At 49.8% G+C, this 57671-nt stretch carries 47 protein-coding genes and 1 tRNA gene (1 of these 48 running past the window's edge); 24 read left to right on the top strand and 24 right to left on the bottom strand.

The window, feature by feature from the left end:
- The 3 genes from KIS29_08560 to KIS29_08550 form a co-directional block, all read left to right on the top strand.
- Positions 1-279 carry the final stretch of a hypothetical protein gene (locus tag KIS29_08560; GenBank protein ID MBX8640371.1) on the top strand. Its footprint begins 708 nt before the window's first position, so the window shows 279 of its 987 coding nt (coding positions 709-987); its start codon lies off the left edge, out of view; it ends in the stop codon at positions 277-279.
- 59 nt (positions 280-338) lie between these two features.
- Positions 339-971, top strand: a complete 633-nt coding sequence (locus tag KIS29_08555) for a DedA family protein (protein MBX8640370.1) — start codon at positions 339-341, stop codon at positions 969-971.
- 89 nt (positions 972-1060) lie between these two features.
- A complete protein-coding gene (locus KIS29_08550) occupies positions 1061-1546 on the top strand; it encodes a flavin reductase family protein (protein MBX8640369.1) in 486 nt (161 codons plus the stop codon).
- A gap of 3 nt (positions 1547-1549) precedes the next feature.
- Here KIS29_08550 and KIS29_08545 read toward each other — a convergent pair whose 3' ends face one another.
- From KIS29_08545 to KIS29_08535, 3 genes are read right to left on the bottom strand one after another with little or no spacing between them, the layout of a single operon-like run.
- Positions 1550-3319 (bottom strand): ribosome biogenesis/translation initiation ATPase RLI, encoded by a 1770-nt coding sequence (locus KIS29_08545; protein MBX8640368.1) that lies wholly within the window; start codon positions 3317-3319, stop codon positions 1550-1552.
- 34 nt (positions 3320-3353) lie between these two features.
- Positions 3354-4331 (bottom strand): hypothetical protein, encoded by a 978-nt coding sequence (locus KIS29_08540; protein ID MBX8640367.1) that lies wholly within the window; start codon positions 4329-4331, stop codon positions 3354-3356.
- Positions 4332-4342: 11 nt separating this feature from the next.
- On the bottom strand, positions 4343-4768 hold the full coding sequence (locus KIS29_08535) for a metal-dependent transcriptional regulator (protein ID MBX8640366.1): 426 nt from the start codon (positions 4766-4768) through the stop codon (positions 4343-4345).
- A 136-nt stretch (positions 4769-4904) separates the two neighbouring features.
- Here KIS29_08535 and metG point away from each other — a divergent pair, with 136 nt between their 5' ends.
- From metG to KIS29_08520, 3 genes are read left to right on the top strand one after another with little or no spacing between them, the layout of a single operon-like run.
- Positions 4905-7196, top strand: coding sequence for a methionine--tRNA ligase (gene metG / locus KIS29_08530; protein MBX8640365.1), 2292 nt, complete (start codon positions 4905-4907; stop codon positions 7194-7196).
- A 23-nt stretch (positions 7197-7219) separates the two neighbouring features.
- Positions 7220-7855, top strand: coding sequence for a PHP domain-containing protein (locus tag KIS29_08525; GenBank protein ID MBX8640364.1), 636 nt, complete (start codon positions 7220-7222; stop codon positions 7853-7855).
- A 16-nt stretch (positions 7856-7871) separates the two neighbouring features.
- The gene (locus tag KIS29_08520; GenBank protein ID MBX8640363.1) at positions 7872-8909 is read left to right on the top strand and encodes an mRNA surveillance protein pelota; all 1038 of its coding nucleotides are present in this window, start codon (positions 7872-7874) and stop codon (positions 8907-8909) included.
- A 41-nt stretch (positions 8910-8950) separates the two neighbouring features.
- On the opposite strand, the gene KIS29_08515 is transcribed toward KIS29_08520, so the two are convergent.
- The 3 genes from KIS29_08515 to KIS29_08505 form a co-directional block, all read right to left on the bottom strand.
- The gene (locus tag KIS29_08515) at positions 8951-9709 is read right to left on the bottom strand and encodes a GNAT family N-acetyltransferase (protein MBX8640362.1); all 759 of its coding nucleotides are present in this window, start codon (positions 9707-9709) and stop codon (positions 8951-8953) included.
- A complete protein-coding gene (gene hutU, locus KIS29_08510) occupies positions 9709-11364 on the bottom strand; it encodes a urocanate hydratase (GenBank protein MBX8640361.1) in 1656 nt (551 codons plus the stop codon). Before hutU ends, KIS29_08515 begins: the two co-directional genes overlap by 1 nt.
- Positions 11365-11583: 219 nt before the next feature.
- Complete coding sequence (locus tag KIS29_08505; GenBank protein ID MBX8640360.1) at positions 11584-13638, bottom strand: hypothetical protein; 2055 nt, start codon at positions 13636-13638, stop codon at positions 11584-11586.
- 99 nt (positions 13639-13737) lie between these two features.
- On the opposite strand from KIS29_08505, the gene KIS29_08500 reads away from it, so the two are divergent.
- Positions 13738-14892: a VIT1/CCC1 family protein gene (locus tag KIS29_08500; protein MBX8640359.1), complete on the top strand. Its 1155-nt coding sequence runs from the start codon at positions 13738-13740 to the stop codon at positions 14890-14892.
- A gap of 42 nt (positions 14893-14934) precedes the next feature.
- Here KIS29_08500 and KIS29_08495 read toward each other — a convergent pair whose 3' ends face one another.
- Positions 14935-16104: a glycosyltransferase gene (locus tag KIS29_08495; protein MBX8640358.1), complete on the bottom strand. Its 1170-nt coding sequence runs from the start codon at positions 16102-16104 to the stop codon at positions 14935-14937.
- Positions 16105-16301: 197 nt separating this feature from the next.
- Here KIS29_08495 and KIS29_08490 point away from each other — a divergent pair, with 197 nt between their 5' ends.
- From KIS29_08490 to KIS29_08480, 3 genes are all read left to right on the top strand, one after another.
- Positions 16302-17435 (top strand): amidohydrolase family protein, encoded by a 1134-nt coding sequence (locus KIS29_08490; protein ID MBX8640357.1) that lies wholly within the window; start codon positions 16302-16304, stop codon positions 17433-17435.
- A 401-nt stretch (positions 17436-17836) separates the two neighbouring features.
- Positions 17837-18073 carry a DUF3311 domain-containing protein gene (locus KIS29_08485; GenBank protein ID MBX8640356.1) on the top strand — a complete coding sequence of 79 codons (237 nt, stop codon included), beginning with the start codon at positions 17837-17839 and terminating at the stop codon, positions 18071-18073.
- Positions 18074-18080: 7 nt separating this feature from the next.
- Complete coding sequence (locus tag KIS29_08480; protein ID MBX8640355.1) at positions 18081-19589, top strand: sodium:solute symporter; 1509 nt, start codon at positions 18081-18083, stop codon at positions 19587-19589.
- A 672-nt stretch (positions 19590-20261) separates the two neighbouring features.
- On the opposite strand, the gene KIS29_08475 is transcribed toward KIS29_08480, so the two are convergent.
- Both KIS29_08475 and KIS29_08470 read right to left on the bottom strand, forming a co-directional pair.
- Positions 20262-20714, bottom strand: a complete 453-nt coding sequence (locus KIS29_08475; GenBank protein MBX8640354.1) for a peroxiredoxin — start codon at positions 20712-20714, stop codon at positions 20262-20264.
- 51 nt (positions 20715-20765) lie between these two features.
- Positions 20766-23183, bottom strand: coding sequence for a M1 family metallopeptidase (locus tag KIS29_08470; GenBank protein ID MBX8640353.1), 2418 nt, complete (start codon positions 23181-23183; stop codon positions 20766-20768).
- Positions 23184-23305: 122 nt separating this feature from the next.
- On the opposite strand from KIS29_08470, the gene KIS29_08465 reads away from it, so the two are divergent.
- From KIS29_08465 to KIS29_08455, 3 genes are all read left to right on the top strand, one after another.
- On the top strand, positions 23306-24760 hold the full coding sequence (locus KIS29_08465; protein ID MBX8640352.1) for a gamma-glutamyltransferase: 1455 nt from the start codon (positions 23306-23308) through the stop codon (positions 24758-24760).
- Positions 24761-24921: 161 nt separating this feature from the next.
- Positions 24922-25371, top strand: a complete 450-nt coding sequence (locus KIS29_08460) for a ferredoxin family protein (protein MBX8640351.1) — start codon at positions 24922-24924, stop codon at positions 25369-25371.
- A 180-nt stretch (positions 25372-25551) separates the two neighbouring features.
- Entirely contained in the window at positions 25552-25944 is a 393-nt protein-coding gene (locus KIS29_08455) for a hypothetical protein (GenBank protein ID MBX8640350.1), read from the top strand.
- A 113-nt stretch (positions 25945-26057) separates the two neighbouring features.
- Here KIS29_08455 and KIS29_08450 read toward each other — a convergent pair whose 3' ends face one another.
- A complete protein-coding gene (locus KIS29_08450; GenBank protein ID MBX8640349.1) occupies positions 26058-27614 on the bottom strand; it encodes a thiamine pyrophosphate-binding protein in 1557 nt (518 codons plus the stop codon).
- A complete protein-coding gene (locus KIS29_08445) occupies positions 27611-28555 on the bottom strand; it encodes a hydroxyacid dehydrogenase (GenBank protein MBX8640348.1) in 945 nt (314 codons plus the stop codon). Before KIS29_08445 ends, KIS29_08450 begins: the two co-directional genes overlap by 4 nt.
- A 128-nt stretch (positions 28556-28683) precedes the next feature.
- Between KIS29_08445 and KIS29_08440 the strand changes: the two genes are divergently transcribed.
- Genes KIS29_08440 through KIS29_08430 form a run of 3 tightly spaced genes read left to right on the top strand, consistent with a single transcriptional unit; the run spans position 28684 to position 31720 of the window.
- Positions 28684-29088, top strand: coding sequence for an SCP2 sterol-binding domain-containing protein (locus tag KIS29_08440; GenBank protein MBX8640347.1), 405 nt, complete (start codon positions 28684-28686; stop codon positions 29086-29088).
- 8 nt (positions 29089-29096) lie between these two features.
- Positions 29097-30233 carry an iron-containing alcohol dehydrogenase gene (locus KIS29_08435; GenBank protein MBX8640346.1) on the top strand — a complete coding sequence of 379 codons (1137 nt, stop codon included), beginning with the start codon at positions 29097-29099 and terminating at the stop codon, positions 30231-30233.
- Positions 30230-31720 carry an aldehyde dehydrogenase family protein gene (locus KIS29_08430; protein MBX8640345.1) on the top strand — a complete coding sequence of 497 codons (1491 nt, stop codon included), beginning with the start codon at positions 30230-30232 and terminating at the stop codon, positions 31718-31720. Before KIS29_08435 ends, KIS29_08430 begins: the two co-directional genes overlap by 4 nt.
- 16 nt (positions 31721-31736) lie before the next feature.
- Here the strand turns inward: KIS29_08430 and KIS29_08425 are convergent, their stop codons facing one another.
- The 5 genes from KIS29_08425 to KIS29_08405 all read right to left on the bottom strand — a co-directional run bounded on the left by KIS29_08425 (position 31737) and on the right by KIS29_08405 (position 38778).
- The gene (locus KIS29_08425) at positions 31737-32651 is read right to left on the bottom strand and encodes an MBL fold metallo-hydrolase (protein MBX8640344.1); all 915 of its coding nucleotides are present in this window, start codon (positions 32649-32651) and stop codon (positions 31737-31739) included.
- Positions 32652-32754: 103 nt separating this feature from the next.
- Positions 32755-34290, bottom strand: a complete 1536-nt coding sequence (locus KIS29_08420; protein ID MBX8640343.1) for an AMP-binding protein — start codon at positions 34288-34290, stop codon at positions 32755-32757.
- The gene (locus tag KIS29_08415) at positions 34287-35954 is read right to left on the bottom strand and encodes an acyl-CoA dehydrogenase family protein (protein MBX8640342.1); all 1668 of its coding nucleotides are present in this window, start codon (positions 35952-35954) and stop codon (positions 34287-34289) included. The genes KIS29_08420 and KIS29_08415 overlap by 4 nt, the downstream gene beginning before the upstream one ends.
- 78 nt (positions 35955-36032) lie before the next feature.
- Complete coding sequence (locus tag KIS29_08410) at positions 36033-36356, bottom strand: hypothetical protein (GenBank protein MBX8640341.1); 324 nt, start codon at positions 36354-36356, stop codon at positions 36033-36035.
- A 556-nt stretch (positions 36357-36912) separates the two neighbouring features.
- The gene (locus KIS29_08405; GenBank protein MBX8640340.1) at positions 36913-38778 is read right to left on the bottom strand and encodes a hypothetical protein; all 1866 of its coding nucleotides are present in this window, start codon (positions 38776-38778) and stop codon (positions 36913-36915) included.
- A gap of 404 nt (positions 38779-39182) precedes the next feature.
- Between KIS29_08405 and KIS29_08400 the strand changes: the two genes are divergently transcribed.
- Positions 39183-40844 carry a hypothetical protein gene (locus tag KIS29_08400; protein ID MBX8640339.1) on the top strand — a complete coding sequence of 554 codons (1662 nt, stop codon included), beginning with the start codon at positions 39183-39185 and terminating at the stop codon, positions 40842-40844.
- On the opposite strand, the gene KIS29_08395 is transcribed toward KIS29_08400, so the two are convergent.
- The 4 genes from KIS29_08395 to KIS29_08380 all read right to left on the bottom strand — a co-directional run bounded on the left by KIS29_08395 (position 40834) and on the right by KIS29_08380 (position 46078).
- On the bottom strand, positions 40834-41568 hold the full coding sequence (locus KIS29_08395; GenBank protein ID MBX8640338.1) for a protein phosphatase 2C domain-containing protein: 735 nt from the start codon (positions 41566-41568) through the stop codon (positions 40834-40836). The genes KIS29_08400 and KIS29_08395 overlap by 11 nt on opposite strands.
- Complete coding sequence (locus KIS29_08390; GenBank protein MBX8640337.1) at positions 41569-42408, bottom strand: VWA domain-containing protein; 840 nt, start codon at positions 42406-42408, stop codon at positions 41569-41571. It lies immediately after the preceding gene.
- 288 nt (positions 42409-42696) lie between these two features.
- A complete protein-coding gene (locus KIS29_08385) occupies positions 42697-43548 on the bottom strand; it encodes a DUF72 domain-containing protein (GenBank protein MBX8640336.1) in 852 nt (283 codons plus the stop codon).
- Between the two features lie 505 nt (positions 43549-44053).
- On the bottom strand, positions 44054-46078 hold the full coding sequence (locus KIS29_08380) for an acetoacetate--CoA ligase (protein MBX8640335.1): 2025 nt from the start codon (positions 46076-46078) through the stop codon (positions 44054-44056).
- A gap of 379 nt (positions 46079-46457) precedes the next feature.
- On the opposite strand from KIS29_08380, the gene KIS29_08375 reads away from it, so the two are divergent.
- Entirely contained in the window at positions 46458-46931 is a 474-nt protein-coding gene (locus tag KIS29_08375) for an ATPase P (GenBank protein ID MBX8640334.1), read from the top strand.
- A gap of 277 nt (positions 46932-47208) precedes the next feature.
- Here the strand turns inward: KIS29_08375 and KIS29_08370 are convergent, their stop codons facing one another.
- Positions 47209-48693, bottom strand: coding sequence for a DNA mismatch repair protein MutS (locus tag KIS29_08370; protein ID MBX8640333.1), 1485 nt, complete (start codon positions 48691-48693; stop codon positions 47209-47211).
- Complete coding sequence (locus KIS29_08365) at positions 48690-50228, bottom strand: DNA mismatch repair protein MutS (protein MBX8640332.1); 1539 nt, start codon at positions 50226-50228, stop codon at positions 48690-48692. Before KIS29_08365 ends, KIS29_08370 begins: the two co-directional genes overlap by 4 nt.
- 377 nt (positions 50229-50605) lie before the next feature.
- Between KIS29_08365 and KIS29_08360 the strand changes: the two genes are divergently transcribed.
- The 6 genes from KIS29_08360 to KIS29_08335 all read left to right on the top strand — a co-directional run bounded on the left by KIS29_08360 (position 50606) and on the right by KIS29_08335 (position 56090).
- Positions 50606-50678, top strand: a tRNA-Glu gene (locus KIS29_08360).
- Between the two features lie 144 nt (positions 50679-50822).
- Positions 50823-51080 (top strand): hypothetical protein, encoded by a 258-nt coding sequence (locus tag KIS29_08355; GenBank protein ID MBX8640331.1) that lies wholly within the window; start codon positions 50823-50825, stop codon positions 51078-51080.
- Between the two features lie 6 nt (positions 51081-51086).
- Positions 51087-51527, top strand: a complete 441-nt coding sequence (locus tag KIS29_08350; GenBank protein MBX8640330.1) for an IS66 family transposase zinc-finger binding domain-containing protein — start codon at positions 51087-51089, stop codon at positions 51525-51527.
- Positions 51517-51861 (top strand): transposase, encoded by a 345-nt coding sequence (locus tag KIS29_08345; protein MBX8640329.1) that lies wholly within the window; start codon positions 51517-51519, stop codon positions 51859-51861. Before KIS29_08350 ends, KIS29_08345 begins: the two co-directional genes overlap by 11 nt.
- Positions 51858-52124, top strand: a complete 267-nt coding sequence (locus KIS29_08340) for a transposase (protein MBX8640328.1) — start codon at positions 51858-51860, stop codon at positions 52122-52124. The genes KIS29_08345 and KIS29_08340 overlap by 4 nt, the downstream gene beginning before the upstream one ends.
- Positions 52125-52382: 258 nt before the next feature.
- Positions 52383-56090 carry a hypothetical protein gene (locus tag KIS29_08335; protein MBX8640327.1) on the top strand — a complete coding sequence of 1236 codons (3708 nt, stop codon included), beginning with the start codon at positions 52383-52385 and terminating at the stop codon, positions 56088-56090.
- Positions 56091-56320: 230 nt separating this feature from the next.
- Here KIS29_08335 and KIS29_08330 read toward each other — a convergent pair whose 3' ends face one another.
- Complete coding sequence (locus tag KIS29_08330) at positions 56321-57208, bottom strand: IS630 family transposase (protein ID MBX8640326.1); 888 nt, start codon at positions 57206-57208, stop codon at positions 56321-56323.
- Between the two features lie 37 nt (positions 57209-57245).
- The gene (locus tag KIS29_08325) at positions 57246-57410 is read right to left on the bottom strand and encodes a hypothetical protein (protein ID MBX8640325.1); all 165 of its coding nucleotides are present in this window, start codon (positions 57408-57410) and stop codon (positions 57246-57248) included.
- Between the last annotated feature and the right edge of the window lie 261 nt (positions 57411-57671).

Here is a 57671-nt window from a genome sequence, read left to right as displayed (position 1 = left end):
CTGACGGACAACATGCGTTTTGAATCCGCCAGGTCGCTGAGTATATCGTTCGCCAGGGAACCGTACTACCGTGAGGAACTCGCACCCGGGAAGATCATTCATGTAAATACAGGTCTGCAGTGCAATCAGGCAAGGATAATAGAGGCTGGCGAAAGACTCGAGGTGGAGACAGACCAGGAGCTGGCCTTCGAGAACGAGAACGCAGTGATCTTCAATGCGAAACCACCCGGTTCTCTCAGGATAGCGGGCCGCGGAACGGTTTCGAAGCTGATAGGATAGGCTGTTCCGGTATGATGAAATGAACCATGAGTACCTGGCGTATTGTAGGTGGGTGTAAAATGGCGGTTCTTTCGTTCCTTTTCAATGTAAGCCTCGACGTGCTGCTTTCCCTAGGTTACGCGGGCATTTTCTATCTTATGACGCTCGACAGCATGATGATCCCGGCCGCTAGCGAAGCAGTACTGATTCTTGCCGGCGTCCTGAGCTATATGGACAGGTTCAACCTCCTGACCGTTATAGTGGTGGCGACGGTCGCATCGCTCGTCGGCTCCACCGTAAGCTGGCTGATTGGAAAATACGGGGGAAGAAAGGCGGTGGAGAAGTACGGCCATTACCTTCTGATAAGACGGGAAGACATCGAGAGGGGTGATGCATTCTTCAGACGGCACGGCGATCTTGCTGTGTTCGCTGGAAGGATTATTCCGCTCGTGCGTACCTATATTTCGCTGCCTGCGGGGATAGCCCTCATGGAATACAGGCGCTTCTTACTCTTCACATTTGCCGGAACCGTAATTTTTGTTACAGCCCTTGCCGCAGCCGGATACGAAATAGGCAGAAATCTCGGAACAGTCTATACTATACTCGGTTATCTCAATGATACTGCAGCAGCAGTCGTGCTTGCAGCCGGCGTCCTTCTTGTCTTGTACCTGCTCAGGGCAGTGCGGCGCGCCAGGTTCAAATCCGGGGACTGAATTGGCAGGCGACCACCTCCTGCGCAGGTTTATAAGTCAAATTGAATTTGACATTTTGAATGCCAGCAGATGAACGGGCCTTCCGGCGAATGATCTCAAGCTTTCCCACCGGTGTTGCTGTCATCGCCGCAAGCGACGGTGAATCCAGAGCGGGGATGACCGCGAATGCGCTCCTGTCTCTCTCGCTCAAGCCTCCATCCGTCGTTATCTCCCTTCAAAACGAGGCCGAGACAACAAGACTCGTTGAGAAGGTGGGGAGGGCAGGAATCTCATTTCTTGCACATGACCAGAAGCACGTTTCAGAGATATTTTCAAGGAGAAACAGCCAGGAACTCAAATTCTCTTCTGTCAGGACACACAGCGGGCGTTTCGGCCAGCCTCTTGTAGACGGCTGTCTCGGAGCAATCGAAATTGCAGTTGAACGGATCGTTGAGGCGTCAGATCACAGGCTGGTACTCGGCAACGTACTGGAAATAGAGAATTTGAATGAAAAACCTCCTCTCATCTACTTTGCAAGCGGTTATGCAGCATACTCCGAGGACGGCAGGTTCAGGCTGCCCTCGTTCAGGCACTGACGATCATGCTTCATAGTAATAATTGTTCGAGTTCTTCTGCTCCCTGTCCAGCCTGGAATCCAGTTTGTTGATCCTCGGTCTGCCCGTGTTTCCATCCCTCCTGAACGTAATTCCCACCGTTCTAAGGAAGGTGTTCATCCCGTTTCTCATGTCAGTAGGGGAATGGCCAACACCACGCTCCCCCGACTCCCCCTCAAATACCATCAGCCTGTCGGCGACGAGATCCATGAAGTAAACATCGTGTTCGACAACGAATGCTGACTTCTTGCTGTTCTCTATTACCCTCCTGATCACCTTGGAGGCATTCATCCTCTGGGCGGAATCGAGATATGCGGACGGTTCGTCTATAAGGTAGAGCTCGGCTTCCCGCAGCAAGGTCAGCGATATTGCCACACGCTGCAATTCCCCGCCCGAAAGACTGCTTACCGTTTTGTCCATAAGATAGCGAAGCTCCATCGGCTCTATAACCTCTGCAACGTAGAACTGCTGCCCCGATCTCTCCTCAGCCTGCGAATGGATCAGTTCAGCCACAGTGGCGTCCGAGTCCCCGCTTATGTACTGCGGCTTGTAGCTGACAGAAACATTCCTTGCCACTGAACCTGCATCAGGCTTTTCAACGCCGGCAAGCATCTTCACGAAGGTCGTCTTGCCTGTTCCGTTCGGTCCTAGAATTCCCACAACCTCTCCTTTCCTCACATCGCCGCTTTCCACCTCCAGGCTGAAGGAATCGTATCGCCTGGAGAGATTTGTGAACGAAAGTATTTCCACAGGGCTGCTCCCTCTCTCCGGCTGCCTCTTCTGGAAATCGAGGGCATAATTCCTGAACCTCATATTGTCCTCCTTTATCTTTCCGTCCAGGTATGAGTTGATGGCATTTCTCGCACCGAGCTCATGCGAAACGATACCGTAGGCACCGTATGTTCCGTAATAAATGTAAACATTGTCCGAAATGAAATCGAAAATTGCAAGGTCATGTTCCACTACCACGATCCTTCTGCCTTTGCTCTCCCTTCTGATCAGTGCTGCAAGCCTCAGCCTTTCCCTTACGTCAAGATAGGAAGAGGGCTCATCGAAAAGGTACACTTCCGCATCCTTCAGAAACGTAGCAGCAACGGCCACCTTCTGGAGCTCTCCGCCAGAAAGATCCGACAGTTTCCTTTCCAGCGCATTTTGAATCTGAAGTTCGGAAACCATCTCCCTCATCATTCCTCTTTCATCAACCCTCTTCAGCAGATCCCTGACGACTCCATTGAATGCTCTGGGTATGCTGTCGACATACTGTGGCTTGGTGGCAACCCTCAGCCTGCCGCTGTACAGATGCTCGAAATACTCCTTCAGCCCGGTTCCTCTGTAAAAGTCTGTCACCTCTGATTTCGCTGCCTCGGATCCGTATTTCCCGAGATTCGGCACAATTGTTCCGGAAAGTATGGAAAGTGAGGTTGTCTTTCCGATGCCGTTTGAGCCAAGAATGCCTATGACCTTTCCGGCCTGTGGCAGCGGCAGTCCGTACAGCCTGAATGAATTCATTCCGTACTGGTGAACAAGGCGGTTGCCAAGTTCGTCCGGGAGACCCTCTATTCTCAGCGCATCGAACGGGCACTTGTTTACGCATATGCCGCAGCCTATGCAGAGATCTTCGTAAATGACAGGTTTCGCATTCTCCCCCATCTCGATGCAGTTCGTGCCTGCCCTGACAACCGGGCAGAAGTAGATGCATTCCTGGTTGCATCTTTTCGACTGGCATCGATCCTCAAGGAGTACCGCCACTCTCATTGGTTACCGGAAACGGCTAACATGCACCTGCACATTAAGTTGTCTCCGCGATCCCCTCGCGCTTTACAACCAAACCGAGTTCTCTTGCCTTTCTGACAGATAGAATGAATGAGATTATGCCTATTATTCCGACGCTGAAGAGGACGAGGAAGAAGCCGATGCCAAGATTGTGCAGGTTGTGGACCTTTATACCCGTGGTGAATCCGATGTCCATGAGCGAGGGATAGAAGAGTATTGCGAAACCGGAAAGTATGAATGCTATGCCTCCGTACAGCAATACGTTCATAGATATTCTGCTGGTTACAAACGAAATTCCAATCTCTGTCAGTCTGCCCACCCTTCTTGTGAGTGAGACAAAAAATGCGCCGAACATCAGCTGCATCGCCATTGTTCCAAGGCCAAACAGAAGTCCGGGCAAAAATCCGAACCATGGGCTTGGCATGGAAGGTGCTATGACGAGGTAAAGAATAAGAGCAAAGGCGCCGAAACCGAAACCGGCAATCAGCCCATGGATAAATGCCAGCTTGGCAGGTATCGGCTCGCTGTTGAGTATGCCGTCCCTGCTGCTGAGCGGATTCGAGGTGTGCTCCATCTCACCTTTCTGGTCTGCGCTTCCGCTTTCATGTATCCTCAGCAGCGATTCCAGTTTCCTTTCTATTATGTGTACATGGAAATACCCCTTCCTGCGGGCAAAATAGACGCCTGCCGCAGCCATTGCGATTCCGACAAAAATATATGTAATGCCGAAAGACACCGCTGTAAGGAAAATTCCCGCAAGCGCAAAGTAGGCCACCTCCGACATTACTGCCCTCTGAATGGTGAAGCCGGATGCAAATATCATGCCGGCCCTTGCCCCCTCCTTCGACCCGCGCTGGTTAACGGAATACGAGAATGTGATCGGCCAGGTATGTTCGTCAGGCGTAATTCCATGAACTAGGCCGAGCAAGAATGAAATGATGAGAGCCGATGCCAGATCTACATTGCTCGGGTTCCATAAATTTATCACGACCATGTCAAAAAGCCTCACTGCACTCCTGACTTAATCGGATAGCCATGCGGGCAGGAAGGCGGATTTCCGATGGTCTTCAGAATTGCGAGCGTTGTTTTCCTGTCAAGGAAGTAATCAAAGAACTCTATATCCCTGCAGGCTTTGTCGGCTGATATTCCGCCCTGAACCAAAAGCGTTTCAAGCGCCCTGTGACTGAGTTTGATTCGTTCATATTCATCCAGGCCATTTTTAGTCAGAAATATCATACCTGCCTTCGTCTTGACCATTCCTTTCACGGAAAGCCTGTTGACTATTTCAAGAGCAGACGGAGGCTTGATGTTCATCGCCTTCGCGATCTCGCACAGTCTAACCGGAAACGAATTATCCGAAATTTCCATTACCTTGATCAGGCAGTCTCTCTCCTTTTTGGTCACATTGCCTCTGATTTCTCTCTTTGCCATTATGCCTCTCCTTTATTAGTATATACCTAATTATGTTAGTAGATGTATATGAATGTTAGCACACATTTAATTCAATTGCACCTTATTCCCCGTCTCCTGCCGCACCACAGTTTTACCGGTTGCACCTGCCGGTGTCTTGGATAGAGTTAATAAGTGGTTCGATCTAACCCTTTTAAGTCTGCCGTCTGAAGGCGAATATTGCACGATTGGCAGGATTCAGGCATGGTGGTCGGTCACAGTGAGAATACAGGTCAACGTTGCATGGCCATACGCAAATGGTGCTCTGCATGTGGGTCATGTGGCAGGCTCTCTGCTGGGCCCTGACATTTTCTCAAGATTCCAGAGGATGAACGGGCATGATGTTATCATGGTATCGGGAAGCGATCAGCATGGTACAGCCGTTTCCATCAGTGCGGACAAGGAGGGCGTGAAGCCCGACTCACTCGCTGAGAAGTATCACAGAGTAAACAAGGATTCCATAGAGTGGCTTGGAATTCAGTTCGACATTTTCACGAAGACACACTCAGAAAACCATTTTGAAGTAGCACAGTCGTTCTTCCTCGATCTCTACAACAAAGGCTATCTCTATCCAAGAACAACCGAGCAGTACTACTGCTCAACCGACAGGCGATTCCTGGCGGACACATTTGTTGTCGGCACCTGCCCGAAGTGCGGCAACCTGGAGGCGAAGGGGAATCAGTGTGAAGTATGCAAGACAATATTCGAACCAGGCGACCTCATTTCACCGCGATGCACCATCTGCATGAATCCGACCATAATGAGGGAGTCAGCACAGCTTTTTTTCGCGCTTTCTAAATTCTCCGACCAGCTCCGTTCTTACCTTTCAGGCAAGAAGGGATGGAGGCAGAATGTCCTGGACTTCTCTCTTAACTGGATTAATTCGGGACTGGAGGACAGATCTGCAACGAGAGATCTGGACTGGGGAATACCCGTGCCCCTTCCGGGATTTGAGGGAAAAGTCATTTATGTATGGATGGAAGCGGTAATCGGTTACCTTTCTGCTTCGATAGAACTGTCCAGGCTCTCAGGAGGGAAGATGGACTGGAGGCTCTTCTGGGAGGATCCGGACACTGTCCACTACTATTTCATGGGCAAGGACAACATACCTTTCCACACGATCATATGGCCTGCAATGCTGCTTGCAAAGGGCAACCTGGTCCTGCCATCGTTTGTGGTGGCAAACGAATATCTCACCCCGGGGGATTCCGGGCTCAAGTTTTCAAAAAGCAGGGGCGGAGCCCCGGAAATAAGGGAGCTGGCAAGGAAATTGTCTCCTGAACATCTCCGGTATTATCTGACAACTGTTATGCCGGAGACAAGGGACAGTGCATTCAGTTTGGATGATCTTGTTGCGAAGGTAAACAACGAGCTCGTTGCCACTCTCGGCAACTACTATCACCGTGTCCTGTCCTTTTCGTATAAAAATTTCCGGCGTGTGAACAGGACCGGCGTCTCGACCCCGGATGCAACCCTGATGGAAGAAGCTGAGAAAACAGCATCTGATGTTTCATCGCTTATAGGCAGCTGCGATTTCAAGAAGGCTCTCAAATCAATCATGGATCTCGCCCAGAAGGGGAATCAGTTTTTTGATCATTGCGCTCCATGGTTCTCCGTGAAGGCCGACAGGGCTAAATGCGAATCTGATCTTTTCAGCAACCTTGAACTTGTCAGGCGGATAGCAATAATATCATACCCCTTTCTTCCATTTTCGTCCGGCAAGATACTCGGATACCTAGGCCTGTCCCCCGCCGAGGAAATCAAATGGAACAGAATTGATTCGACACCCGTGTCATTCAGTCTTTACGATCCAGCGCCCGTATTCAGGAAGATAGACATAAGGGAGTTGGCGGATGAAGGGCAGCAGGAAGACGGAAGCTCAAAGGTTGCCGTCCCGCTTGACATTCGCATAGGTTTGATAACATCCGTAAGGAAGCATCCTTCCGCAGACAAACTGTATCTGCTCGAAGTTGATATTGGAGAGAAGAGGCAGATCATAGCGGGTCTCAGGGAACATTACAGCGAGAATGAACTGATCGGCAGAAAGGTCATTGTACTCGCAAATCTCGCAACGGCCAGGCTGCGTGGCTATGAATCGCAGGGAATGGTGCTTGCAGCGGAGAACGGAAATGCTGTCAGACTGCTCAAACCGTATGCAGACCTTCCATTGGGCCGCGTTTCAGACGACGCGGCCGCGGAGCGCACAATCTCGATTGATGAGTTCAGGTCGCTGGATCTGAGGATAGCCTGCAAGCATGGCGACGAATTTTCCATCGGGCCCGGCTGCTCCGAAGACGCGATTGAGGTTGCCGCGATGATAATGTCCGGCAGAGTCATCCCGCTCGGTGGCGGAAGCAGGCTTATTACCGTTGACGGCGATAAAATAGGCGTGGGTTCAAGAATAAAATGAAAATAGATTGTCATATTCATTCAATGTACAGCCCCGACTCCACTTCGGATGTGGGACACATTGTTTCGGCTGCCATCCGTTCAGGCATGGACGCAATTGCCGTCACGGATCACAATACTGCAAAGGGCGCCATTTCCGCTATGAAACTGGCGGACCAAAGGATGGCCGTTATTCCGGGTTATGAACTTTCGACTCAGGAAGGGCATCTCCTCTGCCTGGGCATCAAAGAGGATATCCCCCGGGGGACGCCCATTGCGGTGGCTATCGAAAGGGTGACCGCACTCGGCGGCGTAACAATACCTTCCCACCCCTTCAGGCTCGGGACAGGCGTCGGAACATCCGTTCTCGAGAGGCTTCACCCCCCGTGCATAGAAACAGTAAACGGCAGAAACCACAAATCAATAAATGCGGCGGCTGCTAACTTTGCTGAAGAACATGGAATGGGCGGGACGGGAGGCAGCGATGCCCATACGCCGGACGAGGTGGGCAGAGCATATACTGAGATCGATGGCGGCGTACTGCCGGTTGCCGATATTCTTCAGGCGCTGTCGGCAGGACGATGCACCGCCCGGGGGCATGGCCAATCCGTGCCAGGCTCTTTCAAAACGCAGCTGAAGATATTCCGCGAATATCTGGGCAGGAAGGGAAAACACATTTGAATCGGCAGGTATTAAGATGCGAATCCTGAACCAGAATCCGCAGACAGGGGAAATCAAGGTTCTTGTCACGAACGGCGATGATCTGTGGCATCTCTACAACATTGTCAGACCCGGGGACAGGGTAAAGGGGAAGACCTTCAGGAGGGAAGAGGCGAGGGATGATGCTGTCAGGGCGCAGAAGGAAACCAGGATAAGGGTGTTTCTGACAATCGTGGTGGAAAGGACGGAATTCATGGATTTTCAGAACATCCTACGAATCACGGGAAAGATAGTCGAGGCGGAGTTCGGGACCGGCTCATATCACACATTCAACATCGGTGAAGGCAGCGATGTGATAATCGAAAAGGATACCTGGAAAAAGCATGATCTCGAACGCCTGAGAGAGGCTGTGGAGAACAGGGGAAGTTCGCGTTTCATATGCGTTGCGATAGAGCATGGGGAAGCTGTGGTAGCGCTCGTAAAGAGTTTTGGAGTTGAGGAAATTGCAACAATTCAGGGACGAAAATCGAAGGAGGAGTCAGCAAAAAAGGAAAAGGATGATTTCTATGCCGAAATCATATCGCAGGTGAAAGCCATGCCGAGGCTTCCGGTGCTGATCGTCGGCCCTGGATTCATAAAGGAGGATTTTTTGCGCGAGGCAAGGGAGAAGGAACCATCGATATTTTCGGAAGGGCAGACGATACAGACAGGGCAGGGCGGAATGGCAGGCATAAGGGAGGCACTTTCGAAGCCGCAGAATTCAAAACTCCTTCAGGAAGCAAGGATGTCTGCTGAAACAAAAACGATGGAGGAGATAAAGGAGCTCATATCATCGAACGGCCCGGTCACATACGGAATTGAGGAGGTCAGGAGAGCGCTGGAAGCAGGCGCGGTGAAAAGAATTGCAGTGACTGACAGGATGATAAGGGAGGGGACTGCGGAACCGCTTTTGAAACTTGCTGAAGAGAAGGCAGGCGAGGTTACAGTTTTAACCTCCGGTTGGGATGCAGGAAAGCAGCTTGACGCGCTGGGCGGTGTTGCCGCCATCCTCAGATACAGAATGCCGGCTGCATAGCCGGCTCACCGTGCCGGGCAGGACAGGTGAATACTGAACACTCACCGCTCCCGGTGGTACTCGAAAATGCCCACGCTTTCTGTCCAGAGTGTTTTCCTTAGCCCGAAATTTTCCAGCGATTCGTCCCGGGCAGCAAGCAGCACGTATCCCCGCGGAATCGAATTGAACGCATCTTTGTCTGCGTGCAGCGGCGTCAGCGACTTTTCATGCGTGTTCATCAGAAACGTGTTGCCATGCCTGTCTCTGACATAGCGCAGACCGAATTTTTTCAGCGTGGAGGATATGGTGCCGTCCGGAACAAAGGCGAACCATGCGGTGGGCAGCAGCCCGTCGAAATTTTTCAGGTAATCCATTTCTGCAGTTTGAACAGCGGCTTCCTTCAACCCGGGTTCAGCCGCCTCACTCTCCTGCCGCCACACTGAAACGGTGCATCTGCATTTGAACCCTTCCTGTACGGAGAGCTGCACCGACGGTTTATTGGTACTGCTGATCATCAGCCTGAAAACCTCCGAACCGGGAATGGATGTCATCTTCCTTGAAAGCGCTCTTCCCACTCCTGTTCTTCTCAGACTGCCTGCAACCCTCAGGCCGCTGAGCCAGATTGTTCCGTCGGGCATTCTTTCATAATGTGCCATGCCGGCCACCGATCCCGATCTGACGGCAACAAAGACCTCTCTGTTTTCAATCCACTTTTCTATGACATCGGGTACATAGTCCTCCGGATCGTCGGCCTCGAGCATTTTCCTGATGGAATGCGTGTCGGCTGGAACCGCCTCCCTTACCTCTGTATGAGCTGGCATCACTGCCCTCCGGTATATCTGAACTTCACCCCACGGTTTATGATGTCCTTCGAATTCTGGTATCCTGCATCTGCATGCCTGATAAGCCCGAGGCCGGGATCTGCATTGAGGACCCTGGATATCCTTCTCCCCTGTTCCTCGGTCCCGTCGGCAACGACGACAAGGCCCGCATGTATGGAGTTGCCGATTCCCGTCCCGCCGCCATGGTGCACTGATACCCAAGTTGCCCCCGAAATGGCATTAAGCAGGGCGTTCAGTATCGGCCAGTCGGCAATTGCATCGCTTCCGTCCATCATCTTTTCAGTCTCCCTGAATGGCGAAGCAACCGATCCGGTGTCGTGATGATCTCTCCCTATCGCAACAGGGGCTGAAACAGTTCCGTCACGCACAAGGCTGTTTATCAGCAGTCCCATCTTCTCCCTGTCTCCGTATTTCATGTAACATATCCTTGCAGGCAGACCCTGGAAATGGATTCTCTCGCCGGCGAGTCTGATCCATGTTGCAAGATGCTCATCCTCGAATTCACTCAATATCGCGCTGTCAATGGCCTTTATGTCCTTTTCGTCCCCGGAAAGCGCAACCCACCTAAACGGCCCGGAACCTACTGCGAAGAGATCCCTTATGTATGCAGGCACATATCCCGCAATCTCAAACGCATTCTGGAGTCCGCCTTCCATTGCCCTCGTCCTTATGTTGTTGCCGTAATCGAATACAATTGCGCCGTTCTTCTTGAACCAGAGCATGGCGTCGGTCTCAACAACTATGCTTGTGTACACGGCACGCTTGTATTCCTCATAATTCTCTTTCCTGAGAATATCTGCATCGCCTATGGACATGCCGGAAGGAATGTATCCCTGCTCCAAGTCATGGGCAGCTGTCTGATCTGTCACGATATCAGGAACGATTTTCCTTTTCATGAGATCAGAATAAACTTCCGATGCATTTCCCAGTAATCCGATTGAAAGAGGTCTTCCGTCGGTCAGAGCAAGGTTCTTGAGTCTGAGTGCCTCATCCAGATCGTCTGTCCAGCAGTCTAGATATCTGTCATTGAGCCGCCTGTAAATTTTTGACTTGTCTATTTCAACAATGATTCCGACGCCCTCATTCATCGTGATTGCGAGAGCCTGGGCGCCGCCCATTTCGCCCAGACCCGAGGACAGGATCCATTTCCCCTTCAGAGAATTAGAATTGAATTCCTTTCTGCCGAGTGCATGCAGCGTTTCGTAAGTGCCCTGCAATACCCCCTGTGTACCTATGTATATCCAGGAACCGGCTGTCATCTGCCCGTACATCGTCAGCCCCTTCGATTCGAGATCCCAGAAGATTTCATCCGTTGCAAATCTTGGAACGATCATCGCGTTGGAGATAAGCACTCTGGGCAAATCCGGCCCTGTTCTGAAAATGCCAGCCGGCTTGCCGGATTGTATGAGAAGCGTTTCATCATTATCCATTGTCTTCAGCGATTCGACAATCCTGTCAAAACTCTCCCAGTTTCTTGCCGCTTTTCCCCTTCCCCCGTATACAATCAGGTTGTCGGGGTCTTTAGCAACATCCGGATCAAGGTTGTTCATCAGCAGCCGGAGAGCTGCTTCCTGACCCCATCCCCTGCAATTCAGGGCGGAACCACGGGGTGCCCTTATTATTCTTTGAGCCATGACGGCATTGAATAAATTGTTCAGGTTTTTAAAGCTCTCGCAGAAAAATTCGCTGCCTGCTGCCTTAACCGCATCGTGATGGTGAAGCCAAACATACATATGCTGCTCCGGGAGAAACGCACCGATGTTCTTCTCCGGCTCCGGCGTTTTCCGACTGCTTCCGATGTACGTTCATCCCCGATCCGTCCGGTCATTTTCATCAGGCGTTCTAAGACAGAGTCAGAGTTTTACCCTTTTGAACCTGATTTTATCATCCCTTGCTATTTTGATCTCTGTCTTCCTTGTGACAGCAATGAAGAGTCCGGTTGCAGAAAGAAGTGCAAGTGTCAGCGATGTGGCCACCCATTCCAGATAAACGTAGGACGAATAATAATCAAATCCGCGGAAACTGTTGTGTGACGAGTCGATGCTCTTTGCAAGCAATTCCGCTGAAAACGATCCTGTAAGGCCCACATATGTGTTGGAAAATGAATTGAAGCTCGAATTCTGAAATACTATTCCTGTTTCGGCATTGTACCCTTCGGAATCGATAGTCAGATTCTCAAAACGGTTGTGCCACGAATTGTATGCATACAATCCGCTTGTGGAGGCTCCATCGACGCTCATGTAGGTGGATGCCAACAGGTTTCCTGTAGAATTCTGCATTAGCACTGCCTGCTGCCCGACGATGTACAGTGTGATAGCCTGTATCGTATTGTTTTCCGAATTGACAATCCAGAGTCCTGTATCTCCTGAAGTCCCTTCTGACAGGACTGAGGAGTTGGTGAAGCTGTCGTTTGCGGAGTTGTAAAAAGTGACAGCAGTGGAAACAAACTGTCCAGAGAAAACGGCATGAAGGTCGCGGACACTGGTGAAATTGCTGTAGACAACAGAAAGGCCGTCAATGAACCCACCGGAGGAATCGGGACCTGTCTGCATCAACACTGAGTCAAGTGTAACCGACTTCGAGCCTGCTACTGTGATTCCATAAAACTCAAGGAAATTGAATTCGTACGGGATGAGTATGTCATAAATCCCAACAACCGAGACATTGTGACTATCCACGATCTGTAACGATGAAATCACGTATTGTTCATAGGTCGCTTCAATGTAGGCGCCGTAAATACCGATAAGTCTCATTCCGAACAGTGTCCGGTGGAAATAATTGTCCTGTGTGCTGATATGACTGCTATCAGTTATCAGCAGACCGTATGTCCCCCCGTAAAATTCTGAATAGGCCACCTTGATGCTGTTGTCAAGAGCGAGAGACAGACCCTCCTCGCTCTGATTGGTTTTCAAGTTCGAAAAGTTGAGATATGCTGAGCCTGTTATCGATACTGCTATCTCGTTTCCGCTTACAATGTCGTTTTCTATGGACAGGGAGCTTGAGTTGAAGATATACATGCCATACCTGTCGAATCCCGGTTCAGAGGAATTCTGGCCGCTGAATGTAAAAGTCGAATTGAAAAATTGAAAACTCTTTACATTGCCGGCAATCATCCCGTAGGCAGCGTTCTCGTCAAAGGAACTTATGGAATTGCCGAGGAATGTGAACCGGAATGCCGTGTAAACGGAAATTATGCCGCCGAAATCGGAGGTGGAATCCAGAGTTGTCCCATTGACTGAAAAGGTCGTCCCCTCCACTGTCATTGTTCCGATGTCTTTTGCCTGCACGAGTGTACCGTTACCCGAAAACCAGGAACCGCTGATCTCCGTATAAGGTGAGGACAACGTATTCAGCAATTCTCCGTTTGAAAGAAATGCCGAACTGTTGACAGATAAAAAAGTGTCGTTTAGACTGATTACCGGAATGAATGAAACAACGGCGGCCCCTTCAATAACCTCGCTGTTGACGATCGATATCACAGATCCATGACCTGTGAGGAGGAAATAGGAGTAATTGCCAATCCGCTCATTAATCCTGAGTATGGAATTTTTAATCAGAAGTCTGGAGTCATTCACAAAGACGGTTATGGGTCTGCTGTAAGTGGAATTGAAATATAATGTCTCATTTGAAATGGAGAACGAGCCGTTGCTGTATGAAATATCGGACGATATAAAACGTGGTTTGGAACCGGACGGAGCAACAGTAAGCGTGCGATGCCTGTGGAGGAGGCCGGTGTCCCATCCGCCCGTCAAATGGCGCATAGGTTTGTAAAAAATTTCAGGGGGTTGATTGAGAACACTGCTGACTGAATGCCTGTTTGAGCTTTCAACATGGTATGCCTGATATGAAGCCACAACCAGAAAGCAGACAAGAATTGCCAGAAGGCCGCGTTGAGAGATGTAATTCAAAATAATACTTCCGCCGTTCCGCCCATGATATAGGGGCTTTCGGCTCATAACACTTTTGAGATCTGGTGGCGGCCTGCCACAAAAAACTTTATAATTAGAATGATAGAAGGAAGCAAAAGTGAGCGAATGACTTCCGTCTCCAGTAAAGTGGTCAAAAAAGCCAGATGGTTCTACAAAGGGGAGTTGAAGGATGCGGAGGTCTATTCACGTCTTGGGAACAGTGAGAGGGACAGGGAGAAGGGAATACTTCTTTCCAAATTGGGCGCTATGGAAAAATCGCATGCCGATTTCTGGAATTATTTCCTTCGCAAGCACGGCGAGTCCCGTGCAGATTACCGTTATCCACGCTACAAGTCTGCCTTTATACTTGTACTGCGAAGGCTCATCGGACTCCCCCTCGTTATCAGGCTCTTCGAGAGAGGGGAAGAATCTGTAATCGTGGAATATACAAATTTCCTGAACGTGGAATCCCTGGATGCTGAAGACAGGGAGAAGCTCCATTCAATTATCACCGATGAAGTTCTGCATGAGGAATATTTCGCATCACAGCTCAGCGGCGTTTCGAGCCGCCTGGAGTCCATCAGGGATGTTTTCTACGGCATGAGCGACGGCCTGGTGGAGGTTCTGGCGGCTGTTGCAGGACTTGTGCCCATTGTGCACACGCCGATTCTAGTGGCCGCAGGTGGTCTGGTCGTGGGCATTTCCGGGACACTCTCGATGGCAATAGGCGCTTACATGTCCACAAAGGCGCACATTGAGATCGGCAGGAGGCAGGCTGACAGAGTCGCCAGGGAAATTGAGTTCGTCAGCCATGAAGAGAAGGTCGGGCGCCTCAAATCGATGCTCGATGAAATGGGACTGCAGGGGGATTATACCGAGCAGGCCGCACGCTCCATGGCCCAGAATCAGGACGCCGCCACCGAGTTTTTTGTAAGGAACAAGCTCGGGAGATCCCGTGATACAGACGAAAATCCGAGGAGGGCTGGACTCCAGACTGGCTTATTCTACCTGATAGGATCCGCGTTTCCGATATTGCCTTTTGCCTTCGTCGGCGGAATCACGGGCCTCGTACTCTCCGTTATTGCAGTCGCAGCTGCACAGACTACTGCCGCTACAATCATTGCGCTGTCTTCCGACACATCCGTACTGAAGAAGGTCCTGGAAACTGTGGGTCTGACGCTTGGCGCGGCATCAGCTACCTATTTGCTCGGAAGCATCATGTTTGCGCTGCTCCATCTTCCGGCAGTACCCTGAGCAGCTGTTTTCTTTCAGCGTTTTTTCAGCAACGGCTGCGGCTTACTCCTCCATTGTGATTGGATAGTGCCTCTTTTTCCAAACCACGTCTGCACCCCTCAGGGCCTTTGAAAAAGCAGCCAACACCATGGCGAGGTACATTCCCATTGAAACCGGAAAGAGCAGCGAAAACCATTTTGGGCTGCCTGTGCCAACCTGGAAAACAAACATTCTCAGGACAATGAAAATCAGTGAAATCGCTGATATTGATGCCAGAAGAGCTTCTCCGGCAAATGCAAAATAGAGGGCGAGGACCACCGGAAGATAAAAGGTTGCCACGATGTAAAGCGCGTTCAGGAGGTACAGGTGGAAACGGCGGCCGACCTCACCCTGTATGTCACGGACTATTCCTTCCCACAGTTCAGCAAAATTCCTGTACATTCTAGTACTGAGATACTGGCTCGCCCAGTAAAAACGCACCCGGAAGCCACTCGCTCTGAACATTTTTGCCAGATTGACATCTTCAACAATCTTTCCTCTAATTCGCTCGTGCGTGCCAGATTTTTCATATGCCTCTCTTCTGGCCATGAGGAATTGTCCGTTAGCCATCGCCCATTTTCCCCTGTCACGGTTCATAAGCGGCGGCATGTACAGGAGCATGATGAACTGCGCAAAAAGAGGCAGCATCAGCTTTTCCCAGAATCCGTTCATTACCATTTTTGGTCCGAGTGACAGCAGATCTATCTTTTCCTGCTTCATTGTACAGACACATTTTGTCACCATATCAGGCTCAAGAACCATGTCGCCATCGACAAACAGCAGTATTTCTCCATCTGACGCCCTGTATCCGAGATATGCACCCCAATTTTTTCCGGTCCAGCCTTTTGGCCTTTCGCTTTCCCTAAGCGCTTTGATCCTGCCTGCGTACTTGCATATTGCATCCCATGTTCCATCCTCCGAGTTACCGTCAACGACTATTATTTCTTTGTCTCGGTAGCTCTGAGCAAGAGCCGATTCGATGCATTTCCCTATATCCTCCCGTTCGTTTCTGCACGGTATTATCATGCTGACCTTGGGACCACCGGCGGAAGCCGGTGGAAAACATTCTGCAGAAACATGCCTGTCAATGTTGTCCATATTGATCGCGAGGATGTACACAATTCCCAGGGAAATGAATGAATAAACAGTGAAAATTGAGAGGATAATCAGCCATATCATGGAAAGCAGTGACACACCGCAACAAAATTTTACACTCTATTTATTGTTAACCGTTGCCAGGACGACTTACACAGCGGTTCCACAAGACTTGAACACAGGTGCATTCACCCTTGAAAGTGCATGCATTGTGATAGTGTAATGCGCTGTTAAAATCACTATTGTTTCAAGCAGCCTGGGAAAATGCTTTTTAGTTTGTATTCATGTAACGGACCATGAACTGTATAAAAGCCTCGGTATTTTATGACGGGACAGCCAGGTCAGCCAAATCCAATGTTTTTATCGCGTTCGAAGGCGATAGGCTTGTTTCCGTCGGCAGCGAGAAACCGGACTGCGAAGTAGTTGCCGAGGGAGTCGTAACTCCTGGTTTCATTGATGGCCACAGCCACATAGGTCTTGCCAGAAGCGGTGAGCCCTCAAACGAGGAGGAGGGGAATGAGCACATGGATTCTGTACTACCGCTGGTCAATGCAATAGATTCAGTCTATATGGACGATTCTGCATTTCAGGAGAGTATTGAGCATGGGGTCCTTTATTCCCACATAATGCCGGGAAGCGGCAACATCATTGGTGGAAAGACAGTTCTGATTCGTAATTTTGCCAAAGACATAGAAGATGCATTCATTTCCCAGCCAGGAACAAAGGCAGCTCTGGGATATAATCCAAGATCGACTACAGAATGGAAAGGAACTCGTCCGACGACCAGGATGGGAGCGATTTCAATATTGAAAGGTGAGTTGATCAAGGCAAGGAAAGCCTCCAATCTACTCAGGAGGAAGAAGAAGTCGAAGGATGAAATTGAACCGCATGTCGAAGCACTGATGGACATACTCGACGGCAGGCAGACACTCATGGTGCACGTGCACAAAGAGGATGACATAGTCAATCTTATCGGTCTTGTGAAGGAATTTGGTTTCAGCGCCGTGATAAACCATGCGGGAGACGTGCATTCAGGTGAACTGTGGACCAAGGTAAGGAAGGCCAAACTGAATGTAATCTACGGTCCGGTGGATGCTTTTTCCTACAAGGTCGAACTGAAGCATGAAAAATGGCAGAACGTGAAATACCTGACGGAGTCGGGACTAAAATACTGTCTTATGACGGATCATCCGGTTGTTCTTCAGAGAAATCTTTTTCTTCAGCTGAGGTTTTTCCTCCGGTATGGTCTTTCAAAAGAGGAGGCCATTTCACTGATAACCGGAAATGCTGCCGAAATACTTAAATGCCCGGATATCGGCACCCTGAAGAAAGGCAACAAGGCTTCAATGGTTATATGGAACAAGGATCCTTTCTCACTGGATTCATGGCCTGTCATGGTCATTGGTGAGGGCAAAGTTCTGGTGGAATGAAATTCGCAATCTGCTTCAATTCTGCGTAACCGGGCAGCCGGATCAGGAATTGCATCCAGAACATGAGATTTGTAGGTGATGCGGGGCAGGAAAGGCATATTTTTGATGCTGACCGCCCCGGTTGCGGGAACTGGAAGATTCGCTTTTCTCCATGGAAGGCACAATTCTGCCGGGATTTCAATCCGGCGACCAATCCGGCGGTATATCCTTGATCATATGAACATGTGGCTCTGTCCTGCTCCTACGGACACAGTTGCCGAGCATCGAGAAAATTTAAGTATGATGTTGCGGATTACTTCCTGGACATTATGGGGGAGCGGCAATAATCGTTTTATTGCGGCGTTTTCGTTATTGGTTGGGAACCGGCATAGGCTGGACTCATGAAGTTATGGTGAAATGAAATGCAGAACGATACAGGTAAACGTGCCCATCGAAACGCGGGAAAGGATGTAGTTGCGGCCATACTGCTGCTTATACCGTTCGTAGTATACTTTGACCTGCCGTATTTTGACGTTGTTCAGCCGACTGTTGCAGGAGTCCCGTTCTATTACTGGTTCCAGACGCTATGGCTTGCGATTTCTGCAATTCTTTTCGTTATTGCTGCATTCATCATAGACAGCAACGGGAAGGTGAACTGAATTGTCTATGCTTCTGGGATTGCCGGGAATAATCTCGTTTCTCGTTCTCTTTGCGATCTTTGTCATCCTGGGATTCTCAGCGGGCAGATGGAGAAAGGGGGATCTCGGTCTCATAGGCGAGTGGGCACTTGCGGGGAGAAGACTTGGGGCTTACCTTACGTGGTTTCTGATAGGTGCCGACCTCTATACGGCCTATACGTTCGTGGCTGTCCCATCCGGCGTGTTCGCAAAAGGTGCTCTTTTCTTCTTTGCAGTCCCCTACGTAGCCACGACATTTGCCATCGCCATGTTAACCATGCCGAGACTCTGGGCGGAGGCCAAAAAGCACGGGTATGTGACCTCCTCGGATTTTGTGAAAGATAAATTTAAAAGCCCCACCCTTGCAATACTGCTTGCCATAACGGGTATTGTTGCGGAACTTCCCTATATTGCCCTTCAGATTGTCGGAATGAGAGCGGTCCTCACTGTGATGCTGTCCGGACTGGCGGACATTAACACTGTCATCGAAATTTCGCTTGTCCTTTCGTTTATTGTTCTCGCAGTTTTCACATTCGCGACGGGGCTCAGGGGAGCAACACTTACCGCAGTCTTCAAGGATGTCCTTATTTTTATCACCGTAATTGTCATAATAATTGTTGTTCCTCTGAGTTACGGTGGATTTCAGCATGCGTTTGCAGTCAAGAAGTCGTTCCAGTCGCTTCCAGCTGTCGACGGTTCCGCATACTGGACGCTGTGGCTGGGCAGTGCGCTCGCGCTTTTCCTTTACCCTCATGCAATAAACGGGTCCCTAAGCTCTTCTGATCAGAAGAAGCTGAGGAGGAGCACTGCACTGCTTCCGATTTACGGAATCGGGCTGGCATTACTGGCGCTTTTCGGTGTGCTCGTATATGCCGTGGGCCCTGCAATGTCTTACCTGGACACTATCTCTCCTGCTTCCAGAGGTATACTCGTTGTCCCTGCGCTGATTGTATACACAATGCCGAGCTGGTTTGCAGGCATAGCGCTTCTGGGCATATTCATAGGCGGCCTTGTCCCTGCGGCAATAATGGCAATTGCACAGGCGAATCTCTTCGTCAGAAATATTGTCAAGGAATTCTGGCCAAAGATGCCCGCAAGAACTGAGGCATCACTCGCAAAATGGATGTCTGCCGTTTTCAAGTTTATCGCACTTGGATTTGTCTTCATTGTGCCGGCGACTTATGCTATCCAGCTGCAATTGCTCGGTGGCGTCATCATACTCCAGATCCTTCCGGCTGTTTTCCTGGCGCTGTTCATTAAGAGGCTGAACAAACATTCTCTTATCGCCGGCTGGGCGGTTGGAATGTTCGTCGGAATATATCTTGTCGAAGTGGCTAACAAATTCGGTCCTCTGGCCACGAGCTTCTTCAAATCGTCGTACGGACTGCTTTACATCGGACTCTTGTCTGTGACGATCAATGTAATCATATCGCTTGCCGGAAGCGCAATCGCCGGGGCAGCCGGCGTCAAAACGCCAGCGGCTGCCGAGGAAGCGTGAAACACCAGATCCGAAGCGCAACCGAACGGGGTGTGGACTGCCATAGTGAATGGACTTCTTTCTCCCCCCCCCGGCGGTTCCGCAAGAATTCTCGAAGGACGGCTGCAGCCTTGCGTTGGTGTCTGAAGAGTTGCATAGGTTTATTTAATGAAGTTGGTTATTTTCAAATAGTCCTTTGAAAGGAAAAAAGCGGAAGTGAGGAAAATGTGCAAATTCTGCAGCGACGAAAAGTGTCAGTGTGACTGTCTTTATCCGGAAAGGATAAGAAAGGAACTGAGAAACGCATATTCGCAGAACCAGATTGACCTGGATAAGTGTGTAATAACCTGCATTAAATGCAGGCATGTAATTATCTATACTGTTCCCGCAATGCATCAGCAGAGCGCAGCCGCCGTGCCGTCAACCTCGTAATGAATGCCACCCCTCCCGCAGAATTTCACCGCCTCAGATTCCTGGGACATTTCGACCTCTGTCAGACAAGTTGCCTGCAGTTGCCTGCAATAGAGTATTCTGCCTTCCGCAACTGATTGAGTCCGGCATTTCGCACACAATTTCCCTGATGCATGTCCCCGTTGCACACTGCTCCGCTCAGCGTAAAGGCACATTGTGTGGACTCAGCTGGATGACAAAAACAGGAGATGCACGCGCATGTCTTCTCAGAGACAATGGACATCATCTGCTTCCGTTTACCGCTTCCAGCGCGCTGGCGACGTGCCCTCTGATGTCTGTAAGTGATTCAAACACATGCTGAATTTTACCTTCGCCCGAAATGACAAATGTAACCCTCCCCGGAATGATGCCGAATGTTTTCCCTATTCCGAAACTCCGGGCAACAGATCTGTCGGCGTCTGTGAGCAGCCTGAACGGCAGTTTGTTTGAACCTTTGAACCTCCTGTGTCTCTCCCCATTGTCTGAGCTGACGCCAACTACTTGATAGCCCATGGATGCGAATGAATCGTAGCTGTCTCTGAATCCGCAGGCTTCGGCCGTGCAGCCTGCAGTGAAATCCCTGGGATAGAAATAAAGGACGATCGGTCCCTTTCGCAATTCTTCATAAAGTGCGAACAATTTACCTTCTTCATCAGCCAGTTTGAAGTCTGGAGCAGTTTCCCCGATTTTCAGCATATCTCATCCTCCTGATGCGCCGCCCGGTTGCGGCGGCCAGTACAACATCTATTATGCAGCATTCCCTATATCATCAAGCTTCTTTATCAGGCTCAGGTTAATGTCAAGTTGCTCCAGTCCCTTTCTCGCAGCTCTGGTTGCCTCGGCTATGCTCTTTTGTGCAAAGTACTGCCTCACGTCTTCCGGATCGACTATGCCGCAGCCGCTTATGATGTATTCAATCATCGGAGCGATGAGGCCGGTCCCGGAATAAGCCTGTATCAGTTTTCCATCATTGGACCTGAACCATTTCCAGAGTACCCTCCTTGCGTCCGGATTTCGGCTGCAGCTGATTATGACATATGGAACGTGCCCGATATTGAGATCGCCAGTGAACGACAGTTCAAGTGCCTTCATTACGGCAGATTCGTCCCTGAATGAAGCAAGGGATATGGTGATCTTTGTGGCATCCTGATCTGTTTTTGAATCCTTCAGCGCACGAATCAGTTTATTCAAACCTGAGGCACCGTAAGTTCTGGCGTAGGCTACAGCAACCGCCTGCTTCAGTTCCGGTTTCAGATTATTCCAGCCACTGAATCGCTGAGAGAGATCGGCTGCAAATTTGTCGTCAGTCATTACCAGTCCGTCACACAGATTTTCCCTGAGCACCGTCAGACTCCTGTCCTCATTTCCTCTTCCCTCAATACCAATCCTTTCCAGATGCAGGTGACAGAATTTATTGTATCTTGCGCTGACTGGATTGGGGCCGGGCAGAAGAGTGCAGAGTGTCTTGAGCTGAGAGTTAATCTCATTTACAACAAGGTAGTTGTCATCCTCCGAAAGCAGGTCTGCAAAGCTGAAATAGAGTTTTTCGCTTATTCTGCCTGCAGCAAGGAAAGCAAAAAGATCAGAAATGATTCCCCATCGGGCATGCGGATTCATCTTCCGAACTTTCTTGTAAATCGAAGAATAGATGTCATCATCGTATTCCACCCTGAAGTATCCGGATCTGGACTCATTGATAAGAAAGTCCGATGGATCGCCGACGGCAATATGGATGCTCTTCCTGTCAAACAGAATTCTCCCTTCACCACCTGTAGATTTGTAGGTAATTGGAATGGGCCATCTGTCTTTGCTTGCACTTTCCTTAAATGTGAACCTCCTTTGTTCGAGCGTGACACCCTTCTTATCGGATTTCACGCTGATTACCGGATAGCCGGGCTTGGTAATCCATGCTTTCATTATTGTATCAATTCTCATTCCGGATGCATCCCTCAGCGCATTCCAGAAATCATGGCTGGATGCGTTGGAATACCGGAATTTTCTCAGGTACTTGTTAACACCCTTCCTGAACGTTCTGTCTCCAACGTACATGTCTATCATCCTCAGCACACTGCCGCCCTTTCCGTAACTTATTTCGTCAAAAATCTGGCTGATCTCTTCAGGTTCCCTGACTTTAACATCTATCGGATGGGTGCTCCTCAGCGAGTCGCCCTGCATAGAAGGGCCTGTGTCGAAAAGAAGGAAATCGGACCAGACATTCCATTCAGGATACAGTTTGTCCGTAATCTTATAGCTCATGTAGGTTGCGAAACTCTCATTCAGCCAGAGATCATTCCACCACTTCATTGTAACCAGGTTCCCGAACCACTGGTGCGCTATCTCGTGGGCTATCACGGATGCAGCCTGTCTCTTGTTGGATTCGCTTGTCGATCTGTCGACATACAGCAGATTCTCTCTGAACGTGATGCTTCCCCAGTTTTCCATCGCTCCAACCGAGTATTCGGGTATGCCTATCAGGTGAAGTTTATCCAGAGGGTATGCGATGCCGTAGTAATCTTCATATTCGCGGAGGCATTTGACAGCCGTGTCGATTGCGAATTTCCCTTTGCCCTTCTGCCCTGGAACGGAAGCGACGATCACTTCTTTTCCATCTGATTTGTGTCTTTGTTCTTCGAATTTGCCGATGCCCAGGTAAAGCAGGTAGGTCGACATTCTGGGGGTATCTGAAAAGAGATATTCGGTCTTCTTCCCCCTGGCATGCCTTCCGATTACCGCCATGTTTGAAATGACCGAAAGCCCGCGATCCACCTTAACCTTCAGCCTGAATACGGATTTGAAGGTGGGATTGTCAAAGCACGGGATGAATGATCTCGCACCTGTCGGTTCGAATTGTGTCGTAAGTATATATCCCCCTTTATATCTTGAACGGTAAAAGCCCTGAAGAGATCCTTCTTTCGCCTTTCCGGCGAACCTGACGCTAAATCTGAATTTCTTGTGCTTTCCGCAATAGATCAGCAGTTTACGACTCGACGCTACCAGCTTCCATCCCAGCTTTTTTCCCGCCGTAGCAACTTCATATATTTCGAGCCCTTCGGAGTCCAGGGCTATGTTTCCTGCAACTTCCTCTGCATGGATCTCAACAGATCCGGTGTAGTTTTGCTTGCTGAAATCTATATCGAGCTCAATGTTGTATCGCGAAACATTCATAGCCCGTCACCATAAATTGCATATTTAGAGGTTGTTAAGCTTGTTAATACTGCATAAACGTATTACTTTTAAGTCATGAGGTAAACGTTATTTACGCAGAAAACAATCATGCGGCGTCTGATATGAACGAATATTCCGTGGCATCCTGCCACCCTCTGGCAACAAGGGCAGGCATCGAAGTCCTTGAGGAAGGAGGTAATGCGTTTGATGCCGTTCTGGCTGTAAGCGCGGCACTTACCGTTGTCCAGCCTCACTTGAACGGCCTCGGCGGCGATTTTTTTGCGGTAACTGACGATTCCGGCGTGATGACTGTAAACGGCAGTGGATATGCAGCGGACCTCGCCTCATCCGAGTTCTTTAGAGAAAAGGGCTATGGCGAAATACCGAAATTCGGACCGCACGCAGCTTTTGTGGTGCCGGGAATGGTTTCTGCCTGGGCTCTCCTGGAGCGACATGCGTCGATGAGGCTACCGATCCTTTTCAGGAGGGCGGTTCAGTACGCGAGAGATGGCTTCAGGGTCCAGAAGAGTCTTTCGAGTTCCGTGTCGAGAGCACCCTATAATGACGATGACTGGATGCGGATATATCATGGTATCCGCGAAAATTCCATTCTGAGACAGGTTGAACTTGCAGACACCCTGGAATCGATATCAAAGGATTCCGGGCATTCCTTTTATCACGGCGAGATCGCAAAAAGGATAGAGGAGGACATGATTGCAAAAGGGGGCCTGATGAGGTTCGCGGATCTTGATGAATACGGAGCTGAGTGGAAGGAGCCGTTGAGCACGCGATACCGTGGTTATTCCGTTTACACCACACCTCCCAATAGTCAGGGTGCGACGCTGATCTTCTGGATGAATATGCTTAATCGGATCAAACTGGATCCTCCCGGAACAGAGGGCTATTATTCCGCAATGATGGAGACGATGAAGAAGGCGTACGATTACAGGGCAAGATTCATCGGCGACCCTTCGCATGTCAAACTCCCGTCAAGGGTGCTCATGCCGGATTTCGACTATGCGCCTCTTGAAAACCTGTCTGCTGGGCCAGACTCACTTTCAGACACCACTGCATTCTCCGTTTATGACGGAAGCGCCGGCATCAGTGCAATACAGAGCAATTACATGGGGTTCGGCTCGGGTTTTAATGTTCATGGCACCGGAATAAATCTGAGCAACCGCGGCTCCTATTTCAGTCTTGACAAAGGGCATCATAATTGTGTGGCTCCGCGGAGGAAGACATTCCATACGCTGATGGCTACGGTGTGCAGGGGTCCGGGCAGAATCTACCTTAGTTCAATGGGCGGAGATATTCAGCCTCAGACAAACATGCAGATTCTATCAAGGGTGATCGATTTCGATGAGGATATCCAGGAGGCTATCTCGGCCCCCCGGTTCTGCTATCCGGCTTCCATTTACGGAGGCGCAAGGCTGATCTCGGAGAGGGGCCTCAAACTTCCACAGTCGGAAAGTGTTGAGTATGGCAGCGGTCTTATGGGTCATGCTCAGGGAATATTCGCCGGCGATTCAGTTTCAAGCGGATTTGATCCGCGTGGCGATGCCTTTGAACAATATTGACGCACTTCATATTTCAGATGCAGGCGGACTGTGCAGCTAATTCAACTTAGTCATTTTCCGTGCAGTATTTCAGGCCAACACTCTGTCTGCCGCATATTCGCTTAAGCGCAATATTAATATGTCATTGCTTTTTACTAAACGCGCAAATAGAGGTTATCTGAATGGTAGAACTCGAAAGCCTGGATTACAAACCTAAGCCAATAGATGAAAACTTCCTGAACGACCAGGAGCACTATCCAGTCACGGGTACGCACAAGACCTATGCGGGAACCGATCATGAGGTTCGTGCGGAAGGAATGCAGCGTACCGATTCAGAAGGAAAGCCCTATCCGACCAAGCTCGGTATACACGGAACCAATGTAGCAGTCGACTGGGAAGCCTGCATAGCGGACGGAGAATGCATGGATGTCTGCCCGGTAACCCTCTACGAATGGTTCCTTAATCAGGGACAGATGGGCGTCAATAACGACAAGAAGATTTCGGATGACAAGGAAAACTATGCAAAATACAGGACCGACAAATGTGATCCCGTGAGAGAGAAGGAATGCGTCTACTGCATGGCGTGCGTGCCTGTCTGCCCGACGAGCGCGATAAAGATCACTGAAGGGTGATGTGTAAGTCGTCGCGTCACTTGGCGAAATACCTCCGTACTGATTTGCATTGACTGAAAACTTGCTGAAGCGCTGTGGACCGCATTTGCGGAAAGCGGGTTTTTCGCCAGGGCTTGCAAAATGCCAATCTTTTAATAACTTGGCAAGGTAGTCGTCCTTGAATATCTGGAGGAAGAAACGATGCCCATTTTTAAAAAGCAGAAAACATACGGAAAGCAGATGGATGTCAATGCGCTTACACAGACTGTTGCCAGCCATCTTCAGCAGGAAAAATGGAAAGTCCAGCAACGGGTAGAAGGCAACAGGGGAGTAATACAGGCTCAGAAGGCCGGCATCCTCAGGGATATGATCGCGGCGGACAGGGCACTGACCTTCACATTCGAACAGGTTCCTGCAGGAACATCAATGAACGTCGGTGTGGGAAAGTGGGTGCGAAATCTCGGCGTGATGGCTGTTGAAACGCTCTTTCTGTCGAGCATATTCCTCCCCCTTGACATTTCCGAAATGCTCTGGACAGATCATGTGGAAAAGGGAGTAATTGCGGAAATTGACGGCATCATCAATTCAATGTAATTTTTTAAGCCATACATTCCATTGAGTCAGGTGATGTCCTGGATCCGGAGTTCAGGCCATTTCGCTGTCAACACCCACTTCATTGGGTCACACAAAACAACCCGGTCTGCAGTTCAGAAAATATTCCGCACTTCCCTGTCCATCTCAACGTTAAGGAGGGATGGCCCTTCCTCGTCCCTCAGCCAGGCAAGTTTTTTGTCCAGTTCTTCTGGCCCCGAAACGCTGTCGGCCTCTACGCCGAAACACCCAGCAAGGAGTTCAAAATCCATGCCGTCCGGCGATAGAAAGTCTATGCCGGTAAGAGACTCATGATAGGCCTTCGAATAACTGCGCAGTATGCCGTAGCCGTGGTTGTTCAGGACTATTATTTTTACCGGTATGCTGTATTTTTTCAGCGTCCATAATGACTGCGGCGCATACATGAGAGATCCGTCGCCGACGGTTAGTGTGGTATCTTTTCTCCGCATACCCACGCCAATAGAAGCAGCGATCCCCCATCCCAGCTGCTGGCTCCGCGAGGAAAAGTAACTGTCCTTTCCCCTGAAGAATCCCATTTCTCTTACAAGCGGGGAATAGGAGACGGATTCGTCAACCAGTGTATGGCCGGGAAAGGTCCGTCTTACGGCGTCGATTACGAACTCCCCTCCCATCACAGATGATGTCTTCGCAATTCTGTTGGCCATTGAATAATCTTTCCTTGGGGCGTACCTGCCCTCCTTCCTCTCTATTTTCGGGATTAATTCCGAAAGTATGCTTCTGATGCTGCCCATCAGATATGTTGACGGAATCCTGCCGGCGACTGAAGGGTCGGAACCCAGATAGATGATGTTCTTGTCGCCGAGGAGCGGGGAGGACATATAAGGATACAGTATGAAATCCGCACCGGCCAGGATTATGGTGTCATATTCAGAAAGCGCAACATCTATGGCTGTGGTAGCCGGCAGCAGATTCCCTGCAAACTGTCCGTTCGAATTTACGGGGGACCTGGAACAGAGGGGTTCGGCGTAAATGGGGGCGCCCAGCCTTTCAGCAAGCATGGCAAGCTCTCCAAAAGCGTCAAAAACATCTACCTCGTATCCGGCGACAATTGCAGGTTTCTCTGACCTGTTGATTTCATCTGCCACTATTGCAGGATCTCCCGGTGCCTTCATCTCATAACTGATCAGGTCCCCTGCTGCCACACAGTCTTCCTCCATGATGTTCATCGGCAGAGAGACAAATACTGGGCCCGAAGGCGGTGTCAGTGCTGTTATGATTGCATCACGGAATGAGCGCACAGCTTCATCCGCACGCCCGACCTCAATCGCCGATTTGGTCACGGTGGAAACCATGGATACAAGGTCGCCGTAGAGCAGCGGTTCGAATTCCATGTGCCTTGTATCCTGCTGCCCTGCCGTCACGATCAGCGGTGTTCTGTTTCTTCGCGCAGTGTCTATGAAGCCTATGGAATGGCCAAGTCCGGGGGCTGCATGGAGGTTCACAAGCGCAGGTGATCTGTCCACCTGGGAAAGACAGTCCGCCGCTCCCACAGCAATCGCATCATACAGCGTTAGTATGTAGCGCTGTTTCATTGTTTCGATGAATGAAAGTTCGGTAGTTCCAGGATTTCCGAATGACTCACCGATGCCGTTTCTGGACAGGAATTCAGATATTGCCTCTGAGGCTCTCATTGCTCCACTCCATAGAGCGGCTTCTTCCCCTGAATGTATCTCAGCACGTTGGATATTGTTTCTGCCAGTATTCTCTGCTGCGCCTCCATCGTCACACCTGCGTTGTGCGGTGTGAAAACTGTTTCCTCCTCCCTGAACAGTCCCGATGAGAAGTCCGGGGGTTCCTGTGGGTATACGTCCAGGGCAGCCCTTATCTTTCCTGCCTTGAGGTACCTGATCAGTGCATCGTAATCTATGAGTTCCGCTCTCGCCGTGTTGATTATGATGGCACCGTCCTTCATGTGATTCAGAGAATCGGCAGAAATTATTCCCCTTGTGCCGGCATTGAGAGGGAGGTGAAGTGTTATTATGTCGGCATTCTGCAGCAGTTCCCCGAGCTCAACACGTACAGCTCCGAGCCTCCTCTCCTCCTGTCCGTCGAGCGGAACGATGTCGTAATAGACTGTCGATACCTCGAAGGGAACAAGGCATGAAGAGACCTCCCTTCCGATTCTTCCCATTCCTACTATGCCGAAGATCTTGCCTGCCAGATCGAATGAGCCAGAAATAACTGGCCAGTCGCCGTTCCGGATTAACATGTCCTGCCTTTTCAGATCCCTGAGCAGAACGAGTGCACACATTATCACATGTTCTGCAACGCTCTTCGAATTTGCTCCCTGAATATTGGAGACTGCGATACCTCTCTGCCTGCAGGACTGGAGATCGATGTTGTTGTAACCGGTGCTTGCAACCTGTATGAATCTGACAGATTTCAGTCTCCCGATTACGTCTTTTCCCACAGGCGTGAAGGCTGTAACAACGAGAACTTCAACCGTTTCCAATGCTTCAGTTTCGACTGCATCGAAGTCCGTTTCGATCCTGATTTCAGGAAGGAGTGCAGAGACGCTGCGCCGTATGTCATTCACAGGCAAAAAAGAAGGCAGGACTGCAAGTATCTGCATGCCACATCAATGCTGGAGGCGGCTTAAATCTCTTTCCGGGAAGCAACCGGTGCAGGCACGGTCTACGGCAGGCATGACCTATGTGATTCAGAATAACCTGTTTATACCGTAAATCCTATTGCATGCTTATGCCTAAATTTCCGAGCAGGGAATGGGTGGATGCATATGCAGAAAAACTGAATTCAAATGCCAGTTACAGGGATGCCGGAAAGACATGGGAAGGCGACATAATTTTCGTCGTCGAAAAAGACGGCAGTTTTCCGAGAAATTCATACATCTATCTTGATCTGTATCATGGAGAGTGCAGGAAGCATGGATATTTCGAGGATGAGGCCTCATTGCCGGGTTCAGAATTCAGGTACAGGGGTCCGTACGAGAACTGGAAAAAGCTGATCAACAGGCAGATTGATCCCATCCAGGGCATACTGACAGGGAAGTTCAAGCTTGAGGGACCAATGATGAAGGTTATGCGGTACAGCAGGGCAGCAAAGGAAATGGTCAATACTGCTACGATGGTGGATACGGAATTCTGAGGTCTGCAATGTGGTTTTTCCGCTCCCCCCAGATTGCATACGGCGAAGATGCACTCACATACCTTTCAACTATCGATATCGCCAGGGCTGTTATCGTTGTTGACAGGAATCTGATGCAGACGCAGCTGCCTGCGAAGGTCGTCTCCGCGCTTCCGGCTGAGTCGAAACATATTTTCGTGGGGGACATACCGGAGGAACCCACCTTCAGCCAGATGAACAGACATTCGGATAAGATACGGTCCTTCGCTCCGGACTGGTTCATAGCGCTCGGAGGCGGATCGACAATTGACACCGCGAAGGTGCTCTTCGCGCTCTATGAGCGACCCGACATCAGTTTTTACGACATAACCCCTCTGGTTCATCTGGAGCTCAGGAAAAGGAGCAGGCTGATCGCTATACCCACGACCAGCGGTACAGGTTCAGACTGCAGCTGGGCAGCAGTTGTCACTGAGTCCGGGGAGAAGCGCAAGAACGAACTCGCCTCGCCCGAGATACTGCCGGATATCTCAATACTCGATCCGGAGATGGTAGTTTCGCTTCCGCCGGAGCAGACAAGAAATACGGCAGTGGATGCAGTTACACATGCTGTCGAGGCGCATGTGAGCACATGGCAGAATCCATATTCAGACGCACTCGCGGAAAAGTCGTTCCAGATGCTGACCGGATTTCTGCCCGAAGTTATTAAAAAGCCTTCGGATCTGCATTTGAGGGGGATGGTCCATGTGGCCGCATCCATGGCCGGACTCGCATTTTCGAACTCGCAGATAGGGCTTGCACATGCGCTGGGGCACGCACTTGGCGCCAGATACCATGTCGCGCACGGCAAGGCTGTTGGACTGTTTCTCCCTTATGTCGTAAACTTCAACTATGGGGTGCAAAGGGAGAAGTACGACTGGCTCAACCGGCTAATGCCTGTCCGCCACAGGAGAGCGCGGCTGGACGAATCGCTGATTTCGTTCTTTTCCGAAATAGGGCAGCCGATCTCCCTGGACGGGATGGGAATCGATGCTGATGATTACGTTGCCGGAATTGACGGAATGGCGGACATGGCCATGGAGTCGACGGGAATTACAACAAATCCGAGGGACGCGGATTCGGCTCAGCTCAAGGAATTCTTCCGGCAGGCTCTGGAGGGGAAGGCATGAGCCTGCCTGCGTACGGAAATTTCATCGGGGGACAATGGGATTTCGACGGAGAGCAGTCACTCATATACAGCCCGGTTGACGGTTCTCCGCTTGCCACTGCCGTCATGGCTGATGTGCGGAAGGCCGGTGAGGCCGTCGACTCTGCCGCCGAATCGTTCCACAGGGTCTGGCGCAGAACACCGCCGAAAAGAAGGAGAGAGCTGATTCTGAAACTGGCAGAACGGATGCAGTCGAGGGCCGATGAGTACGCAAGGCTTGAATCGCTGAACACCGGAAAGGTTTTCAGGCAGAGTCTTCTGATGGATATCCCGCTTGCGATTGAACACATGCGCTATTTTTCCGGTGTGAAGTTTAATTTTTCAAGGAGGATTGCGCACCCTGAATATCCCGGCACCAGGGGCGTTGTTCAGCATGCGCCGATGGGTGTCGTTGCTGCAATAGCTCCATGGAACGTGCCGCTGCTGATGGCTGTCTGGAAGGTAGCACCGGCCCTTCTTGCCGGCAACACGGTTGTTCTCAAGCCCTCGCACTACACTCCTCTGACCGCCTTCGAGCTGGCGAAGGACGCCAATGCTGCCGGCATGCCGCCCGGAGTGCTCAATGTCATTACCGGAGAGGGGAGCGTGGTTGGAGATACCCTTGCACGAAACGGAAAGGTCAATATGCTAAGCTTCACAGGCTCGACCTCCACGGGAAAAAAGATTCTAGCAAGTGCGTCTTCCGCAATTAAAAAGACGACGCTGGAGCTCGGCGGGAAGTCACCGAACATCGTCTTTGAGGATGCGGATCTGGAGAGGGCGGCAAAGGGTGTTGTCTTCGGCATCTACCTCAACTCCGGCCAGCTCTGCGAATCAGGGAGCAGGCTGCTTGTGCAGAGGGGAATAAAGAACGAATTTGTTGAGAGGATCAGGGGAATGCTTGCTCATATGAAACCTGGAAATCCTTTGGATATGCCGACAGACATAAGTGCCATAACCACTCTGGAACAGAAGAACAAGATCGAGGGAATGGTTGAAAGAGCGCTGCGGGACGGCGCAAACGTGCTTTTCAGGAAAGAGCTTGGAAAACTTGTTCCTGAAGGCGGCTTCTATTATCCGCCTCTGCTCCTGTCCGGTGTCACACCCGGGATGGAACTAGGGCGCGAGGAGGTGTTCGGCCCGGTGCTTTCCGTCACCGAGTTCGACAGCGAGAGGGATGCCGTGGAAACAGCGAATAATACAGTCTACGGGCTTGCATCCGGCGTCTGGACAAGAGACATCAGTAAGGCTCTGCGTGTCGGAAAGCAGATAGATGCGGGAACTGTATGGATAAATGACTATCATCTCCTCTCTGCCGCTGCGCCCAGGGGCGGATTCAAGGAAAGCGGGGTGGGAAGGGAGCTTGGGCATGAGGGTATACTTGAATACACACAGACCAGGCATCTTTTTGTCAACAGCGGAAGCGGCGCAATAGAAGATATCGCGTACGGACTGGTTGTTCCGGAATAGTTTTTCCGGGTGCATCTCAGCGGGAAGTGCCGGATGCGTCGGATGGCGGCTGTTTTGCCGTCCTCTCATACTGGAGGAATCCGGACACGTGCATATTGAACATGTGCCAGTCCAGTGTGTTGTCTCTTACCCAGTCATAATTTTTCACTGAGCGGAGTATTGTTTCTGCAGCGGTATCCTGACTGTCACTCTCCTTCAGGTTTCCGAGCAGTTCATGCCAGTCTGAATATGTTTCCACATTCATGCCTATGAAATGCTCCGGATCCGGCACCGGTTCGAAATGCGGAATGAGCAGGACGTCGGGTCCGAGGCTTTCGAATTTCCTCAGGGTATCCATCTCCATGTCCAGCCTGAATGAAGGCAGGGGGCTCGCCGGCCAGAGTGAATTTTTTTCCCTCACGTACATTCCAACAGCATCGCCGGTGAACAATGCACCTGTTTCTTCCGCCCATACGGAAAGATGGTAGGGGGAATGTCCGGGAGTATACAGTATTCTGAGCGGCATGTCCCCTATCTTGAATACCTGACCGTCTGCTGCTTCGATTATCCTTCCTGCGGGCACGGAAGGCATCCCGCCCCACGCCTCAAACAACGGACCGAGAATGGATGAAGATGAAGCTATGAGTTTGGACGGATCCGTAAGATGCCTGGCCGCACCCCTGTATACGATCAGCTTCGACTGCGGATAGGCGCCCAGGAGCGAGGCGGAGGCGCCTGCATGATCCAGATGTATGTGCGAAACAATGAGGTACTTCACCTCACTGGGGCTGATGCCGTTGGCACCCAGCGCTTCCGTGATTGCCTGAGCCCCGGAATTCGGTCCCGGCTCGAAAATAGCCCACTCACCGTCGTTTTCCACCAGATAGATGGAAGTGGTGGGTGGAACACCGACTGTCGAAAGATAATATATGCCGTCAGCAACTTTCTGCATAATTGCAACAGTTCCCAATGTCTATTTGAATTCATGGAAACCTGCGGGGGTTCGCAGGCACTTCCTGCCCTGCGCCAGTGGTCTTCTGCACCCGCCTGTCCGCTCATTCAGCAGGCTTGTTGCGCATTGCGGTATTCTTCAATTCCCTCTTGTCGATTTTTCCGGTGCCTGTCACAGGAAACTGGTCTGTGAAAATGAACCTGTCGGGAATCCACCATTTCACAATTCTGTCAGGAACCATGGCGTTCAGATGCTCCGCAATATCGCCTGCAGAAGGCGCTGTACCCTTCTTCGGTATTATAAAGCAGACAGGCCTCTCTCCCCATTTTTCATCGGGTATGCCGACAACGGCGCACGATGCGACCGCTCCATGAGTGGAAACAAGTGCCTCAACTGACGAGGAGGGTATCCATTCACCGCCGCTTTTTATCATATCCCCCACCCTGTCGACTATGACGAGTCTCCCGAATGCATCTATGAAACCTATGTCTCCTGTTCGGAAGTATCCGTTCACGTAAGCCATCTGCGTTCTGCCCGGGTCGTTCATATACCCTTCCGGAAGCCAGGGTGCCGAAAAATATATTTCGCCGTAATCCGAGTTGTCAAGCTTTCTGATATCCACTCTTGCGAACGGTGCTATTGTGACAGATCTCCTCAGCCTATCCTCTATAGCCTCAGGCGATTCGCCCTTCTCTCTGCTGCTCGCCCTGCCAATGCCCGCGACGAGTCCGTCGGAAAAACCGTATATGGATGCAAACTCCATGCCGGCCTTCAGTATTCTGTCACTGAGACCCTGCGGTATTGTGGAGCCGCCGAGCAGTATCTTCCTGCCCTTCAGTACTCCGTTTCTGTCGCTTTCCAGGAGGAAATGAATCATAGTGGGGACGCAGTTGAACCAGGTAACATTCTCCTCTCCAATCTTTTTGAGCACAGAAGCGGGGTCGAATCTGCCGTCGAGTATGATCCTGGTTCCGAGCAGAGGCGCGATGTACGCGCTCCCCCATCCGAACAGGTGGTAGAGAGGTATCAGATCAAAAATCACGTCCTCCGATCGCAACGTTGCCGGCCCCTCCACTGAGGCCAGCAGATGCGACATCGCCATTATTGTAAGAACTATGTTCCTGTGCGGATAGAGGATTTTCTTGGGTGGACCGGTAGTCCCGGAAGTCAGAACAATTACAGCCCCCGAATTTTCGGATACATGCGAGAAGCCTGAATCGTCAGTGCCTGCGCTTATATTGTCATATATCCATTTCCCATCCGTTTCCAAAATACGTGCTGGCGCTTCGTCCAGGTCCAGATTTTTTGAAAGTTCCCTGTTTACAAAGACAATCCGCGGATCGAGTTCCTTCAGCACCGAACGTATTGTACTGGATGGCAGCATCGGGTTGATCGGTGCGAACACGAGACCGTTTGCCGGAACGCACGTGTGCATGAGGAAATTGTCAAGCGTGTTGAAGTCTATGCTGGCGACCACATCGCCGTCATTCAGCTTTTCAAACAGCGCATGCCTCCTGAAGCCGCAAGCAAGCGCGTACGCCTCTGCGTAGGGCACCTCCATTCCTCTGAACACTATTTTTTCATCAGGCCGATCGGTCACTGTCTTGTGCCATACCGAGGGTATCGTCAGATTGTTCATTTCTTATTACCTCTTTTCATATTATCGCCTCTCTGAAGCATCCAGTTGAGCGTTTCCCCCCTGGCCAGTATTTCGGGCCGGAGGACTTCGCCCTTTTCCACATGCCTAATGGAATATATTTCCGCTGCAGTTCTGAGTTCGGCGGATCCGGACCTTTCTGCAACGGCAGTGAGGTGGACTGCGGCAGTAATGTGGCCAAGCCTTCCAATGATGTCCTTTCCATAAAATTCCGGTTTGTCGGATTGAAGCAATGACACCACATCCCGTCTTGTTTCCCTGATCCGGTTTAAGATGCGATCCCTCAGTTCGCTGTCATGAAAAACGTCAGCCAGGGCAAAGAGGTCTGAAAAGAGGCGCTCGTGGGTATGTTTCCTGCTCAGGATTTCCAGCAGATCTAGTGCCTGTATGTTGCTTGTTCCCTCCCAGATGGATGTGACGATTGCATCCCTGTGGAACTTTTCCATCGGAAATTCAGCGAAAAAACCTTTTCCTCCTATGACCTCCAGCATGTATCTCGTTATCTCGGACCCGGTCTCAGATGCCATGTTTTTTGCAATGTGCGAGAGCATTCTTGCATAGTGATATGTGTCATCGTACGGCGGCCTGGATTCTATTGCAAGGGAGAAATTTCGCGCCGCAAGCAGCGAAAGGATGAGCGCTCCTTCAAGATCCGATTCCATCTCAAGGAAATCCCTTTTGAGGAGCGGATGCTCGATGATTGCCTTCCCGAACGCCTTCCGCTTTGCCGCGTAAAGATACGCTTCCCAGAGTGCCTTCCTTGCCATTCCAACCGCGGCCAGGGCATCATCGATCCTTGATATTGTCAGCAATTCCAGCGCCTGGTAAATCCCGTTCTTTGTGTCTCCGAGCAGATATGCCTCTGAACTCTCCAGCTCCACCTCTCCGGTGGGGACTGCCACTGTTCCGAGTTTGTCCTTCAGGCGCCTGATCCTGTAGTTGCTTTTTCCGTCCCTCCTGAGCGCAGGGACAAAGAATATGGAAATGCCCTTTGCGCCGGACGGCGCACCGGCGATGCGAGCAGTAACGATTGAACCGTCGGCAATGCCTGCATTGCTTGCGAAATATTTGTCACTGCCGTTTACTTCCCACTTTCCGTTCCTGTTCTCGGCCGCGGTACTGTTGCTGCCAAGATCGCTGCCTCCCTGTATTTCTGAATAGTACGTGGCACCATACCAGGGGTTATCAGGCTCAAGGAATTTCGGAAGAAAGGATTCTCTTGTTCCGTCGTCAGCATATTTCCACAATGCGTAGGCGGTCTGTGCGGTGAGCGTAAGGGTGCAGAAGATGCCTGAATCTGATATAAGGTAGCCTGAAACAAAGTGGTACATCAGGTTCCTGCTGCTGAAAATCTTCCGGACCGTGCCGAATTCCTGCAATTTCTGCAGTATTCTGTAATGGTCCTTTGAGAGCCAGACGCCGTCCATCCTTCCTTCAAGGAGATCCCACGTTTTCAGTATCGGCCTGGCATAATGATCGATATAGGTTGCGCTTTCTATGAGCTCAGTTGAAATGTAGCGCCCCATTTCCCTCATGTCATTGTCTGGCCCGAAATCCAGGTGTTCAAGCATTAAATTCAGAGGCAAATCATCCGTGCAGTAATTCACCCCGTAACTCAGAAATATTTTCGAGAAGTCGAATCTCATGAAACTCTGATTCTATGAACATTATTAGAATGTTGTCTGAAATAATGAGTTGCGTATTTCCCGCACGGGCGGAAGACCTCAGACTCCTTTCATTTCGGCAAGACAATTCGGTTCGTCGAAGGTTATGGCATCATCGGTCGCCAGGTGGTAGATTCCCTTTTCGAGCATCTCTGATGAAGAGCTGCGGAGCAGCCGCATGGCGGCATTGGAAATGCCGGACCCGAAGCTGACTCTCGCAATACACAGGTGCCTGAGGTCCGCCGCCGGCAAGCCCTTACTCACCATGAGGTTTATCGTGAGATTCAGTTTTCTGACAAAAATCAAAATCGTCATTGCATCGGTGAGTTCCAGCGGATATTCAAAATCCGCTCGGGTATCACTGCGTGCGTTTGCCCTCTTCACTGCTTCTCCGATTTTCTAATTCTCATTGTCTTCAGCATACCTTAGCGCGTCGTTGCATACATTGATGACCAAAGACGCTCCCATGGAGATCACTTCTTACCTGACGGCACGTAACCGGTCAATCTGCGTCTCAGTCTGATTCAGACTGCCTTTTCCTTGCACAAAACCCTTCGGTTCAGTCCAACTTCGCCAGCCTCTGAAATTGATCCGACTTTTTGTTTAAGGCGGCGCTATGCTTTACCGAAACCGCCAACCATATCGGCACTCTGCTGGACGGAAAAATTTTCAGCGATTCTCGAGACCAACGCGACCATCTCCTTCTTTGGCATGGTCTCATCATCGGTGTATTGGGGTGGAATCATGATACCTGCGCTTCATGTTGCAACAGCGCTGAAACAGGAATCCTCGAACGCTCCCGCACCAGTAACATCCAATCACCTGGAAGTACGAATATCTCCCTGCCTCTGTGGAGGCTGTGGAAATGTTCGCTTTTTTCCCTGTGAGACTGTTGATGGATGACACCGGCAGCATAGGTGAGTATGAAGCTGCACCGGTGCTATTTAATTCGGCCCAGGAAGAATGAACCGATGTTGAGTGTGTTCTTTCCGGCAGTATACTGGATTTTGTCCCTTGTCTGTGTATCGCATATCCCGCGGACGGCGAGAAAATTGTTCTTCGTGTCGGTGGAAAATTCAATGACTCCATCCATGATGCTGCTTATTATCTGCAAATCCTGTTCCGACATGATGCCCCTTTCTATGCTGTAGACGCCGATACACCTGTCCTTCCTCCTGTGCGCAACAAACTGCCTCAGCAATGCGAAAATATTCTTTATGTCGTGGTTCGCGCTCAGACTCGACACGGATCTGAATACCAGCCTGTATCCTTTGTCCTTTGCAAGTGCGTCGATCGATGCAATGTGGCTGTTTGTCATGTCGCCTATGCTTTCTACGTTGCTGGTGTCATCCAGGTATGCAGTATTTTCAGAAACGGAGGTATCCCCTACGATCCTTGAATAGGCGTCGATATAGAAAACAAGGCCTTTCTTCTCATACTCCGTGTAGTTGTTCAGAAGGAGGGACATTTCCTCCCTTATTTCGTCTATTGTCCTGTCTGTGGTGATCCAGACAAGTGGAACGCCTTCGCTCAGACCCTGGGCTGCAAAAGCGTCGATTGCTATCTCCTTTCCGATGAATGATGGCCCATATACTATCACCTGTGAGCCAACCGGTATGCCTCCCATCAGGAGATCGTCAAGCCTCTGAATGCCGGTCTTTGCCTTTGGATGGTTTTCATCCGGAGCGGAAGGACTCTCAAAAGTCCCGATTTCGCCATCGATGAAATCACTCTCTCCTATCCTCACCTGTCCCTCCTGTTCGGAAAGCTTCCTTTCCAGCGATTTGAGTCTTTCTTCCTTCTCCTCTATCTGTCTGGTAAGTTCTGTTATCGTTTTCCTCAGTTCAGACTTTTCGGCTTCGCTAAAAAGCTTATTCCTGGCATCCGACTGCCGGAGCTCCTCCTGCATCATTTCTTCCCTCCGCTGAATGTCGGACTCCTTCTTCCTTATTTCCTCACCCAGAGTGCGCAGTTTATCCTCAAGTCTGCTTATGCTCTCTCCCCTGCTCTTCACCTCGTTCCTCAGTTCCCTAATTGTTCTGTCAGCCTCCCTGAGTCTTGCCTCGAAGTCCTGTGTTGCCCTTGCAAGTTCCTCTTCAGCTTTCGGCTGCAGCTGCTTCTCTGCTGCAGGCGGAGGTGCGGACTTCTGCGGTAAGGAAGGCAGGAATGCATGATATAGGAATGATGCGAGCAGTGTGTTTGTTATTTTTTCGAGATATGCGGCCTTGAACTCCATCAATCCCGAATTCAGCAGTTCAAATCTCTGTCCTACCGAGAGGAGTGAATAATCCTTCCTGTACCGCTGTAACGCACTGTTCTTAAACGGAATACCCAGCTGGACCGAGAATTGTTCCAGGTCTTCAGTCCTGAAAACCGGGATCACCCCTTCCGGGTAGTAAATGGCGATAAGCTTCTTGGCGATCAGCTTGTCGCCTCCAAAGCCCGGTATGACCCCCCAGTTCTGATCAATCTTGAATGAAACACTCCTCTTGTCGGAAACAAGAACCGTGAGCAGCACTTTCAGGAAGTCAAATCGTCTTACCGCTTCAGAAAAGATGACCTTTTCATACCCGGACAGCTGGCCTACCATGCCGGTTCTTTCTGTCAGCCAGTCAAAAAAGCGATCGTCGGCATTCCTGTCATAAAGATCGTTTGGAGCTATCGTTCTCAGAAGCTCCGGCTTCTCTTTGAAAGGGTATCTGGCAAGAAAATCCCTGATCTGACCAGCGGCGACGGTGTCCTTCTCAATATTTTCCTGCCTTGCAGCAAATTCAAGTGCTTTTGCCGCTATTTCCTTCTTCTCCATGCGAATCAGAAATGCCGCATTGATATTTTAACGCATCATGCTGATTATTCAACAGGATAACATGGAGTGCCGCAGATGCTTTCACAGTATGGTGGCTGCGCGTTGCCTGGACAGGCGCAATTGAGACCATATGTGCCGGATTACACAAGTCAGGAGCTGTCAACATGTAATGCGAATGCCGTGACCGACACCTGCGCTGCTGTGGGTATCACTAATTCACGTGCTGATCCGCAACTTCACAGCCATTTCTGGCAGGTGCAGCGTTTTAACACAATTTCAGCTGCCGTATAATCTGCCCTGGCACAGATGACATGAATGCATCTGAATTTGTGCGTCGAGAATCTCCGCCTCAAGCGACTGTGTGCTAATCTTTATAGATACAGCCGTGTTTTATTTTCAGAGTTATGAAACCATCCGCGAGGTACCTTGTCCCTTTGCTTGTGATACTGTTCCTCCTCGTTGTTCCCCTTATGTGGCTGGAAGAGACCCTCACGTTCGCTTATTCATACCTGCATTTCGGTTCAGCCTTCAAGCTGTTCGAGCTCTATCACGCCGTCATCGTGGCTGCTGCCTGTTCAGCACTGCTCGCTTATTCATTTGCAAGGGGATATCTCGGCTCCTACAGATCGCTCTATTCAGCCTACGGCGTACTCCTCATCGCCGCCACGTTTTTCTATGGCAATCCGCTCAATCCGCTTTACAGCCTTATTATGATAGTCGCACTGATAGCGTCGGTGGATGCTGTCGTCATATTAGCCGTCAGGGAACGGCTGTCAAGAATGTCCTTTCTGTCAACCACTCTCCCGCTTGTCGTAATTGCATTTTTCCTTCCGCCTTATTATGTGGCCATTTCGGGATTTGTCATTTTTACCTGTTCCTTCTTCGTTCGTCCGGCCACAAGGAGTGTTTCGATTCTCGATTTAAATACAGGCTCGTCTGGACAGCCTGCAGGAACCATTTCGACGGGCAGCCCGTCTGTTGCCGCCGTAACGGCACATTCTCCGAATCCTCCAGCTCCGCGCAAATCTCCGTCCGGACGCGCTGCGAAAACTGCCAGCAGGCAGAGGAGCGCGTTTCCCGAAAGCACGAATACTCCTTCAGTTCCTGCACAAAAGGTTACTGACGTTATCCCTGCGAACGTGCCGTGGCCTGGCCAGAGTGATTACACCCGCGCAATGCAGAATATAGGCTTCAGCATTTCTCCGGGCTATGCTGCGCTTAAAAATTCGAAGGTTGTCCCCAACCCGTTTATCAAGTTGCCTGGAAACGTCGCCTATTCCTCTGGAAATTACGGCATTATTTTCAAACTGGAAAACAACGGATCTGCACTCGCCTTGAAATGCTTTACGCGCAGCAAACAGGACCTGAACAAGCGGTACCTGGCAATTTCAAAAGCGCTGGAGCCGTTACATGCAAAGGGATATGCGTTTGTAAATTTTCAATACCTTCCAGGGGCAATCAGGACTTTCAGGAATCCTGCAATGTATTTTCCTGTCCTTCGTATGGACTGGGTTGAGGGAAAAACACTGAATACATTCATATCAGAGCAACTGCGCAACAGAGCGGCACTGAATGGTCTTGCATCCACATTTATCGACGAAATGGTGCGGATAAGGAGTGCCGGAATAGCGCATGGGGATATTTCAGGGGACAATATAGTGATAGGCCCCTCGGGATCATTCACTCTTGTCGACTACGACGGCATGTATGTGCCGGAGTTCTCTGGCACCAAATCACCGGAGCTTGGGCATGACAATTTTCAGCATCCAATGAGGACTTCGAACAGCTACTCGGAGCGCCTTGACAATTTCTCTATACTTGTCACATACCTTTCGCTGATTGCCGTGGCGGAGGATCCATCACTCTGGACCAAATACAACAAAGGAGACCAGGACTGCCTTATATTCCGGAAGAGCGACTTCCTTGACCCTTCACGTTCAAGGGTGATAAACGAACTCACGAAAACCAGGGGCAGGGCGGGACAACTGACGGAACTGCTCTGCGATGCCGTAAGACGCGATCCGCTGTGGGAAGGTTGCGATCCCCAGCGGCTTGCTAGGATATAGAAATGAAAATCAGCGTAACGTCGTCATTCTTGATCTTTCCCTCGGCGATCAGATTCCCTATGAAGGAGTCGAAGCTGTCTGCATGGGAAAGGAGTGTTTCCCATGGCCTTTCTGCCTTGTGCTGGAGGATCCATTTGGAGAGCGCATCCGTAGCAAGCATGACTGTATCTCCTTTTCTGAGCCATCCGTATTTTACCTCTATCCCCGGAATTTCAACATCCTTCTCCAGTCCTGAAGGCGTTCCAAGTCCGCTCCACATAAGTCTTGGAGTGTTATTCATGTCCTGGCTGTCGGCAAACGGGAAAGATTCCAGTTTCTGGCCGCTGATATTGAACATGCACGAGTCACCGACAACAATGCACCTGAATCTTCTGCTGTTCCCTTCTGCGCCAATCTGAAGGCCGAGCAGGGTGGAATACGAGCCCAGATACGCCTTGTTCTTCTGAAACCATGGAAGTGAATCCCAGTCGATTGCACGGTACCACCTGTCCCTTGCCTGCCTGAGTATGTCCCTCATTACATCCCTGTCATTCCTGCTGAAATCAGGAGGGTTTTCAATGAATGTCGAGACGAGCGCACCCGCCCACAGATCGGAAAAACTCGATTCAGTTGCACCGTCGGCAACTGCAAATGCGCCCGCAGACTCATCCCAGGCAAATGCATCCTCGTATTCACCTTCGCTGTTTCCCGTCTTGGGTCTGTGAAACTCATGTACAGCGAGCAACTACTGCATCTGCCCCTGCGGCCCTCTTGTTCCTATGTCTATGAACTGAACGAGTTGTTCGAGCTGCGCATTGAAGACATATGCCCGTGCGTTGTCCTTCAGGTCAATCTGCATTTCCCTCGCGTAGCCTATGTACTGGGAAGGCAGCTCGCTTGACATTGTGAAGAGCGATTTTGCATATTTGTCGTCGGGTAGGTCAGACTCGAATGAAGGGAAGGAGATTGGTACTGCCGGATTGGACGAAAGGTGACAATTCCACAACAGCGGCGATCCGTCGGAAGTGTTCAATGAAGTTATCTCCGATGCGACCTTTACAGGATCTCCATCCGTTGCCTGGCCGTCTGTTATATTTATCAGTATCGGGGGATACGAGCCCGGATGGGCCTCGATCCACTCCTTTACAGTGTCCTTTGCAAGAGTCAGCGCCTTGCACATCGGCGTGTCTCCGTTAGCGGTCGCTTCAAACCAGACTCCAAAGTCGTAGTCCACTTCGCTCACGCCTCCCACACCGTCTGAAACCTTCATCTGTCTCTTTTCCACCCTCAGCGTGCTTGTGGCGAGCCTGGAGATGGGATTTACCCTGTCGCCCTTGAGTATAAATGCAGCCTTTCCAGTGGTGAAGCCGTAACCGATTACTCCGACATAAAAATAGTCTCTTATCCCGTCGCTCTTCGTGCAGCGGAGCACGAATTCGCCAATCTGCCTGTTAACGGCATCCGATGCTTCCATAGCCTTCGATCGTTCTCCCCCCGGAAGCTTGTAGCTCATCGATTTCGACTGGTCGATCATAAAAAGGACCAGTGTAGGATTGGACCTGCTTATTTCAGCTTCGTACGACATGACACAAAGAACATTGATATTTTATAAATACTTGATGTGCCTGAATTCTTCGCTGGAGATTTGACTGCATCCTTTCAGTAATCGGCTGCTTATCACAGTCCCTCTTGCGCAATAAGCGGCTTGGCAGTGTTCGTTGGAATACTCACTATTTCCGTTTCCTGAAATTGAATATGCAGCGAATGCCGACGAATGCCTGAGCAATCTGCATTTAATGAAGCCTGGATTAACTCACAGCGGTTGAATCAGGAAGCTTGATGGCCGATCAATGACGTTTCAGCAGTGAGCAGATTAATCTGTGAAGCCCGGCACCGAGTCCAGTCTTGTCTGGCGCGAGGAGCCCGTCCTGATATTCCCCTTCCTCGACATAAGTTCCCACCAATTCCGTTCCGGCATTCCTGCCATTTTTCTGAATGTGTTGATTGTCTGAGGCGCAAAGCCTGCGAAGTGATTGTTGGAAAAGACGAGTGCTCCGGATACCTTATTGTCGCTGAGGGCAAGGGTGACCTCTGTCGCCCACTTTTTCATTACAGCCGTCCTGTCAATCTGTATTTTATCAAACTTTGTCAGGCTCCTGTCGCCTATCAGGCGCACATACAGGATATCACCTGTTATCTCAGGGGGAGTTTCCAGGTACTGGTTGCTTGACCATGCAAAACAAATTTCCCTCTTACGAAGGAGATCGTAGACTTCTTCCCTGAACCAAGATAAATTCCGGAATTCCATGGCGTATCTGATGCCGTCCCCCAGTGCAGCAGTAAAATCTCTTGTCGAGTCAAACATTTTGCTATATGTTGCCGAAGGTGGAAGAAGGATAAGAACTGCAGCCAGTTTTCTGCCGAGGCTGAGTGCGGAGTTTTCAAATTGCTCAACCTTCACTGCATGTATGCCTGATTTTCCCGCACCGATAATCTCCCTTGGGAATTTGAGTGTGAATGTGAAGCCGTCTGGTGTAACTTCCTTCCACTGCAGTGCCGTATCCGTTTCCGGAATCCTGTAAAAAGAGGAGTTTACTTCCACTGCACCGAAAACGCTGCTGTAAAGCCTGAGAAAATCCTTTCCGGAAGCTCCTTTGGGATAGAATGGACCAATCCAGTCTTTGTACGACCATCCCATGCATCCAGTTTGTATTTTCTCCCTCATTGTTCCTTCCGGCTATGTCTTTGATTCAACAGTCATTCAGCCGTCACCAAGGGCAGTGAAAATTCGCCGCCCGGCTGTCCTCTTTGAAAGCACCTTTACATATGAATATTTGTTGCGTGCAGGAGAAGGCAGTCGGCGGTCCCTCACCGAAAATGACAGAGACATAATGAATGTTGAATTCCGGCAATCCGCGAACCTGTTTTCATTTATCCCGGTATCAGCTAAACTGTCTTCTGCCTCTAACTTGTTCACCCAAAAGGTTGTAAACCATTCTCGGCCACAAAACTCATCTGTAATGCCGGAACGCCCGAAGACACATAATTCGTGAATCAATCCGGTTCTATACAAATGGAGTGCCGGATAAACGGCACTCTTCTGAAAATGATAAAAAATGCTTCCTCGACGGACATCAAGGCAGTTTTTATGGAGTTACGCATGAATTGGCTGAATCAGGCTTAACCTGTCCAACTTGATGCCGATATCACATCCTCTGATCGGGCTATTTTCATATTCGGCGCGTGTCTTTGAATTTTGCGTTGATTGCATTTCTGCCCCGTTCTATCAAGTCGTTCAGCGCATCCATGTTAGCTACTGATCCGGGATTCACCGCCTTGCCTGGAGAAACACCCGAGAGTATCCTTTTGACAGGTATTTCGAGTTTCTTTCCTGTTAGTGTTTTGGGTATTTCTGTGACCTGTATTATATCGTCAGGTACATGTCTGGGAGACAGCTCATTTCTTATTTTCTCTTCTATCCTTTTCCTCAGTTCAGAATTCAGGGTGATCCCGTTCCTCAGGACCACAAACATGGGCATGTAATAGACACCCCCCTCAATGTCTATGCCGATTACGAGACTGTCTATAATCTCGTCCATGTTTTCGACCGCCCTGTACAGTTCACCGGTACCGATCCTTATGCCTCTTCTCTTGAGAGTCGCATCCGATCTGCCGTAAATTTCAAGACTGCCATCCCTGAAAATTTTCACCCAGTCGCCATGCCTCCATACCCCGTCGTATTGCTCGAAGTAACTCTCCCTGTATTTCGTCATCTTTTCGTCGTTCCAGAAATATATCGGCATTGAAGGCATAGGTTGTGTGATCACAAGTTCTCCAACTTCATCAACGAGGGAATTGCCCTGCTCGTCGAACGAATGCACGGCTGCTCCAAGTGCTCTGCATTGTATTCTTCCCGCTTTCACCGGAAGCAGCGGGCATCCCAGGGCGAAGCCGGAACAGACATCTGTTCCGCCGCTCACGGATGAAAGCCAGATGTCATCTTTCACCTTTTCATAAACCCAGCTGAATCCTTCAGGCAGAAGGGGGCTGCCCGTTGATGAAAGGGCCCGCAACTGACCGAGTTTGAACGTTTCACCTGGAGACACCCCCTCCTTCCTGCATGAGGAAATGTAAGCCGCACTGGTGCCGAAATGGGTTATTTTTTCCTTCTCCGCCAGACGCCAGAGTGTATCAAGATCCGGGTATGCCGGATTCCCATCAAAAAGAACAATTTTCGAGGAGGTAAGCAATGCGCTAACCACAACATTCCACATCATCCATCCGGTTGTCGTTAGCCAGAAAAAAGTGTCTTTCGGACCAAGATCAAAGTGAAGAAAGTGTGTCTTCAGGTGTTCGAGAAGAATCCCTCCATGACTGTGCACGATGGGCTTTGGAAGTCCGGTAGTACCCGACGTATAGAGGATCCAAAGCGGATGGTTGAATTCGACGGGCACGGGTGAAACGAAATCGGATCCGTGCGTTCTTCCTCCAACAACATCGTCCCACAGCACGGCACTCCTGACTCTTGCACCACTGTTGAGGTATGGAATCAGTATAACCTGCTTGATGCTGGGTATCTCTTTCAGAATACTCTCCACTGTATCAATCCTGTCGTAGGTCCTGCCGCCATAGATGTATCCGTCCACCGCAATGAGCAGTTTCGGCTCTATCTGGCTGAACCTGTCGATGACACTCTTCCTGCCGAAATCCGGCGAACAGCTTGACCATACTGCACCTGACGCAGCTGTGGCAACAAATGATTCCACGGCCTCGCTGATATTCGGCAGATATGCGGCAATTCTGTCACCCGGCATTATTCCGGCGGTGCTGAAAAAGTTTCGAACCCTCTCTGCATCTGAAAGGAGCTTCTGCATTGACACTTCTCGTCTTGGCCTTGTTTCGGAAACCGATATAATTGAGGTATCGTCCCGTTCGTTTTTATCTAACAGGCATTGGGTGTAGTTCAGTGTAGCGCCTTCGAACCATCTGACGCCAGGCATACGGGTTGACGACATCACCCTGGAATAGTCACTTCCAAACCTGACACCGAAGTAGTCGACAATCGACTTCCAGAATGCCGCTGTGTCGGACGTTGACCAGCGCCATAACGATTCGTAATCATCGGCACTGCATATCCCGTTATTTTCCAGATAGTGCATGTATCTGGCAATGTTTGAATTTTCAACAAATGTATTATCCGGCTGCCATAGAATTGTCCCGTCCTCCACTTCCTTGTCACCATTCTTGATCTTCATATACGCCCCCAGTAGTTTGATGGCTAAATAATATTTTCACTGGCCACATTTAGATGGGTATCTTCTATGCCCAATCAACTACCATCGACATAAGTGGATTATTTTATTTTCCAATTCTGTTTCTGGCACAGCGTTGCATACAATAGTGCGGCCATCCGGCAAGGGCGGCGGATTGTGTTCGCTGTGAAAACATGTGCCGCGAAATGTTTAGTACGATCGGCGAATTTCAGCTCAAACCTGTGAGCCTTGTCCGGAACAGCGTGGAACGATGGAGAATTTATACCCTCAAAGGGAATATCGGCCGAAGGGGAAAAAGGATGGAGGCACAAACAGTCTCACCTGCTCATTGCCATGCATCAACCTCATGGAGTTACACGACATGCTGATTATACAGGCTCCGGGGATTTCGGAATTTCGGCTGAAATTCCTTGCTTCTGATTTTAACGGAACCCTGGCCGTCGATGGAAAACTGATTCCCGGAGTTGCCAGCCGGCTCCGCAAACTGTCTGAATTGCTCGATGTGCATGTCATTACCGCAGATACATACGGGCGGGCCAGGGAAGAACTGAATGGAGTTGAATGCAGCCTGCAGATCGTAACGGGTGATGACCAGGCAGAACAGAAGAGGGCTTTTGTTGAAAAACTTGGGGCATTGAACACCGTCAGTTTAGGAAACGGCAGCAACGACATGAAGATGCTTGAAGCATCAGGGCTGGGAATTGCAGTCATTGGTGGAGAAGGCGCCGCAATTTCTGCACTCAGCAATGCAGACATCATTGTGTGCAGCATCATCGACGGCCTTGACCTCCTTCTTAAACCCGACAGAATTAAGGCAACTCTGCGGGTTGCATAGCCATTACAGATCGTAAAGGCTGTCACAGGCAGGGATCTGCGGATTGCCCCATTCAGGAATGTGACAAAGTGTCGAAGAAATACATCCCTCGTTGGCTTCGCACATCACTCCGGCTGCGTCACCGCGTAACACGGTCCTGAGCGCCGCATTACCGGCCTTCATTTCAGAAATAGGTCGTAGGAGGAACATTCTTCACTGGAAGTGCAGGTCAATCAGGTTTGTCCTACAAATGAATTCACGCAGCACCACTTCCGTAAGCGCCTGCGGCACAACCTCATCACCCGAAAATACTGTTATAAAGATCCTCCGCAAAGCTTGTTTTCAGCGGTTCTCCCCTTATTATTCTGTACGTCCTGCTTCCGTCATGCTTTCTTTCAGCCCTGAGGAATTCAGCATCTGCCGGATTCTTCCTGTAAAATCTGTCTGCCGCCTCATTATTGTGTGTCACAAACAGGATTTTTATTCCATATTCCATAAGTCCACCTAAGGCCTGAGAGGCGATTTCGGCACCATTCCTGTTGTCTGTTGAGGCAAAAGATTCATTGAGCAGCAGCATCGATCCATGACTCAGGTGATCTACGATATCACTGAATCGTTTCAATTCCTCGTCAAGCTTCCCCATTCTCATTTCAGCATCTTCCTCCTTTTTGAAATGGGTGAAAATGCCGTCAGATACTTCACATTCATAGGACCCGGCGGCCACGAACATTCCGCATTGCATCATCAACTGAGCCAAGCCAATGCTTCTCAGGAAGGTTGATTTGCCTCCTCTGTTGGCACCGCTGATTATTATCAGTTTCCTGTTTCTTGCATCGAGGTCATTCGCTACGATTCTACCGCCAAGCCTCAGGGCGAGAGAGATATCATACAGCCCTGTGAAGGAGAACATATTTGAATTAAGTTCGTAAGGTAATGGCATGCAAAACTGTAAACCATTCCGGTTCAGTTGATCATGCAGATTGAGACATCCGATATAGAAACCTAACTCACCACGAAAGTCGTTGAAGAAACCAAGCACATGACTGACTGATTCCGAGAGCATCAACGTGGCATTGCCTATTACCTTGTCCCTGAGGGCTGAAAGAGATTGAGAACTGTTATAATCCCGCGGATCGATGGTAAAGACATACTGGTCCCTTTTCCCTGAAAGAATCCGTTTCACATCACGTCTTCCTTCTCTTCTCTTGTGAAGTCTATAATCCGCTCCGATGTTCCCCATACCCAGACGGGCAGTCGCCAGAACACCATTATTGAATTCGAGTTCATCAAGATGGTTTTCTACATTCCTGATGTATTCGTCGCTGAACTCCGTTCTCAGCATCGCCAGAAGCGACCTGAAACCTTCGGATTTGAATTGTTTGGAATAAAAATCTGCGATGTGCCTCAGATCCCTTAGTGCATTGAACAGAATGCGCATTATGCTTGTTGATGTGCTGAGATGAATTAAAGGCCGGTTGCCTGTCAGCCAGAAGTCTTTTTTCACCGTTTCAATCGTCTTAACAACAATGTGATAAAGATCTCTTACCTGCGGATACACTGATGTGCAGTCATTTAGCACTTCCTGACGGTATCTGATTGTTGCAGTATCCATTTCCCCGCACAAAATAACGGCTTTGGCGACTGAATAGATATAGGAGTCGCCAGCAGACATCACCTTCAATATTACATCCAGGTCGAGATCGTGCAGCAGTTCCTGCTCATTGTAAGGAAGGTTCTTTTTCCAGTCGAAATTACGATCCCTGAAAAGCAAGAAAACATTCATGACATCAACCTCCCTCTCAACTGATCGTAAGTCAGTCCGTATTTTCTGGCCATATGGATGGCATAAGAATCTGTATCCGGTCGCTTTCTTACGAGTTTGTAAGTCGAAATATCAGGATTATGCGGGTCAACCTCATTTGTCATACACACTGTTTTGTCGAATTCGATGAGATCGTGAATGAAAGTCACGTAAACACAAATGCAGCCTATTTTTTGTATCGTTCCCAGAATTTTCTTGCCAATGGCTGAGGCATCCTGCAAAGTGCACGAACTGAGCATTTCGTTTATGATTATCATGCTTTCAGCTGTGCTATGCATAATGACATCATGGATTCTGAGCAGATCATCTTCGAGTCCGCTTCTCAGATTTTCGCCCGCCTCCTCTTTCTGGAAATGGGTGAAAATTTCGTCGACGATACACAGCCGAGCATAACTCGCGGGTACGGGCAGGCCCAGGCATCCCAAATATTCGATCTGGGCCAGGGAGCTTGCGAAGGTAGTCTTTCCCCCCTGATTGCGGCCTGTCACAACAACAATACGCTCGTCACCTTCGAGAAGGAAATCATTGCATATCACCTTCTCCCTCTTATGGATGAGAACGGAAGCGAGTGCAATATTGAAACCATCCCGAATAAGTATATTCCTGTCTACTTCAGAAATTGAAGGGATGCAGAATTTCAGATTTGCGCTCTCCATCGGGACGATGTAGTCGATGTAGGACAGATAGAACTGTATTTCCCTGTAAAATCTCCGAATTGCAGGATTCACATAATCAGAATATTTTTCAAAATATGCTTTCAGTTTCTGGAAAACGGCAGGATAGAATTTTGCTATCAATTCCACGAGGATTGCCTCAACATGATTTATATCATGGTGACTTGGTGTTCTAACCTTGACCATCTCGGATTTATCATTCTTGAATTTTTCAAAAACCCCGGCTAATTCCGCTGTGTAATCCTGTGCGGGTGCAAACCTCCTTATAATGACCCCATCACTCTTAATGATGAGTGAATACTCCACGTTTAGCAAATCCTTCTCCAGGGATTCGGTTTCCTTTGCAAGCATTTTGAATTCATCCGAGTTTACATATTCAGTCAGTAAATCTGCAAATGCCAGGAATCCAGCCGATTTAAAATCGGCGCGGACTATTGCTGCTGAAAGGGCGGCCACGGCATCGCAATAAATTTTTGCAGAGTCCAATATCTCCCTTTCCTTCTGATATTCGTACGGATACCGGCTGGCAGAACGAATCCTGCTCTCCGTTCTCTTCATTGCATGGGCAAAATCCCTTATGAGCTCGAGTTTGGTCTGATCCTGGAGGTCCTGAAATATCTGCTGGCGGTAGACTACAGCCTCTTTTCCAGCCAGCAGGCGATAATAAAATTTCTCCAATTCGTACTCTTTGTATTTGTGATTGGAGGTGATATCACTTACGACACGATCCAGATTCAAATCCGGGAACGAATCGGGTGCTTCAACCTCGTCCTTCCAAGCTTTCGCATGTTCAGGCAACCACAGTATGCTGTGAAATTCCAACCGGCTGACCTCCTCTGATTATTAACATCACAATGGCAGGAGTTATCAGCCAGCATCCGGCAGTCGAAAGGAAACTCCATTCCTTTGTTGAATCAAAGGGGGAAATTATATTTATATATTGCTGCCGATTCAAAGCGCGTGCGTGTCATCAGACTGTCCGGCAGGAAAATGAAAAACTGATGAGCATCTTCACTTTGTGAAATCTGTTTTGAAAGAGACGGAGGATGCTGAATCTGTTTCAGCCCTGTGATTCATGGCATCATTTGTTTGAATCTACTTTTCCCTCCCTTCAAGGTTCACTGAATTCAAATAATTTCAACTGGAAAATTTTAAGAACAGGTATCATTTGGACTCAATCATCGCCACTGCAAATCAATGCTCCCTTAGTGTAGAGGCCAATCATGCGGGGCCTTCGACCCCGCGACATGGGTTCAAATCCCATAGGGAGCATACTCAATTTGGGTACAAATACGGTAATAAACTCCCGATCAGAGTATTTGTATATAGTTCCGTAGTACAATTCATTTATAATCATGTTTATATTCAATTGCAGTTACAAAAATTATATAGCTAGGCAGATAATTCCGTTCAGCGATGGCTGCTGAAGGGAAGAAGGAACAGAAACCGCACGTCTCGCAGCTTGAGAAAACAACAATACATCTCACTGCAGAGCGTGATGAAGCGCTGAAGAGGGCCGATGTTCTCAGGTCGGAGAATGGAAAACTGAGATCTGAGATGGAACAGCTGCTGCACAGGCTGCTGCTTCATGAAAACCACATACCCCTTCCATCCCTGCAGAAGAATGAGAAGAAGCAGGAAGAAAAGGCGAAGAAGAAACGTGGCGCACCCTAAGAACACATGGGCGCCACCAGGAAGATGCCCGAACACGATGGGACTGTCACAGTCACTGCAGAGAAGTGTAACGAATGCGGCAACACCGATCTCGGAGAGCCTGTGAGAACAGAGAATAAGACAACAATAGACATTCTGCCGCCGCAGAAGGTGAAGATCACCGAGTTCATACCCGATGTGTACAGATGCAGCTGCTGCGGCAAGGAGTTCACGGCAAGACACACGGACTGCCCGCAGAAGGGTACGCTTGGCATCCACATGCTCGCCTGCATAACGATGCTCAAGTACCATCTCAGCGGGCCGATAAGGAAGATACAGGAGTTCCTCGCAGTCAACAACAACTTCAGCATAAGCACCATGGGCATCAATAACGCACTCCTCCGTGTCGGCGACGCATGCCGCTCCGAATATGATGCGGCAAAGGAGCGCATCCGCAATGCGAAATGAGTGCACATTGACGGGATCGGCATGGCAGTCAGCGGCGACAAAATGGTGTCTCTGGATATTCCGTTCGAATGAGAACGATGTGCTCGCCGTCATAACGGATCCGAGGGGAAGGAAAGTCGTCAGGGAAGACATGTGGGATGGTTTTCATGGTCCTGCAGTTGTTGACGAATGGAGCACATACGGTAATCAGACTGCAATACAGAGATGCTGGGCGCATCTGCTGAGGGAGGTCGCGCATTCAAAGAGGCATCTGAGCATGGCAGTGCGCTTTCAGAACGCATGCACACCATGTTCACCGAACTCAAGAAATTGCAGGAGAGCAATCCTCCAATGAATGCCGGGGAAGATGCGAAGCAGAAGCCCGACAGCGTCATAGAGAAACTGGTCGAGGAATACAGTGAATACACGGAACTGTCAAAACCCGTCACTTACATACGCAACGGCCTCGGACACTGGTACACATGCCTCCTCTATCCGCGCATGGAGCCGACGAACAATCTGGGCGAGCAGGCAATAAGGGAGCATGTCCTCATACGCAAGATCACAGGAACATTCCGTTCAGAGAACGGATCACAGAACTACCAGTACATAGCATAGCTCCTCGCAACATGGAAACTCAAGGACATGAACATGTTCGAGGAGCTTGAGAAACTGATGAGGCAGCGGCTCTGTCTCTCAACAGGTACAGACCGTGGATGAGATTATTGAGAAATATCGCGGCATATTTGATAAGGAACTATACAAATACAGATATTAATATCAAAATGACATAAACATGCAGGACATGGCGGAATGTTGACATCGTCAGTAGCGGCGAAAAGGAATTTCGCAGAGGTTCGTGTGCTTTGTGTTTTGATGGCTGTTCTGCTCTTCGCACCTACCTCATATGCGGCCCTGAACGGTCTGCCTATCTCAGGACCGGCGTCCGGTAATGCGCATGCTAAATCGACCGGTCAGCTGAATAAATTGCTGCCGAGGCGTCCCACTCCCGCCCAGGAGTCGATTATCAAAGATTTTCCCGGCACTTCATTTGGCAATTCATCACATGCTCACTCTACCCTCTCTAACTCCGGCAATAATGCAATTTCAGGCGCCTATCAGACTCTGTCACTTGAAAATAGCACTCTTCTGCAGGGCAACAACGGAAACCTTCCGTTGATTGTTCAGCCTTATTCCATTGTTTATGATAATCAGAGCGGCAACATCTACATCGGGGACGGCGGCGGAAGCTACATTTATGTTATACGCAACGGAACAATCGTAGAAGGAATAAACACAGGCCTGAAAGGGATTGCATCCGAGACCTTCGATTATTCCAACGGCTGGATATATGCTTCAAGCAACAGCCAGACCGGAGGAGTAGCAATTATCAACGGAACAAAGGTCGTTGCCATACTCAACATAACCAACAGCACTTTCGGCGGCCCATCTGAGATGGCCTATGATCCAGTAAATCAGATCGTCTATGTTGCAGACTACCACATCATGTATGAAGTCAAAGGACTTCAAATAGTCGGGGATTTTCCGACCAACATTTCGATCGGTCTGTACATGACATTTGACCCTTCCGATGGATATATTTACGCTGACGGATTGCTTCACGTATACGTAATCTCAAACAACAGCGTTATTTCTTCTATCTCCGGTTTTGAAATTGCTGGTCAAATTGCATACGACCCGGCCTCTGGCGATCTGTATGTGGCCAACTACTATTCGGAGCAATACATTTTTGTCATCAATGGTTTGAGCATTGTTGGATATATACCGCTTGCAAATCCAAACGACAGTAATACGTTTTCCCTCGGCATGGCTTACGATTCAGCTAACGGATACATCTATGCGAGCAATGAAGCGAACTCCACCGTACTCCGGATAAAAGGGCTGAGCATAACAGCGGCTTACAGTGGCAGCGGATTCATGGGGCGCCTGATCTTTGACAGCCTTGACGCCTCCGTCTACGCCATAGATGATGCAAGTCCGTCCTATCTGATCATCATAGGGGCAAACGGCGTCGTACGTGACGTGCCTCTCTCGATCCTGGCAAGAGGAATCGCTTACAATCCTGAAAACAATATGCTGTACGTCTCCGACGCAGTTAACAACACGGTAATTCTCATCTCCAACAATACCGTCAAAGGCTATTTGCCGGTTTTTGGCCAGAGCCCGGACGATGTTCTCTACGACTCTGCGTATGGTTATGTTTACGTCAGCGATACAGGCTCTTCGGAGGTCACTGTTCTGAACGGCATGGGAGTTGTGAAGGTAATACCGGTAGGCGCAGAACCCACTGCAATGACACTTTCCAGCAACGGATCGGTGTTTGTTGCTGATAGCGGGGACGGGCAGATCACGATGATCAGCGGCCTTGAGGCCGTAACAAACATCACTGCGGGGACTCCTCAGAGCCTTCCATATTCAATTTCATTCAACGATGCAAGTGACAAACTGTATGCCGCAGTTGATAACTACTGGACCTTATCAATATTCGGCAACAATTCGCTATACGAAAACGTTTCATTGCCGAGCATCGCCTGGGATCTGCTCTACGATCCTCTCAATAACCTGACATACGCATCATTGCCACGGCTTTACGAGATAGCGGTCATTTACGACGGTGTTATTGTCAGTTTCATCCATCTTTCAGATTATGCACTGAACCTCACTTTCAATCCAAGAAACGGTCTTATCTACGCGCTTGAACCCCATGGTGTAGTGCAGGAGGTCAGCGGACTCAACCTTACAGGACAAATAGCTGTTGGAAGCAATCCCTCAGCAGCAGCCTACGACAGTTCTAACGGTCTTTTCTATGTCTTAAACACGAACTCCCAGTCCATAAGCATTGTTCAGTCAAAGCCGTACAAAATGAATTTGGTCCAGTTCAATGAAAGCGGTCTGCCTCAAGGTTCTCTCTGGAATATCAGTGTTTTTGGACTTAAGGAGAGCGCCTATGGCAGTTCTGTCGCATTCGGTCTGCCAAACGGTACATATGATTTCCGGATTTCCACCATCTATCCGGGCAAGGGATTTGGTTACATTCCATCTGCTTTCAGCGGTAATTTCACTGTTGCCGGCAGCAACACATACCTGGATGTCGTATTTATCAGGGAAAACTTTACCAATGTCACTTTTTTCGAATCTGGTCTTCCTTCCGGTTCAAACTGGTGGATCAACACTTCCTACGGGCAGAGTTACAGTTCTAACTCGAGCAAACTGGTTTTGGCCGAGCCAAGAGGCAATTTGAGTTTCGTTGCACAGGGTCCCAGCAGGACATGGATGTCAGTTTCCGGGTCGCTCAACGTTACAGCAGCCCCCTCTAGACTGTACATTTTTTTCAGACTCTTTGTTACCAACGTAACCATCCATATCTACACACCTCCCTATACACCTCTAGGAAGTTTACCGATACCAAACGGCACAGTGTTCTATCTGAACCTCACTGGTGGTCCGTCACTGCAGTTCACCCTGGGAGAAAGTTTCGTCGGGACAACTCACTTGTATGCAGTTAACGGGACGTATAGTTACACCCTCTCTGCCAGCGGATACAAGTTTTATTATCAATTTTTTGGTTTTCAGTATGCTGAAAATGATTCAGGCAATATCAGTTACTACACCGGACCAGGCGGTAACAGGCTTCCTGTGACCGGTCCGACTGGCCTGATGTATGCAGATCTTGCAATCCAGCCCCTGTTTTATGCCGTGACCTTTTTAATGAAGGGCCTGCCTCCGAACACAAACTGGTCCATTGATTTGCACAGCCCGTTGTACCAGACATTCTTCCCTGCTTTGGGCAACTACTCTGATTCCTACAGAACGAATGGAACATCCATAACCGTATACCAGTTTCCAGGCAACTACTCATATTCCGCAGCTGCAAATTACCATTATCAAAATATTTCAGGACGGTACACGCTGGACAAGCCGATAATGCTTGACGACGAGTTTAGCTCTGAATTCATCATATTTGTTCAGACGGTACCCGGTTATACTTTTGATCTCAATTTCTCGGAAGTTGTCTTCAATCTCACAGTTGCTGAATCGGGTATTCCTCCGGGAATGACCTGGAGTTTCATGTTGAATGGCACAGTTTATTCAACTGATCAGGCGTACGAGAATTTCTCTCTGCCCTACGGTAACTATACTTACACCCCGCGCAATCTTTCGGCATACTACGCTACGATCGGCTCGGGAGTCGTTTCCATTGAAGGGAACCGCTTTCTTTCTATCCACTACCTTAAGTACGCCCACCTGGTATTGTTTTCCACGCAAAATGCCACCGTCTTTGTTGACGGCAGATACGTTCCGACAAACCAGGGATATGTCGACATCAAACTCGCTGCCGGAAACTACACGGTAGAATTCGTGACAGCTGAAGGCGATTTCTATCGGAATCTCAGTCTGTCGCCCGGGCAGACAGCGGTTGTGACCAACCCGGCTCAGCCTGCCAAAGCAGTTTCCCCGGCAGCATATCTGCCCGTGTGGCTGGCCGATTTGCTGGCCGCCCTGATTGTCGGCGAAGCGGCTGTCATTGCGTTAATTGCCGTCAGGAAAAGAGGGAAGCCGTAGTGTCCTGCCCTCCTCTTCTGACTTTTACTTATGTGGGCGGATTCGAACACAGTTCGCAGGATGGCGTAGTTTTGCCTCCGGAGCCAGAAATGCAGCACTATATCATTCAGCCTGCCATCCTTTAATCATGAGGGATGAGATGCATGGAATCTGGGCACTGATGCCCACTCCGCTCAATGCAAGAGGCGAGGTTGAAACTGAAAGTCTTGAAGCACTTGTTGATCGTCTCATCACGCGAGGCATGGACGGCTTGTTTCCGCTTGGAACCGCCGGCGAATTTGCGTTGCTTTCTCCTGAAGAACGGCATCCTTTGTCCAAACCCACGGCTTTGCCTGTTTTTTGTAGACACTGACATACGCTTCTATTGCACTTCTGAGTTCGGGCACACTTCTGAAGCTGCCGCGCTTTATGCTGCCGTTTGTCAGTTTGGAGAGCCGTCCCTCCACCATATTCACCCACGAAGAACTGGTCGGAGTGAAGTGCATGTGGAAACGGCTGTGGCGTTTCTGCCACCTCCTCACTTCGGGTGTCTTGTGTGCGCCCAAGTTGTCCAGCACCACATGGATATTCGGTTCCCGCTCCGTATTTTCCTCCATCATGCAGAGGAATGATAGGAATTTCGTGTGTGTATGCCTGTTCGTGAATGCTGTGACTACCTTGCCGTCCAGTATGTTGAGTGCGGCATACAGGTCGACGGTGCCGTTCCGTTTGCAGTCGTTGGATGTGCCTTCGGGCAGTCCCGGTCTCATCGGCAGCATCTTCTGTGTCCTCTCCAGTGCCTGTGTCTGCGGCTTCTCGTCGATGCTGAACACGACCGCCTTCTCGGGCTGATGCATGTACAGTCCGACCACATCCATCAGCTTCTCCCCGAAATGAGCGTCTTGGCTGAACTTGAATGAACGTGTCCTGTGCGGCTGCAGATTATTCTCGTTCCAGACACGCTGGACGGTCATATGGCTTATGCCGAGCTTTTCAGCAAGCAAGCGCGTCGACCAGTGTGTCATGCCATCCGGTTTGCTGTTGAGCGTCATGTCCATTATCCTCTTCCTCTTACCGGGAGGAAGGTTCGACGGCCTTCCGGATCTTGGCGCATCCTCCATTATGCCCTTCATACGCATGAGAGCGAAGCTCCTGCGCCACAGTCCGGCAGTCAGTTTATTTACAATGCAGAGCGGCGGCAATGTCCCTGTCCTCCATTCCACCGCCGGCGAGAAGGACGATCTTCGATCTCTGCACAAGCCTGTGGGGAACGGCCTGCCCTCTTAACCAGTGCTCCAGTGTTTTCCTTTCATCATCTCTCGGTGTGATTGAGGGAGCCACTCGCATGACACCATGTAGACGTTGACACCATGTAGATGTTCGATCATACAATACTATCAATGACACTTACATGGCACTAGGTAGGCTGACAGAACCTCCGAACAGGATCGTAATCTTCGTACGAAGATCGAGTGAAATATGCCTGTATTCCTGCTTTCCGGCCCTTTTGCCGCCTGCCCGCCGATCCTGTTATAACGTTCCGCCGCGAATCCACCCCTGATGCAGGGTGTGCTGAACAGGGAGCGACTCTACAGGTCGCTC

Origin of the sequence: Candidatus Sysuiplasma jiujiangense (assembly GCA_019721075.1) — an archaeon.
GTDB lineage: Archaea > Thermoplasmatota > Thermoplasmata > Sysuiplasmatales > Sysuiplasmataceae > Sysuiplasma > Sysuiplasma jiujiangense.
Note: the sequence above shows the minus strand (reverse complement) of the source record. Positions and strands in the feature narration are given on the sequence as shown.

Excerpts from the sequence above, each read along its gene's own strand:
- KIS29_08555 (MBX8640370.1), top strand. The coding sequence starts at position 339 with ATGGCGGTTCTTTCGTTCCTTTTCAATGTAAGCCTCGACGTGCTGCTT.
- KIS29_08550 (MBX8640369.1), top strand. The coding sequence starts at position 1,061 with ATGATCTCAAGCTTTCCCACCGGTGTTGCTGTCATCGCCGCAAGCGAC.
- KIS29_08545 (MBX8640368.1), bottom strand. The coding sequence starts at position 3,319 with ATGAGAGTGGCGGTACTCCTTGAGGATCGATGCCAGTCGAAAAGATGC.
- KIS29_08540 (MBX8640367.1), bottom strand. The coding sequence starts at position 4,331 with ATGGTCGTGATAAATTTATGGAACCCGAGCAATGTAGATCTGGCATCG.
- KIS29_08535 (MBX8640366.1), bottom strand. The coding sequence starts at position 4,768 with ATGGCAAAGAGAGAAATCAGAGGCAATGTGACCAAAAAGGAGAGAGAC.
- KIS29_08525 (MBX8640364.1), top strand. The coding sequence starts at position 7,220 with ATGTACAGCCCCGACTCCACTTCGGATGTGGGACACATTGTTTCGGCT.
- KIS29_08520 (MBX8640363.1), top strand. The coding sequence starts at position 7,872 with ATGCGAATCCTGAACCAGAATCCGCAGACAGGGGAAATCAAGGTTCTT.
- KIS29_08515 (MBX8640362.1), bottom strand. The coding sequence starts at position 9,709 with ATGCCAGCTCATACAGAGGTAAGGGAGGCGGTTCCAGCCGACACGCAT.
- hutU (MBX8640361.1), bottom strand. The coding sequence starts at position 11,364 with ATGGCTCAAAGAATAATAAGGGCACCCCGTGGTTCCGCCCTGAATTGC.
- KIS29_08500 (MBX8640359.1), top strand. The coding sequence starts at position 13,738 with ATGATAGAAGGAAGCAAAAGTGAGCGAATGACTTCCGTCTCCAGTAAA.
- KIS29_08490 (MBX8640357.1), top strand. The coding sequence starts at position 16,302 with ATGAACTGTATAAAAGCCTCGGTATTTTATGACGGGACAGCCAGGTCA.
- KIS29_08485 (MBX8640356.1), top strand. The coding sequence starts at position 17,837 with ATGCAGAACGATACAGGTAAACGTGCCCATCGAAACGCGGGAAAGGAT.
- KIS29_08480 (MBX8640355.1), top strand. The coding sequence starts at position 18,081 with ATGCTTCTGGGATTGCCGGGAATAATCTCGTTTCTCGTTCTCTTTGCG.
- KIS29_08475 (MBX8640354.1), bottom strand. The coding sequence starts at position 20,714 with ATGCTGAAAATCGGGGAAACTGCTCCAGACTTCAAACTGGCTGATGAA.
- KIS29_08470 (MBX8640353.1), bottom strand. The coding sequence starts at position 23,183 with ATGAATGTTTCGCGATACAACATTGAGCTCGATATAGATTTCAGCAAG.
- KIS29_08465 (MBX8640352.1), top strand. The coding sequence starts at position 23,306 with ATGAACGAATATTCCGTGGCATCCTGCCACCCTCTGGCAACAAGGGCA.
- KIS29_08460 (MBX8640351.1), top strand. The coding sequence starts at position 24,922 with ATGGTAGAACTCGAAAGCCTGGATTACAAACCTAAGCCAATAGATGAA.
- KIS29_08455 (MBX8640350.1), top strand. The coding sequence starts at position 25,552 with ATGCCCATTTTTAAAAAGCAGAAAACATACGGAAAGCAGATGGATGTC.
- KIS29_08450 (MBX8640349.1), bottom strand. The coding sequence starts at position 27,614 with ATGAGAGCCTCAGAGGCAATATCTGAATTCCTGTCCAGAAACGGCATC.
- KIS29_08445 (MBX8640348.1), bottom strand. The coding sequence starts at position 28,555 with ATGCAGATACTTGCAGTCCTGCCTTCTTTTTTGCCTGTGAATGACATA.
- KIS29_08440 (MBX8640347.1), top strand. The coding sequence starts at position 28,684 with ATGCCTAAATTTCCGAGCAGGGAATGGGTGGATGCATATGCAGAAAAA.
- KIS29_08435 (MBX8640346.1), top strand. The coding sequence starts at position 29,097 with ATGTGGTTTTTCCGCTCCCCCCAGATTGCATACGGCGAAGATGCACTC.
- KIS29_08430 (MBX8640345.1), top strand. The coding sequence starts at position 30,230 with ATGAGCCTGCCTGCGTACGGAAATTTCATCGGGGGACAATGGGATTTC.
- KIS29_08425 (MBX8640344.1), bottom strand. The coding sequence starts at position 32,651 with ATGCAGAAAGTTGCTGACGGCATATATTATCTTTCGACAGTCGGTGTT.
- KIS29_08420 (MBX8640343.1), bottom strand. The coding sequence starts at position 34,290 with ATGAACAATCTGACGATACCCTCGGTATGGCACAAGACAGTGACCGAT.
- KIS29_08415 (MBX8640342.1), bottom strand. The coding sequence starts at position 35,954 with ATGAGATTCGACTTCTCGAAAATATTTCTGAGTTACGGGGTGAATTAC.
- KIS29_08405 (MBX8640340.1), bottom strand. The coding sequence starts at position 38,778 with ATGGAGAAGAAGGAAATAGCGGCAAAAGCACTTGAATTTGCTGCAAGG.
- KIS29_08400 (MBX8640339.1), top strand. The coding sequence starts at position 39,183 with ATGAAACCATCCGCGAGGTACCTTGTCCCTTTGCTTGTGATACTGTTC.
- KIS29_08390 (MBX8640337.1), bottom strand. The coding sequence starts at position 42,408 with ATGTCGTACGAAGCTGAAATAAGCAGGTCCAATCCTACACTGGTCCTT.
- KIS29_08385 (MBX8640336.1), bottom strand. The coding sequence starts at position 43,548 with ATGAGGGAGAAAATACAAACTGGATGCATGGGATGGTCGTACAAAGAC.
- KIS29_08380 (MBX8640335.1), bottom strand. The coding sequence starts at position 46,078 with ATGAAGATCAAGAATGGTGACAAGGAAGTGGAGGACGGGACAATTCTA.
- KIS29_08375 (MBX8640334.1), top strand. The coding sequence starts at position 46,458 with ATGCTGATTATACAGGCTCCGGGGATTTCGGAATTTCGGCTGAAATTC.
- KIS29_08370 (MBX8640333.1), bottom strand. The coding sequence starts at position 48,693 with ATGAATGTTTTCTTGCTTTTCAGGGATCGTAATTTCGACTGGAAAAAG.
- KIS29_08355 (MBX8640331.1), top strand. The coding sequence starts at position 50,823 with ATGGCTGCTGAAGGGAAGAAGGAACAGAAACCGCACGTCTCGCAGCTT.
- KIS29_08350 (MBX8640330.1), top strand. The coding sequence starts at position 51,087 with ATGGGCGCCACCAGGAAGATGCCCGAACACGATGGGACTGTCACAGTC.
- KIS29_08345 (MBX8640329.1), top strand. The coding sequence starts at position 51,517 with ATGCGAAATGAGTGCACATTGACGGGATCGGCATGGCAGTCAGCGGCG.
- KIS29_08340 (MBX8640328.1), top strand. The coding sequence starts at position 51,858 with ATGAATGCCGGGGAAGATGCGAAGCAGAAGCCCGACAGCGTCATAGAG.
- KIS29_08335 (MBX8640327.1), top strand. The coding sequence starts at position 52,383 with ATGGCTGTTCTGCTCTTCGCACCTACCTCATATGCGGCCCTGAACGGT.
- KIS29_08330 (MBX8640326.1), bottom strand. The coding sequence starts at position 57,208 with ATGCGTATGAAGGGCATAATGGAGGATGCGCCAAGATCCGGAAGGCCG.